This window comes from Psychromarinibacter sediminicola, assembly GCF_029168335.1.
Taxonomy (GTDB): Bacteria; Pseudomonadota; Alphaproteobacteria; order Rhodobacterales; family Rhodobacteraceae; genus Psychromarinibacter; species Psychromarinibacter sediminicola.
Map to the genome: position 1 here is coordinate 1 of NZ_JARGYC010000033.1, position 49,392 is coordinate 49,392.

Consider the following 49,392-nt stretch of genomic DNA (forward strand, 5'->3'; position numbering starts at 1 on the left):
AGAACGATCCCCCGGGATCGTTCTGACGACAGGGTCAGGTGGAAACGGCGACGCCGTCGATCCGGGACGACTGCTCGATCATACGCCGCTGAGCTTCGTCGAACTCGCGGCGGAACGCGACGAAGTCGAATGCTTCGAGGTCGATCTCGGTAATCGGGGGATAGACCCGCGGCAGGCCGTCCCAGCCGATCTGGTCGATGCCCCAATAGAATTCGAGGAGGTTTCCGTCCATATCCTTGGCATAGAAGCGGGGATGGTTGCCCGGGCCGCCGACACGGCAGTTGACGATCGTCACCCCGGCATCCCGAACCTGACGGTACTTCGACAGAAGATCCTCGGGCGAGGCGAATTCGAAGGCGATGTGATGGAGGCCGAGACGGTGTTTGGAGGCTTTGGTGAGATCGGGATCGGTCAGCTGGAAGATCGAGATCGCATGGTGCGTCGCGTCGCACCGAACGAACGCACCTGCGCGTACCGCGACGCCATGCCCGACGGTCTCTTCGTAGGTGAACCGTTCGGTGAGGCGAAGCCCGAGTTGTTCGGTGTAGAACGCCACGCCAGCATCGATGTCCTCAACGGCGATCCCAACGTGGCCCAGCTTGACGGGACGGGCTTGCATATACGTTCCTCCTGTTCTGTAAACGAACTATAGTGTTCGAATAGTGGACTAAACGGCAGGTCGCCGCGAGTCAACCCTCGGACGTCCGATCCGGAAAAGAGAGCGCTGGACATGGATCGGTGCGTCATGCAGGCCAACAAAAACTGGAGATACGGAAATGGCTGAGATTTCTTCGACAGGCGATCAGATGCTGCAACTTCTGGAGTTGGTTGCATTCGAAGGTCCCAGGACAACTGCCGAGCTTGCCGCGGTTGCCGGCATCAACCGAACGGTTGCGCATCGCCTTCTCAACACCTTGCACGAGAGGGGCTATGTCAGTCGGGACGGCAAGGCCTTCAACCTCGGCCCGATCCTCAGCCAGATGGCCGGCTCGGAGAAAACGAACTATGTCCCGCGGCTCGCCCGACCGGTACTTGATGAGCTTGCCAACGACATTGGCGAATGCGTGGTGATGCATCACATGGACGGGGAAGAGGCCGTCGTAATCGAACAGGCGACGAGCGACGCCGAGATCGTCCGTGTCCAACATAGGGTCGGGGCCAGGCATTCGCTTTGGGTCGGGGCCAGCGGGTTGGCAATTCTCGCCTGGCAAGACGATCAGACGCTGAAAAGACTGCTGGCCAAGCAGAAAAACCCAGGCGAAATGCGTAGCCGGCTTTCGAGTATTGTCGAGAAAGGCTACGCAATAACGAAAAACGAGCTGCAGTTGGGCGTTGCCGGGGCCGCAGTCCCTATCATAGAGCCGGGCAAATCCGTGCGCTACAGTCTCGCGATCCTGGTGCCGGAGCAGCGGTGGGAACGTCTGCCCGACAACATCAACAGGTTGATCGCGGCGAAGAAGACGATCGAGAAGCTGATCACGGAGGATTGTGTTCCGGCCAAGTAAAGCCGGCGAGACCCGAACCATCCCCGACCGGATGGCTTGGCCCGTTCACTCTCGTCACGTCGCGTTGATCCTTCGGATCTCGACGATTTCCAGTCCGAACGCATCCATGCCCAGATACGTATTCTCGGCATGGTCGGACAGAAGGATCATTTTCTCGACGCCGAGCGACGACAGTATCTGGCTGCCCAAACCGATGTCCCGCAAGACCCGACGCTCCCCCGCGTCGTCCGGCTTCAGGAACGAGGACGGGGTTTGATCGAAGAGGCAGACAATTCCCCTGTCTTCTTCCGCGATCACCCGCATGGACCCATGAAGGGCCGCATTCTCCCCGACGCCCAGGACGTCCGAAAGCAGGTTCACCGCATGCGTTCGCACCAGGATCGGCTCGGGCCCCGACGGATCGCCCTTTGTCAGAACGACATGCTCTGCGCCCTTTACGGAGTCCTTGAATATTCTCAACGTCCACTCGCCGCCAATCCGCGACTGGACGGTCTGCTGCGAGGCTTCCTCGACCAGGCTGTCGTGTCGATGCCTGTAGGCGATCAGGTCGGAAATAGTCCCGATCTTCAGCCCATGGGTGTCTGCGAACTCGATCAGCTCAGGCAGCCGCGCCATGGTGCCGTCCGGGTTCATGATCTCGCAGATCACCCCTGCCGGCTGCAGGCCGGCCAGCCGACTGACATCGACCGCAGCTTCGGTATGTCCGGCCCGGACCAGAACGCCCCCCCGCCGCGAGCGCAAGGGAAACACATGGCCGGGGCTGCACAGGTCGGAGGACGAGCTGGCAGGGTCGATCGCGACGGCGATGGTTCGTGCCCGATCGCTTGCCGAGATCCCGGTCGTGATACCGTCGCGCGCCTCGATGGAGACGCTGAAGGCCGTTTCCTTTCTTGCCGTGTTGGTCGAAACCATCTGCGGGATGGCCAGCTGATCCAGTCGTTCCCCCGTGAGGGCAAGACAGATGAGTCCCTTGCCGTAGGTGGCCATGAAGTTGATCGCCTCGGGCGACGCCATCTGGGCCGGAATGACAAGATCGCCTTCGTTCTCGCGGTCTTCGTGATCGACGAGAATGAACATCTTCCCTTCGCGAGCATCCGAAATGATATCCTCGATATCCGCAATTGAATCCGAGAGGGATTTCTCGACGGAACCGGCTTCGGCGTACTCGTGATAATCGGTCGGTTGGGGTGTCGGCATACTTGTCTTCTATTGGCGGTGTGATTTCGGGTTGGCACCGACGCGATGGGCGCCCCTGGCGGACCCTCGGTCAGGTCCACGGCTCATGCGTTGCCTGTTTTCTGGCCTTCCGCGACGGGGCTCACCAGCGCGCTTGCGCCCGATAGAGCATTCTGAGCAACTCATTCTGTGTCGAGATGTTCAGTCTCGAATAGGCCCGCTTCCGGAAGGTCAGCACCGTGTTGATGCTGATGTCGAGCGTCAGGGCAATCGCTTCGGAGCTCAGCCCGATCGCAATCAGGCCGCAGACGGTTCTTTCCCGCGCGGTCAGCTCGGGATAGTGGTGCCTCAGGATATCTTCGAATATCTCGTTCTCGCTCTTCTCCGGATGCGTGTCCTTTGTGATTTCGACGTGCTTTACGATTAGCGCCATTATTGTCTGAATATGATTAAAGAAGCTCAGAACGGCGTTCTCGTCAAACTTCCCGCGGCCGTCGTTCTTGTGAAAGCTGAGCTTGAATGGATCGCCGTTGAGGTTCGAAATGAAGGATAGCCGTTGGAGGACGTGCGGCTCCAGAAAGCAGTCTTCGACAAAGTCCGTATTCTCGATATCTTCCTTTGATACGATGACAGCAAAGCTGCCTTCATTCTTGTTCGACTCCGTCAGGAAGAAATTGGACGGGTCGTTTTGCCAATGCATTTCCTCATAGCGCGTCGCCGCTTGACGCACTTGTTCTTCTCTGTTGTCGGCAAACAGGCCCACGGTCGTTGGGGCCTGCGCTTGTTCGAAGGTGAAGGCTGTTATTTGAGAGCAGTGCAGGTGGGACCATACGATATTCTTCAGACTTTCATCGAATCGTTTTGTCCCGACATCGTTTACAAGGTCTGCAACCTCATGAGAAATCTTGTGCGATCCGTTATTCAGGGTATCCTGATTCACGACCAGCATTGTATCACCTCCTCCTGATGTCGACTCAATCGAGAAGCCGCTGTTCTCCTATAGACGGGGGCCTCCGCGTCGCTTGAGTCGTGAGGTTGCACGTAGTTATTTCTTCCCGTTCGTTTTCGCTCAGATGGATTATTTGGGCAGCTAGGCCTTTACTGTGCTTCTTCTCCATCGAAGCCATGCATGTCCGGAATTGGGTTCGAATATAGAACACTAATGTTCGATGTCAAGGTCGTTCCGGATCGGTCGGCTTTCGGGGCTTGCCGGGGGCTGGTCGGTGCCGTCGTGGTGTACCGTCGGCCAGGGGGAGCATGAGCGATTCCTTGTGCTTGAACGGTAGCGAGCGGTCGCGGGTGCCTTCACGCGCGAGGTGCAGCATCGTCCGCGGATTCGATATCCGCTCGTCGCCAAACATGAAAAACGATCGTCGCATGTCAGGATACAGACACGTCGACCGATCCGAAAGGAATCTGATTGCGGGCGTGACGGCCAGGGACGGGGCGCCACCGCCGTCGCGCACGCCCTCGGCGGTCGGGCGCTCGGCGCTCCGGTGACCGGGCGCCTGCAGGAAGAGCGGCATCTATGAGAGGGTCGAGGGACGGGCAGGGGGCAGACATCCCGCCCGTTGGGCAGCGGGGTCGCGCCTGGCGCCCTCGTGCAATTGGCGCTTCTACGCCTCGTGAATGCCGTCGCGGCAGAAGGCGCCGCCCTGGTACATCGCGTTCACGTCGTCCGCGGGCGGCGGGTCCATCTCGGCGTCGATCCTGGCGCGGAACGCCTCGGCATTGTCCTGGGGGCGCCAGCCGAGATAGGCGACCTCGCGGTTGTCCCACCACGCCGCGTCGTTGTCCGAGGCGCCGTAGACGATCGGGCAGCCGAGGCGCGGAACCGCGAAGACACGCTCGATCAGGCGCACGAAATCGTCATAGCTCATCCAGGTCGACAGCATCCGGTGATTTCTGGGTTCGGGAAAAGAAGAGCCGACGCGGACGCAGGCGGTCTCGATCCCGAACTTGTCGAAATACATCCGCGCCAGCGCCTCGCCGAAGACCTTCGAGACACCGTAGAACCCGTCCGGCCGGGTCGGCGAATGGGCGTCGAGCCGATCGGTCTGGGGGTGAAACCCGATGGCGTGGTTGGAACTGGCGTAGACGATCCGCGGCGTCACAGGGGATTTGCGCGCGGCTTCGTAGAGGTTGACCATGCCGTCGATATTGGCGTTGCGGATCGTCTCCCACGGCGCCTCGACCGATTGTCCGCCCAGGTGGACGATGCCGTCGCAGCCGTCCACCATCGCCGCGACGGCCGCCTTGTCGCCAAGGTCGCAATGGACGATCTCCTCGGTCGCTCCGGCTTCGCCCAACCCGTCGCGGTCGGCCAGGCGGACGGTCCTGGCCAGGTGGCCGAGCCGGTCGCGGCAGACCGTGCCGAGGCCGCCCCCCGCGCCGGTGATCAAGAGCTTGTTCAGCATGTCTCTCTCCGTGTTCTGTCGTTGGCCGCGTGGCGCCGCGGCAGGAGCCGCCGGTATCCGGCCCTCAGACGGCGCGCTCGTAGGCCAGGCTCGCCGCGATGAGGTCGCGGGCATAGGGCTGGGTCGCGGCGTTCGACGGGATCGCCGCGCGATCAAGGACCTCGACGATCCGGCCGGCTTGCATCACCGCGAAGCGGTCGCACATGTGGTCGACGACCGACAGGTCGTGGCTGACCATCAGGTAGGTGAAGCCTTTCTCGGACCTGAGCCGCGCCAGGAGGTTCAGGATCTCCGCCTGCACCGACACGTCGAGCGCCGAGGTGGGCTCGTCCAGCAGCAGAACCTCCGGCTCCAGGATCAGGGCGCGGGCGATGGCGACGCGCTGGCGCTGGCCGCCCGACAGCTGGTGCGGGAAGCGTTCGAGGAAGTCGACCGGCAGGCCCACGTCGATCAGCGCCTGCTCCATCCGCGCCCGCTGCCGGTCGAGGCCGTGAATGCGCAGGGGTTCCGACAGGACGGTGGCGACCGAATGACGGGGGTGCAGCGAGCCGTAGGGATCCTGGAACACCATCTGCACCGTCCGGACCCGCGCGTTCAGCGGCATCTCGCGCACCGACTGGCTGCCGATGATCACGTCGCCGGTCCATTGGGCCTGCAGCATCGACATGCAGCGCAGCACGGTGGACTTGCCGGAGCCGCTTTCCCCGACGAGTCCGAAGCTTTCGCCGGAGGCCACGTCGAAGGTCACGTCGTGCAGGACCTGAACCGCCCCGAACGAGATGCAGAGATCGCGTATCGCAACCGGTTTCATGTCGTCGCTCCCGTCTGTGCCCAGCTTGCGTCGCGTTCCAGCACCGGCAGGGCCGACCGGTCGCCGCCGATGCGCGGCTGCGCCGCGAGCAGGCCGCGGGTGTAGGGATGGGTCGCATGGTCCAGATCGGCCGCGTCCAGCGTCTCGACGACCTGGCCCGCGTACATGATCAGCACCCGGTCGCAGAAGTTGCGCACCAGGTTGAGGTCGTGGCTGATCATGATCAGCCCGATACCGTGATCGCGGACCAGCGCGTCGAGGATGTTCAGCACCTGCAGCCGGACGGTGACGTCCAGCGCCGAGGTCGGTTCGTCCGCGATGACGAGATCGGGGTCGGTCAGCAGCATCATCGCGATCATGATGCGCTGCCCCATGCCGCCCGACACCTCGTGCGGATACAGCATGTAGACCCGCTCCGGATCGCGGATCTGCACCGCCGCCAGCATCTCGACCGCCTTGGCCTTCGCCTCGGCCTTGGACGCCCTGACATGGGTGCGGTAGGCCTCGGCGATCTGGTGCCCGCAGCGCTGGATCGGGTTCAGCGAGAACTTCGGATCCTGCAGGATCATCGACATGCGGCGCCCGCGCAGCTTGAGCATCCGGCGCTCGGGGGCGTTCAGCAGGTCGACCTCTTCGAACTGCATGCGCTCGGCGGTGATTTCGGCCGTAGGCAGTAGCTTCAGAAGCGCCCGGCCCACGGTCGACTTGCCGGAGCCGCTTTCGCCCACGATCCCCAGTCGCTCGCGGCCCAGGGTGAACGAGACGCCGCGCACGGCGGGGTCGGGCGTGCCCCGGTAACGGACGGAGAGGTTTCGGATGTCGAGGATCGGATCGGTCATCGCCGCTACCTCTTGTTCATCTGCTTGGGGTCGAGCGCGTCGCGCAAGCCATCGCCCAGGAGGTTGAAGGCCAGGCTGACCGCCAGGATCGCCAGCCCCGGGAAGGTCACGAGCCACCAGTGGTCGATCATGTAGCGCCGGCCGGTGGCGATCATCGCGCCCCATTCGGGAAGCGGCGGCTGCGCGCCGAGGCCGAGAAAGCCCAGACCCGCGGCGGTCAGGATCACCGTGGCCATGTTCAGCGTCAGGCGGATCATCACCGAGGGCAGGCACATCGGCATGATGGACTTCCAGATGATCCGCGTGGCGCTCGCGCCCTGCAGGCGGGCGGCCGAGATATAGTCGGCGGCGCGGAAGGTCAGCGTCTCGGCACGGGCCAGCCGGGCGATGGGCGGCCAGGCGGTCAGCGAGATGGCGATGATCGCGTTGTTCAGGCTCGGACCCAGCGCGGCGACGAAGGCCAGCGACAGGATCAGCGACGGAAAGGACAGGAAGATGTCGGTGATCCGCATCAGAACCGTGTCCCACCAGCCGCCGAAATAGCCCGAGACGGTGCCGACCAGCAGGCCGATGGGCCCTACGACGATCGTCACCAGGAAGATGATCGTCAGGGTGATGCGCGAGCCATAGACCAGCCGGCTGTAAATGTCCCGGCCCAGCTCGTCCGTGCCGAAGAGATGGCCGTTCCCGGGCCGTTGCAGGGTGTTCTGCAGGTCCTGCACATAGGGATCGTGCGTGGCCAGGAGCGGCGCGAAGATCGCCGTCAGGATCAGGATCGCCAGCACCACGAGGCCGAAGGCCGAGGTGGGCGAGCGCATCAGGAAGGCCAGGATGTTGCGCAGCGCGATCAGCGATTGCGGCATGCGGCGGGGCTGCGTGGCGGCGGTCATGATGCGCGGGTCCTCGGGTCAAAGACGCGATAGAGCAGGTCGGAGATCAGGTTCAGCGTGATGAAGATCAGCCCGACGACCAGCACGCAGGTCATCACCGCGTTCATGTCGCCGATGATGAGGTTCGACGTCAGGTACTGGCCGAAGCCGGGCCAGGCGAACACCGTCTCGATCAGCACCGCGCCTTCGAGCAGCGAGCCGTAGGCCAGCGCGACGATGGTCACCAGCTGCACACGGATATTGCCGAAGGCGTGGCGCCAGATCGTCTTGCGGCTGCTCAGCCCCTTGACGCGGGCGGTTGTGATATACTCCTGGTTCAGCTGATCCAGCATGAAGCTGCGCGTCATCCGCGTGATGTAGGCCGCCGAGCTGTAGCCCAGGAGCGCGGCGGGCAGGATCACGTGGTTCAGCGCGCTCCAGAACACGTCCCATTCGCCGGCCATGGCGCTGTCGATGAACAGAAATCCGGTCCGTTCGGGCACCAGGCCGATATAGAATGTCGCCATCCGGCCCGACCCGCCGACCCAGCCGAGCCCGGCATAGAAGACGAGAAGCCCGATCATGCCGGTCCAGAAGATCGGCATCGAATGGCCCATGAGGCTGAAGACGCGGATCACGTGGTCCGGCCAGCGGTCCTTGTTCACCGCGGCCATGACGCCCAGCGGCGCGCCCAGCCCCGCGCCGATGATGATGGCGAAGGTCGCGAGTTCGATGGTCGCGGGCAGGACATGCAGGATATCGTTCAGGACGGGCTGTCCGGTCCGGATCGACACGCCGAAATCCAGCGTCGCCACGTCGCGCAGGTAGAACAGGAACTGCTGCCAGACCGGCCGGTCGAGGCCCAGCTTGCGATAGACGTTCTCATAGACGTCGCGGGTCGCGTCCTCGCCCACGATCGCCGCCACCGGGTCGACCGGCATCATGCGCCCGATGATGAATGTCATCACCAGCAGCCCGAGCAAGGTGACGGCGATCGTCGTCAGTTGCTGCAAGGCGGAACGGGCGGTCCGTCGCGACCTCCACATCTCGTCTGTCCTCCCCGTGTCGATCCGGGGCCGCCACGCGGACGGCCCCGGAAGTGTTCAGGCTGCGATGATCAGCGGTCCTTGACAACGTCCTCGACGCGGCTGGTCCAGACATCGACGATCACGCCGTCCACGTCGTCCTGGTAGGCCGCCGTCACCACGCGCTCCGAGAAGGGCTGGATCGACATCACCAGCTCGTCCATGTACCGCTGGATGTCGTGGTACATCTGGATCTGCTCGCCGGTGTCGCCCTCGATCAGCGCGTTCTCGATCATCGTGTTGAGCTCTTCGTCATAGAAGCTCGTCCGCCAGCCCTGGAAGTTGGTCAGCCCGGCGTCCTGGCTGTTGTCCGGGTTGTAGGCCAGCGCGCGCAGGTTGCTGTCGGGGTGGGGCAGGCGCCCGCCGCCGCCACGACCCACGAGCAGCTCGAAATCGCGCTCGCGCATCGCGCCGTAGATCTGGCCGCCGTCGCCGGTGATGATCTCGGCATCTATCCCCGCCTGCGCCAGCGTTCCCTGGATCGCGGTGGCGCTGTCGAGGAACTGCTGGGTCGAGATCACCCGGATCGTGGTGTCGAACCCGTCCGGATAGCCCGCCTCGGCCAGCAGGGCCTTGGCCTTTTCGACGTCCAGCTCGTAGTCGGGTTGCGGCAGCACGCCGAAGGCATGGCTGTTGATGTTGCGCTTATACTCGACCCCGAAGAACGGCATGATCGCGGTGTTGATGCCGTCGTAATCGATCAGGTAGCGCAAGGCCTCGCGGACCTTTCGGTTGGCGAACCGCTCGTCCTTCATCGAAACGGCGAGATAGTAGAAACCCGCGCTCGGCACCGTCTCGACGGTGACGTCAGGGTTGTCCTGCAGCGCGGTCAGATCGGGCTTGGACAGCGAATAGCCGATGTCGATGTCGCCCTGCTCCAGCGCCAGGCGCTGCGACTGCGATTCCGGCATGTGGCGCATCAGGACGCGTCGCATCTCGGGCGCGTCGCCCCAGAAGTTCTCGTTCCGGGTCAGGATCACGTGCTCGTTCGAGCGCCAGTCGGTAAGCACGTAGGCGCCGGAACCGGCGGAGTTGTTGGTCAGCCAGGCCTGGCCCATGTCGCCGTCCTGCTCGTTTTCGAGCACCAGCTCCTTGTCGAGGATCGAGCCCGCCCCGGCCTGGGTCAGCGTCATGATGAGCAGCTTCGGGTCGTCCTGCTGCGGCAGGTTCAGCACGAAGGTGTGGTCGTCCTGGGCGACGAAATACTCGTCGGCCTTGTCGCTCTCGAAGCCGCGGCTCTTGAAGCCGGAGGCGGAGGCGAGGTTCAGCTCCAGCGCCCGCTTCATCGACCAGGCGACATCCTCGGCCGTCAGGGGATTGCCGCTGGCGAAGGTCACGTCGTCGCGCAGGTTGAAGGTGACCGACATGCCGTCTTCGGCGATCTCCCAGCTTTCCGCGATCCGCGGTTCCAGCTCCTTGGTCTCGGGATTCAGCTCGGCCAGGGCATCGTAGACGTTGTTCAGGATCTGAACCGTCTCGCCCCCGGTGATCGCGGCCGGATCGAGGGTCAGCACGTTGTTCAGCGTCATCGCGATGACCAGCTGGTCGTCGGGCGTCTCGGCCCAGGCGTCGGTGGTGGCCATCGGCGTGGCCAGAACCAGCGCGCCGAGCGCGGCGGATGCAAGAAGATGTTTCATTTTGGTCCTCCCTTTGAGATTTGCGGTTGTGGTCGGGCCCCGCTGTCGCAGGCCCGGAACCGGGATCACGCGATCCGGTTATCTTCGATGAAGTCGAAGTCGATCTCGTCGCCCAGACCCGGACGGTCGGGCACATGGACGAGGCCCTGTGCGTCCATCGGGTCGGAAAGCGACGTCAGGTAGTCGAAGCCGTCATCGTAGTCGAGGAACGGATGCAGCAATCCGCGCTCGTACCAGCGGCAGTTCCTGGACGCCGCGACGACATGAAGGTTCGGCGACTGGTTGCCGTGGACCTCGCAGTCCATGCCGAACCCTTCGGCCAGGCGCATGGTCTTCAGCGCGGGCGTCAGCCCGCCGACATCGCTGACCCCGGTTCTGAGGATGTCGCAGGCGCCGGCCGCGGCCCAGTCCCCCCGCGCCATGTGCTTTCCGGCGGCGCTTTCGGGGCCGAGGACGGGGATATCGAGGTTGTCGGCCAGCCACCTGTAGGAGGCCATGGACTGCTCGTCCATCGGCTCCTCGATCCAGTCGAAGCCGAGCTTTTCGAGCCCCTTGCCCAGTTTCAGCGCGTCCGTGCGGGAATACCAATGGAAGGCGTCGATCATCAGCGCGATCCCGGGGCCCACGGCCTCGCGGACGGCGGCGCAGGCCTTGAGGTCCATCTCGACATCGGGTGCCCAGCTGACCGGCGGCATCCAGGTGTGCAGCTTGATGCCCTTGTATCCGCGTTCGACCAGGGCTTCGGCAAACCGGGCGTAATCCTCGGGCGTGGCCAGCCCGCCCTCCATCTCGTCGCCGCACATGATCGAGCCATAGGCGGGAACCGCGTCGCGCCAGCCGCCGATCAGCTTGTAGACCGGCTGTTTCAGGGCGCGGCCCGCCAGGTCCCACAGCGCGGTATCGACCGCCGCCAGCGTCCGGTCGGTCAGCTGCGCCGCCGAGCCCCGCTGCCAATGGGCCAGCTCGTGCCACAGCCGCTCGCGGTCGCGGTGGTCCTGTCCGATCAGCACCTTGCGGACGAACTTGTCGATCACATGGTCGCGCAGCACTTCCGGCGGGGCGAAGGCATAGCCCTCGTCGCCATCCTCGGTCCGGAGCGTCAGGATCGCCAGCGCGACCTTGTGCGGCGGGCCGGGATGCGCATGGCCGGCTTCATCCGCGTGGCGGCGCGTCGTGTGCCGGAATACCCGAACAGAGACATCTGTAATCAGCACCGCTTCCCCCCGGTCGGCTCGTTCTCGTTGGCTCCAAAGTTGTATGATAAATTGGTGCAAGTCAACATATAAGACGCGGCTTGTCATACAAGCTGCGGGCGCAGGCGGGTCAGGGCCAAGTAGGCTTGACAAAAAGGGAAATGCCTTGAACTGTTTGAAACAGCAGCGAAAGCGGGGCCGAAGATGTCGGACAGCGTGAACCAGAATTCAAAGCCGTTGCGCGAATCGCTTGTCGCACAGCTTAGCGAACTTATCCGACAGGATATCGTCAGCGGCGTGGTCAAGCCGGGGGACCGGCTGCCCAGCGAGGCGGAACTGGTGCGCAAGCATTCGGTGAGCCGGACCGTCGTCCGGGAGGCGATTTCCGCGTTGCGCTCGGACGGCCTGGTGGAGGCGCGCAGGGGATCCGGGGTCTATGCGCTGGACCACACGCTCGCGCGGCAGGCGGCCTCGCTGGCGGGGCTGAATTCCGGCCGGATCGCGGGGGTCATCGAGATACTCGAGGTGCGCAGCGCGTTCGAGATGCGGGCGGCCAGCCTGGCCGCCGAACGCCGATCCACCGCGCAGATCGAGAAGATCCTGGCCGAGCACAAGAAGGTGTCGACCCTGTTCCGCGAGGGCGCGCCGACGCGGGAAGCGGATTTCCAGTTCCACTATGCCATCGCGGAAGCGTCGCAGAACTCGCTGTTTCCCCAGATTCTGCAACTGATCCGGCCGGGAATGGTGCCGCGCACCGAGCTTGGGAAATCCACGGCCGGTCCCGCCTATGCCCAGAACCCCGCTCTGCCCGAGGAGCACAGGCGGATCGTCGAAGCGATCATGGATCAGGACCCCGAGGCCGCCGAAAAAGCGATGGCGGACCACCTCGAAGGCAACCTGCGCCGCTACCGCGCGGTCCTGCGCGAGAGCATGGAAGTCTGACCGGCACGCGCTAGATCGGCCGGACCGACACGGCGCGCAAGGGCGCGCGACGTGACGTGCCCGTGTTCCTCAGTCGACGGTCGATCCCTCCGAGTCCTTCGTCATCCGCATCCGCCGGCGCAGGATGCCCCCGACGAAGATCGGCAGGACGAACCCGACGACGGCGATGGTCCACAGGATTATCGTCAGCGGCGAGGAGAGAAGGACCGAATAGTCCCCATCGGCGATATTCACGGCGCGTCGGAAATTGACCTCCATCTCGTTGCCGAGAAGCGTGCCCAGGATGATCGGCACCAGCGGCACGTCGAGCTTGCGCAAAACCCAGCCCATCACCCCGAAGCCGACCATGACCATCAGGTCGAAGCTGGAGCCGGAGATGCCGTAGATCCCGACGAAGGAGATCATCGCCACGATCGGCATCAGGATCCGGGGCGGAACCAGCAACACGCGGGTGAACAGGCCGACCATCGGGATGTTCATCGCCAGAAGCATGAAGTTCCCGATGAAGAGCGCCGCGATCAGACCCCACACGACGTCCGGGTTCTGGGTGAAGAGCAGCGGGCCGGGCGTGATGTTCAGCGCCAGAAGCACGGCCAGCAGGACGGCGGTCGTGCCGGAGCCGGGCACGCCCAGCGCCAGCATCGGCACCAGCGCGCCGCCGGCGGCCGCGTTGTTGCCGGTCTCCGGCGCCGCGACGCCGCGCGGATCGCCGGTGCCGAAGGTCTTCTCCCGGTCGACCAGCCGCTTTTCCATCGAGTAGGAAATGAACGAGCCGAGCGAGGCGCCCGCGCCCGGCAGCACACCGGCGACGAAGCCCAGCACCGTGGTGCGGCCCATGGTGGGAATGCAGGAGCGGATCATGCTCCAGGAGGGCACGATGCGGCCGATCTCCATCCTGGGCCGGTTCGAGATATCGCGCTCGGTGCCGCGGTGTTCGAGGAAGATGAACACCTCGGACAGCGCGAAGAGACCGACGATCGCCACGAGAAAGTCGATCCCGTCGTAGAGATGCACCTCGCCGAAGGTGAAGCGCGGCACACCGGTCTGGGTGTCGACGCCGATCATCGCGAGCCCCAGGCCCAGGGCCGCGGCAAAGGCGGATTTCGCCTGGTTGGTGGACGAGATGCCGCCCAGCGTGGCGAAGGCCAGCGCGAAGAGCGCGAAATACTCCGCCGGGCCGAACAGCAGCGCCACCTTGACGAGCTGCGGCGCCAACAGGACCAGCCCCCAGGTGGCGAAGAAGGCGCCGACGAAAGAGGCGACGCCGGACAGCGCCAGCGCCTCGCCGGCGCGGCCCTTCTGCGCCATCGGATAGCCGTCGAGGCAGGTCATCATCGCCGGCTCGTCGCCGGGGATATTCAGCAGGATCGACGATATCCGCCCGCCGTACATCGCGCCGTAATAGACGCTGGTCAAAAGGATCAGCGAGGGCGTCGCGCCCAGGCCGAGCGTGAAGGCCAGCGGGATCAGGATCGCGACGCCGTTCGACGGGCCGAGGCCGGGCAGGGCGCCCATGATCGTGCCGAGAAAGCAGCCCATCAGCGCGAGCGCGAGGTTCTGCCAGGTGAGGGCGACGGCGAAACCGTCGCCGAGTTGGGACATCAGTTCCATTGGGGTCTCCTCAGAAACCGAAGGGGCCGCGGGCCAGGCTGAGGCCGAGCAGCAGCCGGAAGATCACGTAAATGCCGACCGAGGTGCTCACGCCGATGATCACGCTTTGCAGCGGAGGCGACCCGAGGCGCCAGGTCAGGTAGGCCGCCGCGACGGCGGTCGAGATGACAAAGCCCAGCTCGGGCAGGACCTGCGCGTAGGCGAACATCACCGCCGCGGCGAGGCCGATCTCGGCCAGGTGGCCCATGCGCGGCCAGCTGGGTTCCGGGTCGGGCTTGAGCAGAAAATACAGCGAGGCGAGCGTCATCACGGCGGCGATGACATAGGGAAACACCTTGGGCCCCACGGCATCGGACAGAAAGCTCTCCTGGATGACGGACGCCTGCCAGGCGAAGAAGATGGCAAGGATCAGGCCGATCCCGCCGAAGATACGGTCGCTCATGCGAACGCCTCCCGACTGCAGTTGGCATGCGGAGGCGCCCCCGGCCAGACCCGGAGGCGCCAGGGTGACGTCAGACCGTCACTGCAGGATGCCGATCTCGCGCGACAGCTCCTGGATGCTCTGGACCGAGTCGGCGACGAAGGTCTGGAACTCCTCGCCCTGCAGGTCGAGCGGCGCCAGGCCGTTGTTCTCCATCACCGTCTTCCACTCGTCGCTGTCGTAGAGCGTGGCGATGCGGTCGACCCAGTAGTCATAGGCGGCGTCGCTCATGTTGCCGGGGGCATAGAAGCCGCGCCAGTTCGCGCCGATCGCGTCGATGCCCTGCTCGCGCGCGGTGGGGAACTCGGCGAAATCGCCTTCCAGCCGCTCGGGCGCCAGCACCGCGAGCACCTTGATGTCGCCGGATTCGACGAAGCCCCGCGCCTCGGACAGATCGCCGGTGAAGGCCTGGAGCGAGCCGGCCAGCAGCTGGGTCACCGCCTCGCCGCCGCCGGCGAAGGCGATGTATTTCACCGAACGGACGTCCTCGATGCCGGCCTCCTGCGCGGCGATCAGCACCTTCAGGTGGTCCCAGCCGCCCACGGCCGACCCGCCGCCGATCGAGATGGAGGACGGATTGGCCTTGATCTGCTCCATCAGTTCGGGAAGCGTCTCGATCTCGCTGTCGGCGGCAACGGCGATGACGCCGTAATCCGCACCGATCGAGCCGAGCCAGCGGACCTGGTCCATGGTGTTGCCGGGATAGGCGTTCTGCGCCAGCCGGGTGGCGGTGGCCGACGAGGCCGCGATGATCAGGTCGTTCTCGTCGTTGCGCTTGTTGACGACCTCGGCAAAGGCCACGCCGCCGCCGCCGCCGGACAGGTTCACCACCTGCATGGTGGACGGGATCAGCCCGAGATCCTGCAGGGTCTTGCCCACCTGCCGGCAGGTGAAGTCCCAGCCGCCGCCCGGGTTGGCGGGGGCGATGCATTCGGGGGTCTCGGGGGTGAAGTCCTGTGCCGCGGCCGCGATGGGCGCGCAGACAAGCATGGCCGCGACGGTCAGGCCGCGCCGGATGTTGGTAAGCTGCATATGTCTCCTCCACGTGTTTCTGCAGGACCGCACTTGCGGCGGCCCGACATGCGGCGACCATAGCGGCGGAACCTGTCACCAACCTGTCATCCCCCGCAAAGCCTGTTCTTTTCCGCGCGGCGCGTGCGGGATAGAGTGCTCCGCCTAGGGGGAGACGCGGATGCGCATTCTGATCGTCGAAGACACCGCCGATGTCGGGGATGCCGTCGTGGCGAGCCTGGAGCGCGCGGGATTCGCCTGCGATCTCGCCGCGACGCTCGAAACGGCACGGGATTTCCTCGGCGTGCAGGACTATGACTGCATCGTCCTCGACATCAGCCTGCCCGACGGGGACGGGCGCAGCCTGCTGAAGCAGCTGCGCGGCCGCGGCGACGGAACGCCGGTGCTGATCCTGACCGCGGAATTTCAGGTGACGGCCCGGGTCGAGGCGCTGGATTCCGGCGCCGACGACTACCTCGTCAAGCCGTTCGACCTGCGCGAACTCGAAGCGCGGCTTCGCGTGCTCATCCGCCGCGAAAAGGGGCAGGCCGACAGCCAGATGCGGCTGGCCGACCTGGTATTCGACCCGGCGGCCCGTTCGGTCCATGTCGCCGAGGCGCCCGTGCACATGACCCGCCGCGAGATGGCGCTGCTGCATCTCATGATGTCCCACCGGGGTCAGCTCCTGTCGAAGGAGCGGCTGTTCGAAGGGCTGTTCTCCTTCGACCGGGAGGATGTGGGGGCGAACGCGGTCGAACTTTACATTGCCCGCCTGCGCAAGAAGCTCGCCGGGTCGCGCGCCCGGATCGAGACGCATCGTGGGCTCGGCTACCGTCTGGACGCCGACGATGCCTGACCCCGGCGGCGTGCGCGCGACCCTGTCGCTGAAGAGCCGTGTGGCGCTGGCCGTCGGCTCCGTCCTGGTGCTCGGCGGGGCCGTGGTGCTGGCGACCGCGCTGGCCTATGGCCGCCAGGCCGCCCGAGAGGCCTATGACCGCCTGCTGATCGGCGCCGCGGCCGATATCGCGACCGCGATCTCGATCCGGAACGGCGTCGCGCTCGTCGACATGCCGGTCTCGGCGTTCGAACTCATGTCGCTCGCGCCGGACGACCGCATCCAGTACCGGGTCGTCGGCCCCAACGGCACCACGCTTACCGGCGACCCGGCCACGCCGCTGCCCGACGCCTTTCCCGGCACCGAAAGCGTGTTCTACGACGGCGCCTTCGGCGGCGAGCCGGCGCGCTACGTCGCCCTGACCCGGCGCTTCGCCGAGCGCAGCTTCTCGGGGCCGGTCCGCGTTATCATCGGCCACACGCTGCTCGCCCGGCGTGACCTCGCGCGCAGCATCGCGCAGAACGCGCTGATCGTCCTGGGCGCCGCCGGGGCTGTGATGGCGCTGTTCGCGTGGCTGGCGGTCAGCCGCGCGCTGCGACCGCTGCCGCGGATAAGCGACGCCCTCGCGGCGCGCGAGCCGACCGACCTGACGCCGCTCAGACTGGCGGCCCCGAAGGAGGTGGCGGGGATGCTCACCGCCCTCAATGGTTTCATGGCGCGGCTCGACCGCCAGAGCGTCGCGACCGGCAAGCTGATTACCGACGCCGCCCACCAGCTGCGCACCCCGGTGGCGGCGATCCGCGTCCAGGCCCAGCTTGCGGCGAGCGAGAGCGACCCGGCCCGGCGCGACCGCATCGTCGCCCGCATCCAGGACCGCGCCGCCGGGCTGGGCCGGCTTCTCGACCAGTTGCTCAGCCGGGCGATGATCATCCATCGGGCCGATACCGCGCCGGCAACGCGGCTGGACTTGCGGGACGTGGCGGTCGAGATCGTCGAGAAGACCGACGACCTCTTCGTGCAGGCCGGGGTCGAGGTGATGCTGGACATCTCCGACCGGCCGGTCGAGGTGACCGGCGACGCGCTGTCGCTGGCAGAGGCCGGCAAGAACCTCCTGACCAATGCGCTGCACCACGGGCAACCGCCGATCCGCCTGGGCGTGACGAACGGCGCGGTGGCCTCGTTATGGGTCAGCGATTGCGGCCCCGGTCCGCCCTGGGACATGGCGCAGACCCCCGGAGAGCGGTTCGCGAAATCCGGCGTCGGCGGCGGCAGCGGAATCGGCCTGGCCATCGTCCGCGAAGTGGCGGAGGGGCACGGCGGCCGGATCGCCATGCGTCACTCCGAGGGACAGTTCGTCGTCGCGCTCGAACTGCCGGGGCGCCCGGAATGATCCGCATTGCCGTGCTCCTTGTCTGTCTCTGGCAATCCGCCGCCGCCCAGACGACCGAGCTGACGGCCGATTTCGGGCCGGCGGCGGCCGCCCGGACGATCGTGCTGCGCAGCACGACCGACCTGGCGGTGCTCCGGCCGGTGATCGAGACCTATGTCGCGGCGCGGCCCGACACGCGGATCGTCTACGAGCAATGGGGCTCGAACGATCTCTATTCTCTCACCGCGGTGGATTGCCGGAACGGCCGCGCCGGCGCCGATCTGGTGATCAGCTCGGCCGCGCATCACATGATCGACCTGGTCAACGAAGGCTGTGCGGCGAGCTATGCCTCGGACGCGACGGCAACCCTGCCGCCGCAGCTGACCTGGCGCGATCAGCTCTGGGGCGTCACCCGCGAACCGGTGGTGGTGGTGTATAATCGCGACCTGCTCACGCCCGAGGAGGTGCCGCGCTCGCGGTTCGATCTGCTCGATCTCTTGCGGCCGACCGACAGCCGTTTCGCCGGGCGCGTGGCGACCTACGACATCGAGGAATCGGGGCTGGGGTTCCTGCTCGCCTTCAGCGACTCGCTCGAGGCGACGACCTTCGGCGGCCTGATGGAGGCGTTCGGCCGAAGCGGTTCCATCGCCACCTGCTGCTCGGCCGAGATCATCGACAGGGTCGCGTCGGGCGAATACCTGATCGCCTACAACGTGCTCGGATCCTACGCGCTGCAGCGCGCCCGCCAGGATCCGCGTCTCGCCGTCCTGGCCCCCGAGGATTACACGCTCATCCTGTCGCGGGCCGCGATGATCCCCGCGGGCTCCGCCGGCTCCGGCGCGGCGCGGGATCTGCTCGACTACCTGCTGTCCCAGGACGGCCGGGCGATGCTGGAGGCGCAGGACCTGATCGTTCGGCTTGGCGAGGGCGACGGCAGCACGATCGAGGTGTTCGGTCCCGTCGAGACGCTGGAACGCCCGGTCGGTCTCAATCCCACGCTTCTCGTCGCCATGGATACCGACAAGCGCGAGATCTTCATCAGACGCTGGCGCGACGCCTTTCCGCAGCTGCACTGAGGGCCACTTCCGGAGGGCGGGCTTGCCCCGCGACCCCGGCGTGCGGCGGGGCAGGGGACCGGGCGGCTCCCCCCGAGGTCGTCCGCCCCACGGTGACGATGGGCGAAGCGGTGCCGACGGAAACCGAAAGCCGGTTCACCGGCGCCCGGCCAGCCAGGTGTCGAGGTCGCGCTGCGCCGCCTCCAACGTCTCGATATTGATGGTGCGGGTGGCGAGCGCGCGGTTCAGGGTGCGCACCCGCTTGTTGAGCGTCACGCTTTCGTCCATCTCCGAATAGACCCCGAGCTTCTCGTAGAGCGACAGCAGCCGGTTCTGCACGGTGCGCAGGGACATGCCGCGCCGTTCCGCGATCAGCTTGTCCTGAAGGCCCAGCGCCAGGTCGACCAGCACGGCGAACTCGCTGTCGTCGAGCCGGTTGCGCGGCGAGGCCCCGCCCTTCTGCAGCCGGTGGATCTCGCGGTCCACCATGATCTGGCCCTCCAGCAGCACCGCGCGCAGCGCCAGCTTGAGCCGGTCGCGCGAGGCGGTCTTGAGGACGTAGCCATAGGCGCTGTCGTCCGGCACGATCCGGGCGATGCCGCGGACATAGGCCTCGTCGGCGTAGTTCGACCAGAACAGGATGCGGGTCTGCGGCCGCTCCGACCAGATGGTGCGGGCCGCCTCGATCCCGTTGCGGCGCTCCATCTGCAGGTCCATGACGATGGCCTCCAGACCGCTCTGGCGGGCCTCCTCCTCTCCGACGGCGCCGTCGGCGGCGTGGATGATCTCGGTGACTTCCGGCAGCGCCTCTGACAATGCGTCCTGCAGGAAGGTGGCGTGAAACTGGTCGTCCTCGACCAACAGCACCTTCATGGCGCCCCCTCCAGCCTGACCCGGAGCGTGCAGCCGTCCTCGTTCAGGAAGTCGAGATCGGCCGAGATCAGCCTTGCGCGGGTGCGCATATGGGCGAGGCCCGAGTTCCGTACCAGCTCGGCGGGAAGACCACGGCCGTTGTCGCGGACCGTCATGACAAGGCCGGACCGCCCGTGCGGCGTGATCCGCACCGCGATGCGGCGGGCGCCGGAATGGCGCGCGGCGTTGTTGATCGCCTCCTGCGCGATGCGGAACAGGGCGGTGCGCACCGTGGGGTCCAGCCGGTCGGGCGCGCCGTCGGTCTCGTCGGCGACGTGGATGTCGATCGGCTGCTGGCCGACCGCGCGTTCGAGGTGGACACGCACCGCGTGGACGAAGCCGAACAGGTCCAGAAGGGTCGGCACCGCGGTGTCGATGATCCGGCGCAGGTCGCCGATGATCTCGGTGATGCGCCTTGTCAGGTGGTCCCGGTCGGGACCGGCCTCGGTCGCGATCTCGCGCAGAAGGCGCGTCAGGTCGGCCAGGGTCTGGTCGTGCAGGTCCATGCCGATGCGCTGGCGCTCCTGCTCCAGCGTCTGGGTCAGTTCCAGCGCGCCGCGGCGCAGCCCTTCCTCGCGGGCCTGGGCCTCCTGGCCGACCTGCGCGACCCGCTGCGCCCGTTCGGCGGTGTGCAGCGCGTGGAAATAGGGCGACAGGGCATCGGCCACGTGCTGGGCGCGCTGGACCGTGTCCATGTCGTAGAGCCCCGGCGTGGAATGCGAGATGTTGAGCGTGCCGATGGGCTGGCCCATCACCTTCATCAGCACATGCACGCGCGAGCGCAGCTTGTGGTTGAAGATCGGCTCGGACACGGCGCCGTCGTAGGTCTGGCGGGGGTCCTGCATCGCGTCGCGGCACAGCATGTAGTCGCACTTGCCGGTGATCAGGTCGCGGATCGGCGACACGTCCACCCGGGTGCGGGCGCGCGACCAGCGGGTGCGGATGCCGACCTCGTAGCTCGACAGCCAGCCGGGGCGGTCCTTCAGGCACAGATCGGCATGGGTGAAGGGGATGACCTCGGCGATCTCGTCGGCCACCGCCTCCAGCGCCGAGGCGATGTCGGTGCGCTCGGCCAGATGCGCCGAGATGCGCAGGAAGGCGGCCTCCTTCACTTGGGTCGCCACTGGGGTCGTGACTGGATCCGTCCCCGGGGCCGCCTCTGGATCCGTCCCTGTGGCCGCCCCTGGGGCCGCGTTGGCGTCGGACATGGTCTCCTCCCGTCGCGCGGTGCGCGTTCCCGCAATTCTGGCAAGCAATGCCGCGAAAGGAAACACCGTAGACCGCATTGCTGTTGCGGGTTCCCGCAACAGCTCTGCGGATGAATGCCTTTACAGCCCCGCTGTCGCTTCGCATCATCGCGCCATCCGTGTCCTTTCCGGCTCGGAAACGCTGCGCAGGATTGCTGCGCGACAGGGAGGAAAACATGACGATTTCGAAGATGCTGCTGGGCGCGGCGAGTCTTGCCATGGCCACGGGTATGGCGCACGCCGAATCCCACATGGCCGACACGTCCGACATGCGGATCGCGCTGTCGAACAACTACGCCGGCAATTCCTGGCGGCAGGCGATGCTGCAGACCTGGGAGGAAACGGCGGAAGAGGCCGTGGCCGAGGGCGTCGTCGCCGCCGCCGATGCCTATACCACCTCGGAGAACCAGGCGACGGAACAGGCCGCGCAGATCCAGAACCTGATCCTGCAGGGCTATGACGCCATCGTGCTGAACGCCGCCTCGCCGACCGCGCTGAACGGCGCCGTCAAGGAAGCCTGCGACGCGGGCGTGACCGTCGTCAGCTTCGACGGCATCGTGACCGAGCCCTGCGCCTGGCGGATCGCCGTGGACTTCGCCGCCATGGGCCGCGAAGAGGTCGACTATCTCGCCTCGCGCCTGCCCGAGGGCGGCAACCTGCTGGAGATTCGCGGCCTCGCCGGGGTCTTCGTCGACGACGAGATCTCCAAGGGCATCCATCAGGGCGTGGAAGAGCACGACCAGTTCGAGATCGTCGGCTCGGTCCACGGCGACTGGGCGCAGGACGTGGCGCAGAAGGCCGTGGCCGGCATCCTGCCCTCGCTGCCCGAGATCGTGGGCGTGGTGACGCAGGGCGGCGACGGCTATGGCGCCGCGCAGGCGTTCGAGGCCGCCGGCCGGCCGACGCCGCTGATCGTGCTGGGCAACCGCCAGGACGAGCTGCAGTGGTGGGCCGAACAACGCGACGCAAACGGCTACGAGACGCTGTCGCTGTCCATCGCGCCGGGTGTGGCCTCGCTGGCCTTCTGGGTGTCGCAGCAGATCCTTGCCGGGGAAGAGGTGCCGAAGGACCTGACGGTGCCCTTCCTGAAGATCACGCAGGACACCCTCGACGAGGCGCTGGAGACCACGCCTGAGGGCTCTGTCGCCAACGTGGTCTACACGCTGGAAGACGCCAAGGAAGTCATCGCCGAGGCGAAGTGATCGGTCCGAGGCGGGCCGCCCGTCGCGGCGGCCCGCCCCCTTTTCTCGCAGGAATGGAGCGCGCATGACCGATCGTGAGAGCGCGCCCCTCGTGACGCTGACGGACGCGGCCCGGCATTTCGGGCCGGTCCGCGCGCTCGACGGGGTGAGCCTGTCCGTCCACCCGGGCGACTGCATCGGGCTCGTGGGCCACAACGGCGCGGGCAAGTCGACGCTGGTGAACCTGATCAACGGCGGGCTGGCGCCGTCCTCGGGCGAGATCGCTTTCGACGCGGGCGCCTCGGCGCTGGAGGCCGGGGTGCGCTCGGTTTTCCAGGAGCTTTCGCTCTGCCCCAACCTGACGGTGGCCGAGAACCTGCGCATCTCGCACAGCGGTCTGAAAGGCCCCGGCTGGCGGCGCCCGGCGCGGGCCGAGATCGCCCGCAGCCTCGACACCATCTTTCCCGGCCACGGCATCGACCCGGATGCCGAGGTCGACACGCTGTCCATCGCCGAACGCCAGATGGTCGAGATCGCCATCGGCTTCGCCCCGCGCGGCACCGAGGCGCGGCTGGTGATCCTGGACGAGCCGACCTCGTCGCTGGACGCCGGCATCGCCGACCAGCTTCTGTCCCATGTCCGGCGGTACTGTTCCGAGGGCGGCGCGGTGATCTTCATCTCGCACATGCTGGGCGAGGTGTTCGAGGTCGCCACCCGCATCATCGTGCTGAAGGACGGCAAGGCCGTCGCCGAACGCGCCGCCGGCGGATTCACCCGGCAGGGCCTGGTCGATGCCATGGGCCACGTGACCGCCGACACGCCGGAAACGGCCGAGGCCGCGCGGGACTTCGGGGCCGAGGTCGTGCGCACCGATCAGGGCCTGACGGCGCGCGAGGGCGAGGTCGTGGGCCTGTCGGGCCTGGCGGGGCACGGCCAGGCGGTGGCGCTGGCGCGGCTTTACCTGTCGCGCACCTCGTCGTGGCACGCGGGCCGGAGGCCAGAGGTCGTCTTCGTCGCCGGCGACCGGCAGCGCGACGGGATTCTGCCGCTGTGGTCGATCCTGCGCAACATCACGGTCTCGATCCTGCCGCAGGGCGCGCGGCGCGGGCTGGTGGACCGGGCGGCCGAGACCCGCGTGGCGCAGGACTGGAAGGCCCGCATCGGCATCCGGACCGAAGACGTGACGAATCCGGTCCTGTCGCTGTCGGGCGGCAACCAGCAGAAGGTGCTCTTCGCCCGCGCGCTGGCCTCGCCCGCGCCGGTGGTCATCATGGACGACCCGATGCGCGGCGTGGACGTCGGCACGAAACAGGACGTCTATGCCATGATCCGGGCCGAGGCCGCCCGGGGCCGCACCTTCCTGTGGTACTCGACCGAGACCGAGGAAGTCTGCCAGTGCGACCGGGTCTTCGTGTTCCGCAACCACGAGATCAGCGCCGAACTGACCGGCGCCGAGATCACCGAGGAGCGGATCCTCGAAGCGTCCTTCGAGATGCAGGAGGCGTCATGAATTTCCTCGCCCGCCACCGGATCATCCTGCCGGTGGTGTCGCTGGCCGTGCTCTTGGCCGCGACCTTCTGGATGCAGCCGCGCGCAATGAGCTACTTCGGGCTGAACCTGCTGTTCAACCTCGCCGTGCCGATCGCGCTGGCCACCATCGCGCAGATGATGATCATCATGGTCAACGACATCGACCTGTCGCTGGGCGCCTTCGTCAGCCTGGCGGCCTGCGTGACGGCGACCTTCCTGAACGATGCGCCGGTGGTGGGGCTGCTGATCCTGCTGGCGCTGATCCTGTCCTACGCGGCGCTGGGGGCGGTGATCCACGCGCTGGAGCTGCCGGCCATCGTGGTGACGCTGGGGATGTCCTTCGTCTGGGGCGGGCTGGCGCTGTTCATCCTGCCCTCGCCCGGCGGCGCCTCGCCGGACTGGCTGCGCACCCTGATGACGGTCAAGCCGCCCTTCGCGCCGATGGCGGTGGTCGCCGCGGTGATCATCGCCGCGGTCACGCATCTGCTGATCATCCGATCCGGCATCGGCACGGTGCTGCGCGGGGTGGGGGGCAATGCCCGCTCGGTCGCGCGGGCGGGGTGGTCGGTGATCCGGTTGAAGGCGCTGGCCTACGCGCTGGCCGGGCTGTTCGGCGTGCTGGCGGGGATGGCGCTGGTGGGGCTGACCACCTCGGCCGACGCGAACATCGCGCTGCGCTACACGCTACTGTCCATCGCCGGGGTGATCCTGGGCGGCGGCGAGTTCACCGGCGGCAAGGTCAGCCCCACGGGCGCGGTGATCGGCGCGCTGACCCTGACGCTGGCGGCGTCGTTCCTGTCGTTCATGCGGCTGTCGCCGGACTGGCAGATCGGCGCGCAGGGCGCGATCCTGATCCTGGTGCTGACCGCGCGGCTGATCTTCCGCCAGAAGGGGGCTGCATGAGTCTACTGAGCAAACCCTGGCTGTGGTCCTGGGTCGCGGCCGCCGTGGCCTTTTCGCTGACGCTCGGCCTGACCTCGGGGCGCGGGGCCGGAGAGCTGGCCTATGCCGCGCTGTCCTTCGGGGCCTTCGCGGCGATCGTCGGGCTGGGGCAGATGCTGGTCATCACGCTGGGGCCGGGCAATGTCGACCTGTCGATCCCGGCGACGATGACCCTGTCGGCGACGCTGGCGCTGAAGGCGATGGGGTCGGACCCGAACACCGCGATGCTCGGCCTCGTCATCGCGCTGGCCGTGGGGCTGGGGGCGGGGCTGGCGAATTACGCGCTGATCTTCCTTTTGCGCCTGCCGCCGATCATCGCGACGCTGGCGGCGTCGCTGGTCTACCAGTCGCTGGCTATCTGGTCGAACCGCGGCCTGCGGATCAAGCCGCCCGAGGGGCTGGCCGATTTCTCCACCGGGCGGTTCCTGGGCCTGCCCAACGTGGCCTGGGTGGGGCTGGTGCTGGCCATCGTCGTCTGGGTCGTGCTGGAGCGGTCGGTCTGGGGCCGCTGGCTGCTGGCCACCGGGCAGGATCTGCGCGTGGCGCGGCTGGCCGGCGTGCCGGTGGAGCTGGTGCGCGCCACGACCTACACCTCCGTCGCGGTATTCGCGTCGCTGGCGGGTTACCTGCTGGCCTCGTTTTCCGGCGGCGCCGCGCTGAACATGGGGCAGGAGTACCTGCTGATGTCCATCGCGGTCGTCGTGATCGGCGGCACCTCGATCGCCGGAGGCTATTCCAACGTGCCCGGCGTCTGGGGCGCGGCGCTGTTCATGTTCCTCGTGGTGTCCATGCTCAACAGCTACGGCGCGGGCGCGGGCGTGCGCAACGTGCTGACCGGCACCATCATCATCGCCATCGTCATCGCCGCCAGCACCAGGAGGGCCCGGACATGATCGCGACGCCGCCGCATCTGGAAATCCACGACGACCGCTTCGCCGCGCTGGTCCACCCGATGTCGCAGCTGGAGGTCATCGCCGACGGCTTCACCTGGACCGAGGGACCGGTCTGGTTCGGCGACCGCGGCTGCCTTCTGTTCTCGGACATTCCCAGCCAGCGCGTCATGCGCTGGTCGGAGACCGAGGGCGTGTCGGTCTATCGCGAGGGCTCGGGCTTCAACAACGGCAACACCCGCGACCGGGAGGGGCGGCTCGTGGGCTGCCGTCACGGGATGCGCGACGTGGTGCGGACCGAGATCGACGGGTCGCTGACCGTGCTGGCCGACCGCTACGAGGGCAAGCGCCTGAACTCGCCCAACGACGTGGTCGTGAGCTCCGACGGCGCCGTCTGGTTCACCGATCCCACCTACGGCATCATCTCGAACTTCGAGGGCTATCGCCGCGACCCCGAGCAGGCCACGTGCAACGTCTACCGCCTGTCGCCCGAGGACGACCTGACGGCCGTCGTCACCAATTTCACCCAGCCCAACGGCCTGTGCTTCTCGCCCGACGAACGCACGCTCTACATCGCCGAAAGCGGGTCCAGCCACGATGCGTCCGTGCCCTCCGTCATTCGCCGGTTCGCCGTCGAGGACGGTGGCCTGCGCGATACCGGCACGTTCGCGGAAATCGCGCCCGGCCTGCCGGACGGGCTGCGCTGCGACGTGGCCGGAAACGTCTGGACCTCGGCCGCCGACGGGGTGCAGTGCTTTGCGCCCGAGGGCACGCTGCTGGGCAAGATCCTCGTGCCGCAGGTCGTGTCGAACCTCTGCTTCGGCGGGCGCGACGGCCAGCGGATGTTCATCACCGCCACCAGGTCGGTCTACCGCGTCTTCGTCGATATCCGCGGGGCCGAGCCCTGGGCGCGCGGCATGGGGTAGGCCGGCGCGGCCGCCCGGGCAGCCACGATCTCGTGCCGCGCAGGATCCGATCCTGTCACGCCCTCTCGGACGAACGGCCCGGCAGGACCGAGCCGGAACGTGCGCGGCGGTTCACCGCGAAGGCGGCCGCGAGGAAGGGCAGGATCAGCGCGAGCCCGGCGGACAGCAGCTCGATATCGCTCCAGCCCGGGATGCCCTCGCCCGGCAGGGCGATCAGGATGGCCCCCGCGAGGACGGGCAGCCGCAGCAGGGGGCCCGCGTAGCCCCCGCCGAACAGTCGGCCGATGCCCGGCATGTAGCCCTGGATCGCGCTTGCGAAGACGAAGACCCCAAAGATCGCGAGGCAGATGGAAAGCACCACGTTCGGCCACGCGCCGACCAGGATCAGCCCGGGATCGAGCACAAAGAAGAACGGGATGAAATAGATGACCGAGCCGATCTTCATCGACTCGAAGCCGGTCTGCATCGGCGGCGTCTGCGCCACCGAGGCGGCCGCGAAGGCCCCGAGCGCGAGCGGCGGCGTGATGTAGCTCAGCATGCCCCAGTAGAAGATGAACAGGTGGACGGCCATCGGCTCCAGCCCCGCCTGCACGAGCGCCGGCGCCAGCATGATCGCCAGGAAGATGTAGCAGGCCGTCGCCGGCATGCCGACGCCCAGGATGAGGCTCGTGACGGCGCCCATGACCAGCAGCACGTAAGGTTCGCCGCCGGCGATGAACAGCAGGTCGTTCACCAGAGTCCCGGCGAGGCCGGTGAAGGACAGCCCGCCGATGATCATCCCGACCCCGGCCAGGATCCCGGCGAGGTTGGCGAACAGGCGCGCGGCGCTGTCGACGAAGGCCCAGACCTCGCGGAGGCCCCAGCGGTACTTGCGCGACACGACCTGGTTGACGATCAGCAGGACGGCGGTGGCGTGGTACGGCGCCAGCGCCTCGCGCCGCAGCCAGAGCAGCATGAAGATCAGTAGCGCGATCGCGAAGATGTGGTGCCAGCCCTCCTTCAGCGTCTGCCGCAGCGACGGCAGTTCGGCGGCGGGCAGGCCGCTCAGCCCGTCGCGGGCGGCGCGGGCGTCGATCTGGATGAACAGGCCGAAGAAGTACAGAAAGGCGGGGATCGCCGCGGCCAGCGCGATCGAGGAATAGGAAGTCTGCAGGAAACTGGCCATCACGAAGGCGGCCGCACCCATCACCGGCGGCATCAGCACCCCGCCGGTCGAGGCGCAGGTCTCGATCCCCGCGGCGGTGACGCCCTTCATCCCCGACCGGCGCATGGCGGGGATGGTCATCACGCCGGTGGTCATCACGTTGGTGACGACGCTGCCGCTGAGCGAGCCCATCAGCCCGCTGGAGATGATCGACACCTTGGCCGGGCCGCCGCGGACATGCCCCAATAGCGCGAAGGCGAGGTTGATGAAGAAGCGGCCGGCCCCGGTATGTTCGAGCGCGACGCCGAACAGGATGAAGCCGAAGACGAGATTGGCGAAGGCGCGCAGCGGAATGCCCATCATGCTTTCCAGCGACATCGCGTGATAGCCCGCGACGAATTCGAACGGCGAGGCGAAGGCCGAGATCGGGCCGGGCACCATGTCGGCGTAAAGCGGGTAGGTCGAGAACAGCAGCACGATCCCCGCCAGGATCCAGCCGCCCGCGCGGCGCGACGCCTCGACACCGAGCGCCCACAGGACCGCCCCCACGATCACCGTGTCGCGCGGCGGCTGCATCTCCCACCCGTAGGAGATGATCGAGTAGGAGTGGTAGATGAAAAAGCCCAGGCAGCCCACCGACAGGGCGGCGAGCCCCCAGTCCAGCAGCGTGGGCCGGAAGTCGCCCCGGGTGGCGTGCAGCGGATAGGTCAGGAACAGCACCGGGATGGTGAACATCAGCACGGTGTAGAGGTATTGCTGCTCGATCAGGGTATGGCCCAGGCGCGCGCTGAAGTTGAACGCCTGGTTGATCGCCAGGACGATCAGCACCAGCGTCACCAGGCGGATCAGCCAGCGGGTCGCGGGGCCCAACTGCCTGACGGGGCCTTGGGCCCCGTCAGCTTCGCTGTTGATCGTTTCCGACATTCCGGCGGGCTTAGCGGAAGTAGACCGGCATGCCGGCCGCCTCGAGCGCCTCGGCCCGCATCTTCATCCACTCTTCCTTGAAGGTCTCGCTGTCGCGCATCCCCTCGGTCGCGGCCCAGGCCTCGGCGAGCACGTCGGCGCGGGCCAGCAGCGCCTCGGTATGGGCGTCCAGTTCGTCGGACCATGCGCCGGCCTCGCGGTACACCTCGATCGCGGCTTCGTGGTAGGGCACGGTCCATTCCATCATCTGCTTGTCCGGCGCGAAGCCTGCGGTGCTGGGATCGGCCGCCGCGTAGACGTCGACCTGCTCGTTCAGCGCCTTGGTGAAGTTGTAGACGAGATCGTGGTCCTTCGAATAGGTGATCACGTCCGGATAGGGCACGCCGATGCATTCCAGCGGCTCGTCCAGCCCGCCGGCGGCCATCGTCGCGACGCGCTTTGCGAAATGCGGGTTCACTTCGCGCATCCGGGCCCAGCCCTCCTCGTCGTCGTGCGGATAGGCGATGTAGTCGACGCCGCGCGGGCCGGCGACGGCCTTCTCGACCAGCCCGCCGGTGCTGACGGTGGTCATCGCGTCGACCTGGCCGTTGATCATCGCGTCGATGGCCGCGCCGTAGCTGGGCATCTCCACGAGGTTGACGTCGTCGAGGGTGAGACCGGCAAAGGCCAGCATCGCCTCGGCATTCGCCTGCAGCGGGCTGGAGCCGACCACCCAGGGGATGTTCTTGCCCTTGAAATCCGCCATCGTCTCGATCCCGGCATCGCCGGCGACGACATAGGTCAGGCAGTTCTCGCCCCCGACGAGGGCGACGGCGCGCAGATCCTGCGGCCCCCAGTCCGGCGAGGCATAGTCGCCCACGCCCTCGAAGGCGAAGAACACGTCGCTGCCCGCGATCGAGAAGGGAATGCGCCCGTCGCGGACCGGCGCGACCTTGGCCTGCGGGTTGGCCGTGCCGATGACGCGCAGCGACACGCCATAGGCGTCCTGCAGCGCCTTTCCGATGGCGATGGCCTGGTTGTAGGACGTGCCGCCGACATCGGCGGCGGTCACCGCGATGGTGCTGGGCAGCGTGACGTCCTGCGCCGTGGCGTGGCCGGCCAGCGCGATGGCCGCCGTGGCCGAGATGGCGATGTCTCTGAGCATGTGGTCTCTCCTCCCTTTTCGCCGCAGCTTGCGGGCTTGGTGGCCGGGCCGCGACCGGGGCGGCCCGCGTATCCGGGGCGACCGTCCGGCCGCCGGGCGTGGCGTTGCCGCCGGCGCTTCCGTCCGGCTTGCACCCTCGCGGGGACTCTCGCCGCGCAAACGTTAGACCCGGCCCGGCGCCGCGGCAGCCGCGGCCGTCCGACTTTTCACAAGGTGGAAAGGCTGCGAGGGGCGCCCGCGGTCGGGGCAGGCGGGCGCTTTTCTCCTGTTGAAACCGGCGTCGCCTTGCGTTCGCCGGGCCGTCCGATTGCGCCATGCTCCCGGCGCAATCCCCGCCGCGCCGGCGCCGGGGCAGGAACCGGAGGACGACATGAGGATCGACGCGGACCGGCTGGCGCTGACCGGGCAGCTGCACGCGCTGCTGGTCGACTACTGGCACGACGTGGACACGAACTGGGGCCGCAACGCGCCCGACTACTACACGCCGGACGGCGTTTTCGTGGGATCGAAGAACGCCTATGAGGGCCGCGAGACGATCCGCGCCTTCTACACGTGGCGCGAGGACCGGGGAGAGCGGACGGTGATCCACGCGATCCACAATTTCCGGGCGGTATTCGACGGCGGCCCGGACCGGGCGCTGTGCAACTGGTACCTGTTCCTCTACGCCGCCGACGGCCCGCCGGTCCACGAGACGGCGCTGCCGATCAGCGTCTCCCGCATGACCGACAGGCTGGTGCGCGCGGGCGCGGGCTGGCTGGTCAGCCATCGCCGGTTCGAGCAGTGGTTCAAGGGCGGCATCCCCACCACCAATCCCGATCTCTCCGGCGGGTGAGGCAGGCGCGGCGGGGGCGGGCGCCGGTGCCCCGCGCCGCGATCAGCCGCGCACCTCGACGCCGGCCCAGTCCTCGGTGATCTTCACGATCGAGGTGAAGTCGCTGGTCGGGCCGTATTTCGCGTTGGTCGCCGCGAGGATCTGGCGCACCACGGCGCCGGCGATCATCGGCACGCCCATCGCCTCGGCCTCGTCGATGCACAGGCGCACGTCCTTGTAGGACAGCCCCGTATGAAAGCCGAAGTCGAAGGTGCCGGGCAGGACCGAGCGGGGGAACTTGTCCTCGGTGGCGCTGTTGCGGCCGGTCGAGGCGTTGAAGATGTCCAGCAGGACATGCGGGTCGATCCCCGCCTTGACCCCCATCACCATCGCCTCCGACGACACCACCATCGCGGCGGCGGCCAGCATGTTGTTGGCCAGCTTGGCCACCTGCGCCAGCCCGGCGCCGTCGCCCACATAGAACCGCTTGCCGAAGCAGGCGAGAAGCTCGTCGATCCGCTCGTAGTCCGCCTTCGGACCCGAGACCATGCAGGCCAGCGTGCCCTCGCGCGCGCCCTTCAGCCCGCCGGAGACGGGGCAGTCGAACCAGTGGATGCCCTGCTCGCCGAGCGCCGCCGCGGCCCGTTTCGCCACGCTCGGCCCGGTGGTGGACACGTCGACCACGCTGCGCACCGTGCCTCCCGCGCCGGCGATGGCCGCGGCGACCTCGCCCACGATGGGCGGCGAGGGCAGGCTGAGGAACACCACGTCCGCCTGCCGCGCGACCGCCGCCGCGTCCGCCGCCGCGGTGCCGCCATTGGCCTCGAAGGCCGCCACCGCCTCGGGCGTCACGTCGCAGCCCACCACCCTGTGGCCCGCGTCCAGCAGCCGCTTCGACATCAGGGCGCCCATCCGGCCCAGCCCCACGAATCCAAGCGTATCGCTCATCTCTCCGTGCTCCTTCCCGCCTCGCGCGCCGGGATCGCGCCCGGCGCCTCGTCCAGCCGGACGATCCAACCTTCCGTCTCCCGGCGAAACGCCGGGTAGATCCGCGACACCAGCGGGTCGTGTCCCGGCACGATCCGGTCCAGCCCGCCGCCCAGCCGCTCCAGAGTGGCGTAGCCCTCCAGCACGTCGGGCACGCTGTCGACCGTGGGAAACACCTTGCGCTCCTGCAGATGCGCGAAGTGATGCGCGGTGTCCGAGGCCAGAACGACCGGCCCGCGCCTGGTCTTCACCGTCACGCATTGCAGCCCCCGCGAATGCCCGCCGACCAGATGCAGGGTGATCCCCGGAAACAGCTCGGCATCGCCGTCGTGAAACCGCACCCGCCCGCCATAGACGCGGCGGACCATGTGGATCACGTCCTCGATCTCGAAGGCGTGGTTCACCGGGCCGTGGCACATGCAGCGCCCGGTGGCATAGGCCATCTCGGCATCCTGCAGGTGATACCGCGCATTGGGCAGCAGCCCGTCGTTGCCGATGTGGTCGTAATGCATATGCGTCACGATCACGTCCGCGACGCCGCCCCGGTCCACGCCCAGCGCCTCCAGCCCCTCGGCCACCGGCCGGGTGATGGTGCGGCCGCGCAGCTCCGCGCCGCGCTGGTCGAAGCCGGTATCGACGACGACCGTCCGGTCGCCGTTCTTCAGCACCCAGACGTAGTAGGTAAGCGGCATCGGCGCGTCGTGCGGATCGCCGCCGATGAAGTTCTCGCCCGCCGGCCGGTCATGCCGCGCATAGGCGACGGCGAAGGCTTCCCATATGTCGCTCATGGGTTCAGCCGGCCTCGGCGTCGTATTCCGCGATGGCCTCCTTGCCGATGCGGAAGCTGTCGACGCCCGCCGGCACGCCGGCATAGATCGCCACCTGCAGGAACACCTCGCGGATCTCGCCCTTGCTCACGCCGTTCCTGAGCGCCCCCTTCACGTGCATCTTCAGCTCGTGCGGCCGGTTCAGCGCGGCGATCATCGCCAGGTTCAGCATCGAGCGCGTCTTCTTCGGCAGCGTGTCGCGCCCCCAGACATAGCCCCAGCAATACTCGGTGGTCAGGTCCTGCATCGCGCCGTTGAAGTCGTCGGCATTCGCGATGGAGGTCTCCACGAATTCCGCGCCCAGCACGGATTTGCGGATCTCCAGCCCCTTGTCGTATGTCTCTCGCCCCAACTCACGCACTCCTTCTGCTTGCTTGCGTCCCGTCGCGTCGGCACAGCCCGTTCAGGATGCCGATGTCCTCCTCGACCTCGATGTTCCGGATCGCCCGCGTCAGATCCCGCGCCGGCGCCTCGCCCAGCCTCAGGACGGCGTGGCGCGTCATACGGTCCCAGATCTCGTCGTCGCGGGCGACCTGCACGTCGTCGAGCTGAGCCGTCACCTCCTCGCCGCCGCCGACGATGGTCACCCGGGCGCCCTGCCGCGCGGGATAGGCGGCGGTCAGCGCCGGGTCGGCCTCCAGCGCGACCTTCGAAACCAGCGCGCCGATCGCGGGGTCGGCGGGATCGGCGAAGCAGGCCTCCGAGATCTCGCCGTGCAGGATCGCGGCGGCGACGGTGTACTGGATGCTCATCTTGGCCTGCAGCGCGTTGCGGAACGGCCCGGCGCCGTCGCATCCCGGATAGGCGAGGGCGGCCTCCGTCGCGGCAACCTTCACCGAGGCGATGGTGTCCGGCGCGGCCGCATAGTTCTTCGCGGCGGCCAGCGCCGCCTGGCCGGGCGTCTGCGCGTAATTGCAGGCGGGGACGGCCTTGTGAAAGACCGACATGATCTCGAAATCGCCCTCGGGGGCGAACCCGATCGCCTCCGGCGCCGGCCGGCGTCCGATGGCCCGGAACAGCCCCGCGTCGCCCTCCAGGACCGTCGGCGAGCCGAACGCGCCGGCCCCGGCGAGCCGCGCGGCCCGAAGCCCGCTCTGCGCCGCGAAGCCGGCGTGAAAGAACATGTCGGCGCCCCCGGCGCGGGGCCATTCGTTGAACCCCGCCGCCGTGTTGACCGCCAGCGCCATGGCGGAGGCCAGCGCCTCCTCCTCCAGCCCCAGCACAAGCCCCGTGCCGGTCGCCGTGGCGAGCGGGCCGAACAGGCCGGTGGGGCGGAAGAGCCGCGCCAGGTCCGGTGTCATCAGTTCGCGGCCGACGCGGCCGCCGACCTCGTAGGCGATGACGCCCGCCGCAAGGAGCGCGCGGCCGGAGACGGGCCGCGGCGCCAGGGCCGTCGCCGCCAGCAGGGCGGGCCAGACGACGACGCCGAAATGCGCCACCGATCCGGTATGCATGTCCTCGCGCACCAGCCCGTGCGCGGCCACGGCGTTCGCGAAGGCGGCGTCGCCCGCCGGGGCGGCCCGACCCGAGGCGATCACGGTGGCCCCCGTCGCCGCCTCCGCCGCCACCGCGGCGGCCTGCTGCGCGTGCTCCAGCGGCGCCGCCTCGAAGGCGCCGGAGAGCGCGTCGGCGAGGCAGAGCTGCGCCTTGCCGAGCACCGGCATCGGCAGGCCGCCCTGCCACAGCGCCCGCGCCTGCGCGGCGAGGCCGCGGATCAGCGTCGGCGGCGCGGTCATCTCGGGCCCACGATGGTGAAGCCGCCGTCGATCTTGAGCGAGATGCCGGTGACGCCGCGCGCGCCGTCCGAGGCGAGGTACATCGCCCCCTCCGCGATCTCGCGGTCGGTCACCATGCGCTGCATCGGCATCATCTCGCTGCGCGCCTTCCAGCCGGCTTCGTCCAAAAGCCCCATCGTCCCCGGCGTCACGATCGTGCCCGGCGCCAGCGCGTTCACGCGGATCCGGTGCGGCGCCAGCTCGATGGCCTGCTGGCGCGTGACGGCGTCCATCGCGCCCTTGATCGAGGTGTAGACGGCCGCGTTGCGGATCGCGAAGGACACCGCGACCGACGACATGTTCAGGATCAGCCCGCCGCCGCGCGCGACAAGGTGCGGCGTGGCGGCCTGGCTGCCCCAGAAGCTGCCCTTGATGCCGATATCGAGCATCCGGTCGACCACGTCCTCGGGCATGTCGACCAGCGGGGCATAGTGGAACAGCACGGCGTTGTTCACCATCACGTCGAGCCCGCCGCGCCCGGCGAAGTCGTCCACCGCGGCGAACACGGCGGCGCGGTCGGCGACGTCGGTCTCGTAGGGGGTCGTGCCCGGGATCTCGGCCGTGGCGTCCGCCAGCAGATCGGCCTTGATGTCGGCCATGCCGACGCTGGCGCCGGCCTCGGCGAACCCGGCCGCGATGGCCCGGCCTATCCCGCCGGCCGCGCCGGTGACGAAGACGCGCTTGCCCGTGAAATCGTTCATGCCTGCCAGGACCTCCTCTCTCTCGCGCCTGTCGCGGCGTTGGGCGAGTGATCTGATGCCGGGGCGCGTTTGTCGAAAGCTTCGCCGGCGCATTTCACAATCTGAAACCGCGCGAGACGGCGGATGCCGCCCCGGCCGGCCTGTGGCTATCTGGCCTGCGAGCAACCGGAGAGGACATCGGATGGAGGCGACAGCTGCGGCATCGGCGGGGTTCGGCGACCGGCTGGCGCGCGGGACGCCCCTGTTCGGAACCTTCGTGAAGACGCCCGGACCGGCGGTGCCGGAGATCCTCGGCACGGTGGGGTTCGACTTCATCGTGATCGACGAGGAACACGCCCCCCTCAACCGCGAGACCATCGACGTGATGATCCTCGCGGCGCGCTATCGCGGGGTCGCCCCCATCGTGCGGATCGGCCATCCCGCGCCGTTCAGCATCCTGGCGCAGCTCGACGCGGGCGCGGCGGGCGTGATGATCCCGCATGTGGACAGCCCCGCGAAGGCCGCCGAGATGGCCGCCGCCTGCCGCTATCGCGGCGGCCGCCGGGGCTTCGGCAAGTCCGCCCGCGCCGGCGACTACGCGGCGCTGTCCAATGCCGAGCATATCGCACGCCAGGACGCGAGCGTCCTGTGCATCCCGATGATCGAAGACCCCGAGGGCGTCGACTGCGCCGAGGCGATCCTCGCGACCGAGGGGGTCGATGCCGTCTTCATCGGGCGCGGCGACCTCTCCGTCGCCTACGGCGTCTCGGGCATGAACGACCCGAAGGTCGAGCGCGCGACCGACCGCATCGTCGCCGCTGCGGGCGCCGCCGGAAAGCCCGTCATCGCCCTCGCCACCGGCCCCGAGGATCAGACGCGCCTCACGGCGCTGGGCGTGCGCGCCTTCTGCACCGGTAGCGATCAGGGGTTCCTGCGGGCCTCGGCGGCGCGGGCGCTGGACATCTGCCGAGACACCGCCGCCCAAAGCTGAGGACCGCCCCGACCATGTATGCAAGCTCCGACCCCCGCTCCAGGCTCGCCGCCGACGCCGACAACACCGCTGCCGGTCGCCCGGTCGCGCCGGCGCAGTACTACGACTTCGCCGACGAGACGGCGGCGGTCGACGAGGGCGACGCAAGGGTCTGGTACGCGCGGGCGCAGAACTTCGTGGCGCTCTATGCCAAGGCGCGGCCCGGCGCCGTCCTGGTGCGCGCGGATCAGCCCGACGAATACGTCCTGCTGCTGCCCGACCCCGGCTGCGGCGCGGTGGTCGAGTGGAACGGCGCGCGCCACGAGATCGAGGGCCTCTCCATCGTCTTCGTGCCCGCGGGCGACAGCACGGTCGCGCTGCCGCAGGGCGGCACCGCGATCCGTCTCTTCACCACCCGGGCGGCCGATCTCGTCGCCCGCTGCGCCGAGCTGTGCCCGGAGTTCGAAGCGGACGGCAACGTGCCCGCGCTGGCGCCCTGGCCGGAGCCGCCGGAGGGGCCGGCGGTGCGCGCCTATCCGCTGGACGTGGCGCCGGAAGAGGGGCGGTTCGGCCGGATCTTCCGCTGCACCACCTTCATGGTGAACTACCTCTACCCGCGGAGCGGGCCCCGCGACCGCAGCCAGCTGTCGCCGCACAAGCACGACAGGTTCCAGCAGGCCTCGCTGTGCCTGGAGGGCCGCTACGTCCACCACATCCGCTGGCCGTGGGACACCGACGCCGCCACCTGGCGCGACGATCACCACACGGTCTGCGGAGCGCCCTCGCTGGCGGTGATCCCCGCCCGGGCGCTGCACACCTCCGAGGCGGTGGGCGCGGGGACCAACATGCTCGTCGACATCTTCTGCCCGCCCCGGGCGGATTTCTCCAACCAGCCGGGATGGGTCCTGAACGCCGACGACTATCCCGCGCCCGACACCGAATGACACGAGAAGGACGCGCCATGCCGACCTATCCCGACCCCCGCACGCCCGACCACGACCCGGCGGTGGAGGCGCTGCTGCAAGGGGCGGTGGACCTGCACTGCCATTCCGGCCCGGCAGTGATGCCGCGGACCCTGGACCATCACGACCAGATGCTCGAAGCCGATGCCGCCGGCTTCCGGGCGGTCGTCTTCAAGGACCACTACTACCTCGGCAGCCCGGCCTGCCTGATGCTGGAAAAACTGGTGCCCGAGGCGAAGGTGCGGCTGTTCTCGGGGATCGTGCTGAACAACGCCCATGGCGGCATCAACCCGCATGCGGTGCATCACGCGGTGACCTTCGGGGCAAAGATCATCTGGATGCCGACGCTGTCGGCGAAAAACCACATCGACAAGCTGTCCAGCGAGGCGAGCGGCTTTCCCAAGGTCGAGGGGGCGCCGGACCCGATCCCGGTCACGGTGCTGGACGCGGACGGCCGGCTGACCGACGCGACGAAGGAGGTGCTCGACCTGATCGCGATGGGCGACATCATCCTGGCGGGCGGGCATCTGGGGGTCCACGAGCTGTTTCCGCTGTTCGAGGAGGCGAAGGCGCGGGGGGTGACGAAGATGATCGTGAACCACCCGACCTACCTGATCGGCTGTTCCGACGAGGATATCCGCGGGCTGGTGGCGATGGGGGTGAAGATGGAGCATTCCATCACCCAGTTCATCCAGGGCCGCGGCCAGAAGCTGGAGGCCGAGGACGCGCTGCATCTGGTGAAGGTGGCGGGGCCGGAGAACACGCTGTTCTGCTCCGATCTGGGGCTGAAGGGGGCGAACCGGCCGGTGGACGGATACCGGATCCTGATCGGGGATCTGCTGAAGCTACAGGTGTCGCAGGCGGATATCCGGACGATGTTCGGGGACAATGCCGCGGCGCTCTTGAACCTGCAGTGAGGCGCGTCCGCGGGGGTGTCCGAGGTTGGACACGTATCCAAGGTTCTGAAATCATGACAGATAGCGCTAACCGTCCGCGGAGGCTCGCGCGCCGTCCGGGGGCCGCGGGGCCGGGCCGGACGTGGCCCGGCAGCGCGCCCGTGTCGGCGCTCGCATGCCGGTTTTCCTGACGTTGCCGGGTCTCGCGCCTTGGCGTAAAGGCGGTGGATGCCGCTGTTCACGCCATATCGTCCCCATGCGAGAGCGCTCCTCCGCCTCGGCCTGCCGCTGATCGGGTCGAACCTGGCGCAGGTGCTGATCGGCGTGACCGATGCCGTCATGCTGGGCTGGTACGACGTGGCGGCGCTGGCGGCGGTCACGCTGGCGCATTCGATCTGGTTCGTGATCTTCATCGTCGGCTCCGGCTTCGGCTTTGCCGTCCTGCCGATGGTGGCCAGCGCCCTGGCCGCCGGCGACGAGACCCAGGTGCGCCGCGTCACCCGCATGGGGATGTGGATCTCGGCGCTTTTCGCGCTGATCGTCATGCCGCCTTTGATCTGGTCGGAGCCGGTCCTGCGCGCCATGGGGCAGGGCGAGACCATGGCGGCGCTCGCGCGCGACTACCTGGCCATCGCCGCGCTGGGGATGCTGCCGGCGCTGCTGGTGATGGTGCTGAAAAACTACCTCGCCGCGCTGGAGCGGGCGCAGGCGGTGTTCTGGTTCACCGTGGTCACCGCGCTAGTGAACATCGCGGTCAACTGGCTGCTGATCTTCGGCAATCTCGGCTTTCCCGAGCTGGGCCTGCGCGGCGCGGCCATCGCCTCGGTCTCGGTGCATGTCAGCGGGCTGGTGGCGTTCTGCGTCTACGCCGCCCGGGTGACGCCGGAACACGCGCTCTTCGCCCGGCTGTGGCGCCCGGACCGCGAGGCGTTCGGCCGGGTGTTCCGGCTGGGCTGGCCCATCGGGCTGACGAACCTCGCCGAGACCGGGCTGTTCGCGGCGACGGCGGTGATGATGGGCTGGCTGGGCGCGGTGCCGCTGGCGGCGCATGGCGTGGCGCTGCAGCTGTCGTCGCTGACCTTCGTCGTGCATCTGGGGCTGAGCCAGGCGGCGACAGTGCGCGCGGGCGCGGCGGCCGGCCGGCGCGACCTGCCGGACCTGCGGACCGGGGCGCGCGCGGCGATCGGCCTGTCGGCGGGCTTCGCGGCCGTGACCGTCGTGGTCTATCTGGGGCTGCCGGAGCTGCTGGTGGGGTTGTTCGTGGACCCCGACGACCCGGCGCGGCCGCAGATCGTGGCGGTCGGCGCGGCGCTGATGCGGGTGGCGGCGCTGTTCCAGCTGGTGGACGGGTTGCAGGTGGTGACGCTGGGCCTGCTGCGCGGCCTGCAGGACACGCGGGCGCCGATGGTCTATGCGGGGCTGGCCTATTGGGCCGTCGGCTTCCCGGCGGGCTACGTTCTGGGGATCACGCTGGGCTTCGGCGGGGTCGGCGTGTGGATGGGGCTTGTCGTCGGGCTCGGCCTGGCGGCGGCGTCGCTGCTCTGGCGCTTCTGGGGCGAGGTCCGGCGGCGCGAGGCGGCCTTCGCGGAGCCATAGCGGGATCGCTGGGGGGGCGCCCGGCCGCCGGCTCAGCGCATCCAGAGCTTTTCCTTCTTGATCCGGTTGCGGATCGCCTGTTCGCGCCTCGGCAGGTGGTCGCGGTCGAACAGGGCGCGGACGCGGTGGCCCTTGCCCTGGAACACCATCCGCTTGATCGGCTCGTGCCCCTTCAGCACCTTCTTGATGCGGTTGGGGGCGGTGACCGTCTCCAGCACCTCGACGACGCGGTCGGATTCGCGCGCGTAGAGCATCGGGAACAGGCGGTAGTGGCAGGTGACGGAGCCGTCGAGCAGCCCGTCGGGAATCGTCTGCCGGCCGCCGCCGAGCGCATGGATCACCAGCGGCAGCACCACCTGGTCGAGCCAGGGGTCCAGCGGCTGCAGCACCAGTTCCGGCGGCGGGTCGTCGCGAACGGCGAGCGCATAGTCGAGGAAGCGCCGGCCGAAGACATGCGGGCATCTGTAGAAGAAGAAGCCCGCGTTGAAGTAGAGAAACCGCTTCCAGTATTCCGGCGGCTGGGACTCGTCGATGGTGGGCGCGATGTCGAGCCCGAACTTGTCGTAGAGCGCGCCCCAGGTCTCGGCATAGCCGGGCCCGTAAAGCTCGATGACGGGCCAGGTGCCTTCGCGGCGGAGCGAGGCGCAGGGGCGGTCGAAATCGAACGGCACCTGCGACAGCGGGCCGGTGACCAGCGTGTCGGTGTCGAAGAAGACGAAGGGCTCGCCTTCGGGCAGGGCGAACAGCGCCTCGATCTTGTTGCCATAGGGGTATGTCTGGCCGAAATGGCGCGACTCGAAGGGCAGGATCTCGGCGCCCATCTCCGCCAGCAGCCCGTAGATGCCCGCGTCGCCGATGCGCGGGTCGTTGGGCCAGAGGGGGCCGGGCTGCGGCTCGGCCACGAACAGGCGGCCGGGGAAGTCGGGGTCGGCGTGGCGCAGGCTGGCGGCGAACAGCACCGCCTCGTAGGCGAGCCGGCCGCGCTGGCCGACGATCATGACGTTGAAGGGTTGGCGCGCCGCGCCTTTTTTCGCCATAGTGCCTCTGCCCGTGCCTTTTGCGCGGGACTATAGGCGGGTTCGTCCGGTGTCGGAAGGGTATCGGAAGACGGGCCGGAGGATTTTGTGATGGGACGATTGGGACTGGGACTATGTGCGGCGGTGTTTCTGGCCGCCCCGGCGGCGGCGCAGTTCGACAGCGCCGAGCAGGTGAAGCCGATCCTGAAGACGATCAAGCCGCAGTGGATTTCGCTGCGGGAGTTCAACGGCCAGGATCTTTTGTATTTTACCATGCTGGAGGTCTACCGCTGCGGGATCGAGCAGATCCGCTTTGTCATCAACGACGGCAAGCCGCAGGTCTGGGAGACCGAGCCCTGCGAGGGCGACGAGACGTTTTCCGAGATCGGCGAGGACCGGCTGCCCTATGCGACCTTGCCGTTGCAGTCGGTCGACAAGGTGCGGATCGAGCTGACCTATGACGATGGCACGGTGGAATGGGGCGAATACGCCCGCGGCGACGTGCTGCAATAGGGGGGCGATTTCTTCCAGAAGAAATCGCCTGGGCAAAATCTTCTAGAAGATTTTGCCAGTGCAGGATTTTCTAGAAAATCCTGTTGCGTCAGTCGCGCCTGTACCGGACATAGGCGAAGCGTTTCCCGTCCGGCGCCCAGCAGGGCACGTTTATCGTGCCCTGGCCGCCATGGATCGCCGCCAGCGTGCGCGGTGCGCCGCCGCCGGCGGGCATCAGGCGCAACGCCACCTCCTCGCCGCGCGGGTGGCCCGTCACGTGGGCGCCGTAGGCGAGGTAAAGCACGTGGCGGCCGTCGGGGGCGGGGTGCGGGAACCAGTTCACGAAGCCGTCTTCGGTCATCCGCTCCAGCCCCGTGCCGTCCGGGCGCATCCGCCACAGCTCGGGCAGCCCGCCATGGTGGTCGGAGTTGAACCAGATCCATTGCCCGTCCGGCGTGTAGTCCGGCCCGTCGCGGTGGCCGGGGCCGTCGGTCAGCCGCCGCTCGTCGCCGCCGTCGGCCGGGATGGTGAAGATGTGGAACACGTCGTCGCGGCGGGCGGTGTAGGTCAGCGTGGCGCCGTCGGGGGACCAGCCGTGCCAGTAGGACGGGGTGGTCTCGGTCACGCGGACCGGCGTGCCGCCGCCGACGGGCAGGGTGTAGATGCAGCTTTCGCCGGTCTCGGTCGTGTCGCTGATCGCCAGCCGGGTGCCGTCCGGCGACAGGCCGTGGTCGTTGTTGCACTGGAGGCAGCGGCCGGTGTCGATGGCGCTCAGCCGGTCGTCGCCGAGCTCCAGCCGCCAGATCCGGCCGTCGCCGTTCAGGATCAGGAACCGGCCGCAGGGGGACCAGTTGGGCGCCTCGATCAGCGCGTCGGTGGCGTAGGCGACCCGTTCGGCGCCGATCTCGATGTCGTGCAGGACGACGGTGCTCCGCGCCGCATGCGTCACCGGAACACGTCCGCGAAGTCCGCGCGCAGGGCGGCCTTCTGGACCTTGCCCATGGTGTTGCGCGGCAGGTCGTCGACCACCGCGTAATGCTTCGGCTGCTTGAAGCGGGCGAGGCTGCCGCCCAGGGCGGCGGCGATGGCCTCGGTATCCGGGCGGGCGCCGGGCTCGGCCGCGAGCACGGCGACCACGCCTTCGCCGAAATCGGGATGCGGGGCGCCGATGACGGCGCTTTCCTTCACGCCGGGCTGGGCGTCGAGCACTAGTTCCACCTCCTTGGGATAGACGTTGAAGCCGCCGGAGATGATCAGGTCCTTGCCGCGCCCGACGATCTGCACGTAGCCATCGGCGTCGATCAGCCCGAGGTCGCCGGTGATGAAGAAGCCGTCCGCGCGCAGCTCCTCCTTCGTCTTCTCCGGCATCTGCCAGTAGCCCTGGAACACGTTGGGGCCGCGCACCTCGATCATCCCGGTCTCGCCGCGGGGCAGGTCCTCACCCGTCTCCGGGTTCGTCACCTTCAGCTCCACGCCGGGGAGCGGAAAGCCCACCGTGCCCGCCCGGCGCTCGCCGTCATAGGGGTTCGAGGTGTTCATGTTGGTCTCGGTCATCCCGTAGCGTTCCAGGATGCGGTGGCCGGTCACGGCCTCGAACTGCTGGTGGGTGTCCGCGAGAAGGGGCGCGGAGCCAGAGACGAACAGCCGGAAATGCCGCACCAGCGCGCCGGTGAAGCGGGGATCGTCCAGGAGACGGGTGTAGAAGGTGGGCACGCCCATCATCGTGGTGGCGCGGGGCAGCGCCTCGATCACCGCGTCGGTGTCGAATTTCGGAAGGAAGATCATCGAGCCGCCGGCCAGGAGCGTGATGTTGGTGGCCACGAACAGCCCGTGGGTGTGGAAGATCGGCAGCGCATGCAGCAGCACGTCATCGGCGGTGAAACGCCAGGTCTCCACCAGCGTCTCCGCGTTGGACAGCAGGTTGTCCTGCGTCAGCATCGCGCCCTTGGACCGGCCGGTGGTGCCCGAGGTGTAGAGGAAAGCGGCGAGATCGTCGGCGGCGCGGTCGACGGTGTCGAAGCTCTCGGGCTGGCCTTCGGCGGCGGCCGGGAAACTGCCGGTGCCGTCCGCGGCGAGCGTCATCAGCCGGGCGCCGTGCCCGGCGGCGACGGGGGCGAGCGCGGCCGCGTCGGCGGGGTCGCAGAGCAGGAGCTTCGCGCCGGAATTGCCGACGAAATAATCGACCTCGGCCGGCGGGTAGGCGGTGTTCAGCGGCAGGAAGATCACGCCCGCCTGCGCGCAGGCGGCATAGACGGCGAGGTTCTCGGGGCTCTTTGCGATCTGCACCGCCAGCCGGTCGCCCGGTTCCAGCCCCGCCGCCGTCAGCGCATGGGCATAGCGCGCGGCCATCCGGACGAAGGCGTCGTGGGTCAGCGTGGTTCCGCCGGGCCGGTGCAGAAACGGCGTGTCCCGGCCCGCGTGGCGGCCGAACAGCCGGTCGTAGAGCGGATTGGCCATCTGTCGTCTCCTCCCTCGCGCGGTGCAGGCGGTCCGGGCGTCGGTATCGGGCAAACCGCGGTGCGGGTAAAGCCCTTGGCTTTGCGGCGCGCGGGGCTAGGCTGAACGCCAGCGACCCCGAAAGGAGCCTCCATGACCCAATGCCAGCGCATCGTCCTCGCCAGCCGCCCGCAGGGCGACGCGGCGCCCGAGAATTTCCGGCTGGAGACGGCGGAGCTGCCGGCGCCGGAGGAGGGCGAGGTGCTGTTGCGCACGATCTGGCTGTCGCTGGATCCCTACATGCGCGGGCGGATGAACGCCGGGCCGTCCTACGCGCCGCCGGTGGAGATCGGCGAGGCGATGGCCGGGCAGGTCGTGGCCGAGGTCGTGGAAAGCCGCGACAGCCGGCTGCAGGCGGGCGACATCGTGCTGGCCGGGATCGGCTGGGCCAGCCACGGGGTCGCCGAGGCGCGGCTGTTGCGCAAGCTCGACCCCGAGCTCGCGCCGGTATCGACCGCGCTGGGCGTGCTGGGGATGCCGGGGCACACGGCCTGGGTCGGGCTGAACGACATCCTGCGGATGGACTCGGGCGAGACCATCGTGATCGGCGCCGCGACCGGGGCGGTGGGCTCGGTCGCCGGGCAGCTGGCCAAGCGGGCCGGGCTGAAGCCCGTGGGCATCGCCGGCGGGGCGGAGAAATGCGCCTATGCCGTCGAGCATCTGGGCTATGACGTCTGCCTCGACCACCGCGACCCGGGCATGGCCGAGGAGCTGGCGGCGGTGACCCCGCAGGGGGTGGATTGCTACTACGAGAACGTGGGCGGCGACGTGCTGCAGGCCGTGCTGCCGCGGATGAACGACCACGGGCGGATCGCCGTCTGCGGCATGGTGGCGTGGTATTCCGCGGGTGGCGGCGGCGAGGCGCTGACCGTGCCGGGGATCTGGCGGACGATCCTGGTGAAGCGGCTGCGGGTGCAGGGGTTTCTGGTCTTCGACCACGCCAACCGGCTGCAGCCCTTCCTCGACGAGGTCGGCCCGCTGGTCGGCGCCGGCGAGATCCACTACCGCGAGAGCGTGGCCGAGGGGCTGGAGGCGGCGCCGGAGGCCTTCCTGGAGATGCTGACCGGCGGCAATTTCGGCAAGCAGCTTGTGCGGGTCGGGTCCGATCCCTGAGGGCGCGCGACCAGAAGGAGCGCTTCCGCGCGAGTCTTTTTCTGCCCGTGTCGCGTGATCGCGCCGCGGCGGCCGGCCGGCCCGGTTGTGCGGCCGGGATGTGCGTATTTGGAACGAGAAGAAGCTTCGGGCGGGATTTCGCGGTTGATCGGGGCCGCGTCTGCGGGGAACATCCCTGTCGGAACAAGGGAGGGCGCCGGCGATGCTGGGCCAGATGATGCATCGTCCGCTGCGGATCGCGGACATCCTGACTTTCGCCGAGGAGCTGCACGGCGACGCGGGGATCGTGTCCTCGACGGTCGAGGGCGGGCGGCACTGGCAGAGCTATCGCGAGACCGGGGCGCGGGCGCGGCGGCTGGCGAAGGCGCTGGCGCGGCTGGGGATCGGCGCCGGCGACCGGGTGGCGACGCTGGCCTGGAACGGCTATCGGCACATGGAGCTCTATTACGGGGTGCCGGGGATCGGCGCCGTGTGCCACACGCTGAACCCGCGGCTGTCGGCCGAGCAGGCGGTCTATATCGTCGGCCATGCCGAGGACAGGGCGCTGTTTCTCGACCTGACCTTCGTGCCGCTGGTGGAGAAGCTGGCGGCGCATTTCCCGGCGGAGATGACCTATGTGATCATGACCGACCGGGCGCATATGCCCGAGACCTCGCTGCCCGGCGCGCTGTGCTACGAGGAGCTGCTGGCGGCGGAGGATGACGGGTTCGACTGGCCCGACCTGGCGGAGGAGACGGCGGCGGGGCTGTGCTATACCTCCGGCACCACGGGCAATCCGAAGGGGTCGCTGTTTACCCACCGCTCGATGGTGCTGCATGCCTTCACCGTCTGCATCGTGATGCAGGACGCGATGCGGGCGGGGCGGCGGCTGTTGCCCGTCGTGCCCTTGTTTCACGCCAACGCCTGGGGGATGGCCCATGCCGGCCCGCTGGCCGGCGCGACGCTGGTCATGCCGGGGCCGCATCTGGACGGCGCCTCGGTCTTCGAGCTGATGCAGGCGGAGCGGGTGTTCTCGGCCTGGGGCGTGCCGACCGTCTGGCTGGGGCTGATGGACGAGATCGCCCGCCGCGACCGGCTGCCGGAGGGGTTCGGCGAGGTGGTCATCGGCGGCTCGGCGGCGGCGCCGTCGCTGATCCGGGCGTTCGAGGAGCGCGGCGTCGACGTGGTCCATGCCTGGGGCATGACCGAGATGTCGCCGATCGGCACCACCACCAAGCTGGGCCCCGCGGCGGCGGAGGTGCCGCTGGAGGAGCGGCTGCGGCTGAAGTCCTTCCAGGGGCGGCGGGCCTTCGGCGTCGACCTGAAGATCGTGGGCGAGGACGGCACCCGGCAGCCGCATGACGGCCAGGCCGTGGGCGAGTTGTTCGTGCGCGGCAACACCGTGGTCTCGGGCTACTTCCGGAACGAAGACGCCTCGGCCGCCGCGATCGACGCCGAGGGCTGGTTCGGCACCGGCGACGTGGCGGCGATCACGCCCGAGGGCTTTCTGAACATCACCGACCGGACCAAGGACCTGATCAAGTCGGGCGGCGAATGGATCAGCTCGATCGACGTGGAGAACATGGCGATCGCGCATCCCGACATCGCCAATGCCGCGGTCATCGCGGTGCCGCATCCCCGGTGGGGCGAGCGCCCGGTGCTGATCGCCGTGCCGGCCGAGGGGCGGGTGCCCGATACCGCAGACCTCTTGCGCCACCTGGGCGAGCACCTGGCCAAGTGGCAGCTGCCCGACGACGTGATCTATGTCGACGACCTGCCGCTGACGGCGACGGGCAAGGTGTCGAAGCTGACGCTGCGGCAGATGTACGGCGACCACAAGCTGCCGGGAACCTGACGCGCGGCCCCGCCGGAGGGCTTGACCGCGCGGCGCCGGGCGGGGCGTGATATGCGCGCGGAAACGAGGATGGGAGAGCCTGGATGACCGGGACGGCACTGAAACTCGGGCTGTTCGCCCTGATCCAGATCGCGGTGGTCACCTGGCTGTGGTACATCCTGGTGCCGGACTATCGCTGGGTCATCGTGCAGCAGTTCTACGGCCATCTCGGCCCCGGCGCGTTCCTGGTGGCGATGGGGGCGGCGGCGCTGTTCTTCGCCGCGGAGTTCCGGCGGCTGAACCGGATCGAGGCGTGGCTCGCCATCGTGGCCGGCGCCGCCTATGTCCTGGCCGACACCTTCATCATGCACCCACCGCTGGGCGTGTTCGACGGCGCGGGCCCCGGCGAGCAGGAGCACGTGTCGATCATGGGGCTGATCCTGGTGCTGGGGATCAGCGGGCTGGTGGTGCTGCGCCGCCACCCGGAGGGCTTTCCGACCGGGGCGCATTTCCTGATCCCCATCGCGATCGTCGCGATGGTGTTCCTGAACCACCACCAGCACACGCAGGCCGGGACCATCGGCCACCAGGCGACGCTGATCGTGCTGGGCGCGGCGGCGCTGTTCCGGGTGCTGGGCAAGGTGGTGGAATACGGAATCGCGATGATCGTGACGGGCTACGTGTTCTTCTCGTCGCAGATGGGCCTGGCGATGTATGTGGACATGAACCACACCTCCGGCGGCGCCTGGGTCGCGGCCTGGGCGACGCTGGGCTTCGTGGCGGCGACGGTGTTCATCGCGCTGTCCCCGGGGACGACGAAGCCGGCGGAGTGAGCCCGGCGCCGCCACAGGCGCCCCGCCCGGCCTCGCTTTCCCAGCCTTTCCGTCCCGCCGCTTGCCGCGCCGTCGCCGCTTGTCAATGGCGCGGGGCCCGACCATGCTGCGCCGCGTCTAGAGGAGGACAGCCATGGCACCGACCGACAGCCACCTGCCGGCCGCCCTGCGCGGCCTGCGCATCCCGGCCGTGGGCGCGCCGATGTTCATCGTCTCCGGCCCCGAGCTGGTCATCGCGCAATGCACCGCCGGGATCGTCGGCAGCTTCCCCGCGCTGAACGCGCGCGAGGCCGAGGGCGAGCCGCCGATGCTGGAAGCCTGGCTTAAGCGCATCACCGAGGCGCTGGACAAGCACAACCAGGACAATCCCGACCGCCCCGCCGCGCCCTTTGCGGTGAACCAGATCGTGCATCGGTCGAATGCCAGGCTGCAGCGGGACATCGAGATCTGTCACAAATGGAACGTGCCGATCTGGATCACCTCGCTCGGCGCGCGGCCCGAGGTGAACCAGGCGGCGCATGACTGCGGCGGCATCGCGCTGCACGACATCATCAACGACCGCTTCGCGCGCAAGGCCATCGGGAAGGGCGCCGACGGGCTGATCGCGGTGGCCGCCGGGGCGGGCGGGCATGCCGGCCCGCAGTCGCCCTTCGCGCTGGTGCGCGAGATCCGGGCGTGGTTCGACGGGCCGCTGCTGCTGTCCGGCGCCATCTCCACCGGCGAGGCGCTGCTCGCGGCGCGGGCCGTGGGGGCGGATCTGGGCTATATCGGTTCGCCCTTCATCGCGACGGAAGAGGCGAACGCGGTCGCCGATTACAAGCAGGCCATCGTCGAGGGCGGGGCGCAGGACATCGTGACCTCGTCGCTGTTCACCGGCATCTCCGGCAACTACCTGCGCGGCTCGATCGCGCGGGCCGGCCTCGACCCCGACAACCTCGCCGAGGCGACGCCCGACACGATGGACTTCGCCGCCGCGACGGCCGGGGCCAAGGCGTGGAAGGACATCTGGGGCTCGGGCCAGGGAATCGGCGCCGTGCAGGACATCGTGCCCGCCGCCGCGCGGGTCGACCGGATCGCGGCCGAGTACCGCGCCGCGGGCCGGCGTCTGGCCGCGGAGTTTTGCTGACGGAATTGACGGGAATCGGCAACCGACCCCGGGATAACTCCGTGGACAGAATCCATTGCGACATGAAGATCGTGCCGTAACGCCCTGAAACCGCGTGACTCGCGCAACCGGTTTCCGAGTCCCGGCATGTGGGCAACCGCCGCGCCCTTGCCCGAAAAGAACAGGCGCGCGGGCTTCTTCTCGTCCCAAATACGCCCGCCGGAGGCCCGCGCCGCAGGCGCGGTCGCCCGGGTCAGAACGCCTTGAAGGTCAGGGTGGTGAGCGAGCGCTCGATCCCCTCGATATGCAGCAGTTCCTCGTTGATGAACTTGCCCACGTCCTGGGCCTCGGGGATGTAGAGCTTCAGCAGCAGGTCGTATTCGCCCGAGGTCGAGTAGAGCTCGGAATGGACTTCCTGAAGGGCGATCCGCTCGGCCACCTCGTAGGTCGTGCCGGGGCGGCAGCGGAGCTGGACGAAGACGCAGGTGGTCATGGGCGGGCTCTCCTCGGTCAGTCGAGCGGCAGAATGGCCGCGGTGGGCGGCAATATCAATGGGGCCCGCTTGGAATGGCCCCGGCGCCCGCCTATAAGGCGCGCGAAGAGACGGAGGCACCCATGCGCACGGCCAGCATCGCCCGCAAGACGGCGGAGACGGACATCTCGGTGGAGATCGACCTCGACGGCACCGGGGTCCACGACATGGCCACGGGCGTCGGGTTCTTCGACCATATGCTCGACCAGCTGGCGCGGCATTCGCTGATCGACATGACCGTCAAGGCGACGGGCGACCTGCATATCGACGGCCACCACACGGTCGAGGATACCGGCATCGCGCTGGGCCAGGCGCTGGCGCAGGCCGTCGGCGACAAGCGCGGCATCCGGCGCTACGGCGCCTGCCTCCTGCCGATGGACGACGCGCTGGTGCGGGCCGCGCTGGACCTCAGCGGGCGGCCGTATCTGGTCTGGGACGTGGCGCTGCCGGCGGCGAAGATCGGCACGTTCGATACCGAGCTGGTGCGCGAGTTCTTCCAGGCGCTGGCGACCCATGGCGGCATCACGCTGCATGTCGAGGCGCTGCACGGGCTCAACGCCCACCACATCGCCGAGGCGGCGTTCAAGGCGGTGGCGCGGGCGCTGCGCGAGGCGGTGGAGACCGACCCGCGGACGGCCGACGCGGTGCCGTCGACGAAAGGCGCGCTCTAGACGTCACGCGGCGCCGCGGGCGGCGGCCGGGTTCCGTCCTGCCCGGCGCCGGCCGCGTGGCGCCGCCGCACACTGCACGACACTGGATTTGCCGTGGGACATTTCCACCTGTATCGCGCGGCGGAACGCCGTGCAGCGCCG

The 49,392-nt window shown here is 68.4% G+C and carries 48 protein-coding genes; 21 read left to right on the plus strand and 27 right to left on the minus strand.

What is annotated here, in order from left to right; genetic code table 11:
- Positions 1 to 34: 34 nt before the first annotated feature.
- Positions 35 to 619 carry a VOC family protein gene (locus tag P1J78_RS13200; protein WP_275567839.1) on the minus strand — a complete coding sequence of 195 codons (585 nt, stop codon included), beginning with the start codon at positions 617 to 619 and terminating at the stop codon, positions 35 to 37.
- 157 nt (positions 620 to 776) lie between these two features.
- Here P1J78_RS13200 and P1J78_RS13205 point away from each other — a divergent pair, with 157 nt between their 5' ends.
- Positions 777 to 1,505, plus strand: coding sequence for an IclR family transcriptional regulator (locus P1J78_RS13205; RefSeq protein ID WP_275567840.1), 729 nt, complete (start codon positions 777 to 779; stop codon positions 1,503 to 1,505).
- Between the two features lie 54 nt (positions 1,506 to 1,559).
- Here P1J78_RS13205 and ribB read toward each other — a convergent pair whose 3' ends face one another.
- The 10 genes from ribB to P1J78_RS13255 all read right to left on the minus strand — a co-directional run bounded on the left by ribB (position 1,560) and on the right by P1J78_RS13255 (position 11,553).
- Positions 1,560 to 2,702, minus strand: a complete 1,143-nt coding sequence (ribB, locus tag P1J78_RS13210) for a 3,4-dihydroxy-2-butanone-4-phosphate synthase (protein ID WP_275567841.1) — start codon at positions 2,700 to 2,702, stop codon at positions 1,560 to 1,562.
- 121 nt (positions 2,703 to 2,823) lie between these two features.
- The gene (locus P1J78_RS13215; protein WP_275567842.1) at positions 2,824 to 3,630 is read right to left on the minus strand and encodes a helix-turn-helix transcriptional regulator; all 807 of its coding nucleotides are present in this window, start codon (positions 3,628 to 3,630) and stop codon (positions 2,824 to 2,826) included.
- A 223-nt stretch (positions 3,631 to 3,853) separates the two neighbouring features.
- Positions 3,854 to 4,207, minus strand: a complete 354-nt coding sequence (locus P1J78_RS13220; protein WP_275567843.1) for a hypothetical protein — start codon at positions 4,205 to 4,207, stop codon at positions 3,854 to 3,856.
- A 90-nt stretch (positions 4,208 to 4,297) separates the two neighbouring features.
- The gene (locus P1J78_RS13225; RefSeq protein ID WP_275567844.1) at positions 4,298 to 5,098 is read right to left on the minus strand and encodes an NAD-dependent epimerase/dehydratase family protein; all 801 of its coding nucleotides are present in this window, start codon (positions 5,096 to 5,098) and stop codon (positions 4,298 to 4,300) included.
- Between the two features lie 64 nt (positions 5,099 to 5,162).
- Positions 5,163 to 5,909, minus strand: a complete 747-nt coding sequence (locus P1J78_RS13230) for an ABC transporter ATP-binding protein (RefSeq protein ID WP_275567845.1) — start codon at positions 5,907 to 5,909, stop codon at positions 5,163 to 5,165.
- Positions 5,906 to 6,748: an ABC transporter ATP-binding protein gene (locus P1J78_RS13235; protein ID WP_275567846.1), complete on the minus strand. Its 843-nt coding sequence runs from the start codon at positions 6,746 to 6,748 to the stop codon at positions 5,906 to 5,908. Before P1J78_RS13235 ends, P1J78_RS13230 begins: the two co-directional genes overlap by 4 nt.
- A 5-nt stretch (positions 6,749 to 6,753) precedes the next feature.
- Positions 6,754 to 7,638, minus strand: coding sequence for an ABC transporter permease (locus P1J78_RS13240; RefSeq protein WP_275567847.1), 885 nt, complete (start codon positions 7,636 to 7,638; stop codon positions 6,754 to 6,756).
- Entirely contained in the window at positions 7,635 to 8,663 is a 1,029-nt protein-coding gene (locus P1J78_RS13245) for an ABC transporter permease (RefSeq protein ID WP_374213274.1), read from the minus strand. The genes P1J78_RS13240 and P1J78_RS13245 overlap by 4 nt, the downstream gene beginning before the upstream one ends.
- 71 nt (positions 8,664 to 8,734) lie before the next feature.
- Positions 8,735 to 10,339: an ABC transporter substrate-binding protein gene (locus P1J78_RS13250; protein WP_275567849.1), complete on the minus strand. Its 1,605-nt coding sequence runs from the start codon at positions 10,337 to 10,339 to the stop codon at positions 8,735 to 8,737.
- Between the two features lie 65 nt (positions 10,340 to 10,404).
- Positions 10,405 to 11,553, minus strand: a complete 1,149-nt coding sequence (locus P1J78_RS13255; RefSeq protein ID WP_275567850.1) for a mandelate racemase family protein — start codon at positions 11,551 to 11,553, stop codon at positions 10,405 to 10,407.
- 183 nt (positions 11,554 to 11,736) lie between these two features.
- On the opposite strand from P1J78_RS13255, the gene P1J78_RS13260 reads away from it, so the two are divergent.
- Complete coding sequence (locus P1J78_RS13260) at positions 11,737 to 12,474, plus strand: FadR/GntR family transcriptional regulator (RefSeq protein ID WP_275567851.1); 738 nt, start codon at positions 11,737 to 11,739, stop codon at positions 12,472 to 12,474.
- Positions 12,475 to 12,543: 69 nt separating this feature from the next.
- Here the strand turns inward: P1J78_RS13260 and P1J78_RS13265 are convergent, their stop codons facing one another.
- The 3 genes from P1J78_RS13265 to P1J78_RS13275 form a co-directional block, all read right to left on the minus strand.
- Complete coding sequence (locus P1J78_RS13265) at positions 12,544 to 14,085, minus strand: tripartite tricarboxylate transporter permease (RefSeq protein WP_275567852.1); 1,542 nt, start codon at positions 14,083 to 14,085, stop codon at positions 12,544 to 12,546.
- Between the two features lie 10 nt (positions 14,086 to 14,095).
- Entirely contained in the window at positions 14,096 to 14,527 is a 432-nt protein-coding gene (locus tag P1J78_RS13270; protein ID WP_275567853.1) for a tripartite tricarboxylate transporter TctB family protein, read from the minus strand.
- Positions 14,528 to 14,605: 78 nt separating this feature from the next.
- Positions 14,606 to 15,598: a Bug family tripartite tricarboxylate transporter substrate binding protein gene (locus P1J78_RS13275; RefSeq protein WP_275567854.1), complete on the minus strand. Its 993-nt coding sequence runs from the start codon at positions 15,596 to 15,598 to the stop codon at positions 14,606 to 14,608.
- A 160-nt stretch (positions 15,599 to 15,758) separates the two neighbouring features.
- Between P1J78_RS13275 and P1J78_RS13280 the strand changes: the two genes are divergently transcribed.
- From P1J78_RS13280 to P1J78_RS13290, 3 genes are read left to right on the plus strand one after another with little or no spacing between them, the layout of a single operon-like run.
- The gene (locus tag P1J78_RS13280; RefSeq protein ID WP_275567855.1) at positions 15,759 to 16,433 is read left to right on the plus strand and encodes a response regulator; all 675 of its coding nucleotides are present in this window, start codon (positions 15,759 to 15,761) and stop codon (positions 16,431 to 16,433) included.
- On the plus strand, positions 16,426 to 17,802 hold the full coding sequence (locus P1J78_RS13285; RefSeq protein WP_275567856.1) for a sensor histidine kinase: 1,377 nt from the start codon (positions 16,426 to 16,428) through the stop codon (positions 17,800 to 17,802). The genes P1J78_RS13280 and P1J78_RS13285 overlap by 8 nt, the downstream gene beginning before the upstream one ends.
- Positions 17,799 to 18,857: an extracellular solute-binding protein gene (locus P1J78_RS13290; protein WP_275567857.1), complete on the plus strand. Its 1,059-nt coding sequence runs from the start codon at positions 17,799 to 17,801 to the stop codon at positions 18,855 to 18,857. Before P1J78_RS13285 ends, P1J78_RS13290 begins: the two co-directional genes overlap by 4 nt.
- 135 nt (positions 18,858 to 18,992) lie before the next feature.
- Here P1J78_RS13290 and P1J78_RS13295 read toward each other — a convergent pair whose 3' ends face one another.
- Both P1J78_RS13295 and P1J78_RS13300 read right to left on the minus strand, forming a co-directional pair.
- Positions 18,993 to 19,709: a response regulator transcription factor gene (locus tag P1J78_RS13295; RefSeq protein WP_275567858.1), complete on the minus strand. Its 717-nt coding sequence runs from the start codon at positions 19,707 to 19,709 to the stop codon at positions 18,993 to 18,995.
- Positions 19,706 to 20,872: a GAF domain-containing sensor histidine kinase gene (locus tag P1J78_RS13300; RefSeq protein ID WP_275567859.1), complete on the minus strand. Its 1,167-nt coding sequence runs from the start codon at positions 20,870 to 20,872 to the stop codon at positions 19,706 to 19,708. The genes P1J78_RS13295 and P1J78_RS13300 overlap by 4 nt, the downstream gene beginning before the upstream one ends.
- A 299-nt stretch (positions 20,873 to 21,171) precedes the next feature.
- Between P1J78_RS13300 and P1J78_RS13305 the strand changes: the two genes are divergently transcribed.
- The 5 genes from P1J78_RS13305 (at position 21,172) to P1J78_RS13325 (ending at position 26,464) form a co-directional block, all read left to right on the plus strand.
- Positions 21,172 to 22,197 (plus strand): ABC transporter substrate-binding protein, encoded by a 1,026-nt coding sequence (locus tag P1J78_RS13305; protein WP_275567860.1) that lies wholly within the window; start codon positions 21,172 to 21,174, stop codon positions 22,195 to 22,197.
- A gap of 64 nt (positions 22,198 to 22,261) precedes the next feature.
- Positions 22,262 to 23,686 (plus strand): sugar ABC transporter ATP-binding protein, encoded by a 1,425-nt coding sequence (locus P1J78_RS13310; protein ID WP_275567861.1) that lies wholly within the window; start codon positions 22,262 to 22,264, stop codon positions 23,684 to 23,686.
- On the plus strand, positions 23,683 to 24,609 hold the full coding sequence (locus P1J78_RS13315) for an ABC transporter permease (RefSeq protein ID WP_275567862.1): 927 nt from the start codon (positions 23,683 to 23,685) through the stop codon (positions 24,607 to 24,609). Before P1J78_RS13310 ends, P1J78_RS13315 begins: the two co-directional genes overlap by 4 nt.
- The gene (locus tag P1J78_RS13320; RefSeq protein ID WP_275567863.1) at positions 24,606 to 25,541 is read left to right on the plus strand and encodes an ABC transporter permease; all 936 of its coding nucleotides are present in this window, start codon (positions 24,606 to 24,608) and stop codon (positions 25,539 to 25,541) included. Before P1J78_RS13315 ends, P1J78_RS13320 begins: the two co-directional genes overlap by 4 nt.
- Positions 25,538 to 26,464 (plus strand): SMP-30/gluconolactonase/LRE family protein, encoded by a 927-nt coding sequence (locus P1J78_RS13325; RefSeq protein WP_275567864.1) that lies wholly within the window; start codon positions 25,538 to 25,540, stop codon positions 26,462 to 26,464. Before P1J78_RS13320 ends, P1J78_RS13325 begins: the two co-directional genes overlap by 4 nt.
- A 55-nt stretch (positions 26,465 to 26,519) precedes the next feature.
- Here the strand turns inward: P1J78_RS13325 and P1J78_RS13330 are convergent, their stop codons facing one another.
- Complete coding sequence (locus P1J78_RS13330; protein WP_275567865.1) at positions 26,520 to 28,478, minus strand: TRAP transporter permease; 1,959 nt, start codon at positions 28,476 to 28,478, stop codon at positions 26,520 to 26,522.
- A 64-nt stretch (positions 28,479 to 28,542) separates the two neighbouring features.
- A complete protein-coding gene (locus P1J78_RS13335) occupies positions 28,543 to 29,676 on the minus strand; it encodes a TAXI family TRAP transporter solute-binding subunit (protein ID WP_275567866.1) in 1,134 nt (377 codons plus the stop codon).
- Between the two features lie 370 nt (positions 29,677 to 30,046).
- Between P1J78_RS13335 and P1J78_RS13340 the strand changes: the two genes are divergently transcribed.
- On the plus strand, positions 30,047 to 30,508 hold the full coding sequence (locus P1J78_RS13340) for a nuclear transport factor 2 family protein (RefSeq protein WP_275567867.1): 462 nt from the start codon (positions 30,047 to 30,049) through the stop codon (positions 30,506 to 30,508).
- A gap of 42 nt (positions 30,509 to 30,550) precedes the next feature.
- Here the strand turns inward: P1J78_RS13340 and P1J78_RS13345 are convergent, their stop codons facing one another.
- The 5 genes from P1J78_RS13345 to P1J78_RS13365 are packed head-to-tail and all read right to left on the minus strand — an operon-like array spanning position 30,551 to position 34,777.
- The gene (locus P1J78_RS13345; RefSeq protein WP_275567868.1) at positions 30,551 to 31,435 is read right to left on the minus strand and encodes an NAD(P)-dependent oxidoreductase; all 885 of its coding nucleotides are present in this window, start codon (positions 31,433 to 31,435) and stop codon (positions 30,551 to 30,553) included.
- Positions 31,432 to 32,262 carry an N-acyl homoserine lactonase family protein gene (locus P1J78_RS13350; RefSeq protein ID WP_275567869.1) on the minus strand — a complete coding sequence of 277 codons (831 nt, stop codon included), beginning with the start codon at positions 32,260 to 32,262 and terminating at the stop codon, positions 31,432 to 31,434. Before P1J78_RS13350 ends, P1J78_RS13345 begins: the two co-directional genes overlap by 4 nt.
- A 4-nt stretch (positions 32,263 to 32,266) precedes the next feature.
- A complete protein-coding gene (locus P1J78_RS13355) occupies positions 32,267 to 32,653 on the minus strand; it encodes a carboxymuconolactone decarboxylase family protein (protein WP_275567870.1) in 387 nt (128 codons plus the stop codon).
- 1 nt (position 32,654) lies between these two features.
- On the minus strand, positions 32,655 to 34,037 hold the full coding sequence (locus tag P1J78_RS13360; protein ID WP_275567871.1) for an MmgE/PrpD family protein: 1,383 nt from the start codon (positions 34,035 to 34,037) through the stop codon (positions 32,655 to 32,657).
- Positions 34,034 to 34,777 carry an SDR family NAD(P)-dependent oxidoreductase gene (locus tag P1J78_RS13365; protein ID WP_275567872.1) on the minus strand — a complete coding sequence of 248 codons (744 nt, stop codon included), beginning with the start codon at positions 34,775 to 34,777 and terminating at the stop codon, positions 34,034 to 34,036. The genes P1J78_RS13360 and P1J78_RS13365 overlap by 4 nt, the downstream gene beginning before the upstream one ends.
- A gap of 181 nt (positions 34,778 to 34,958) precedes the next feature.
- Here P1J78_RS13365 and P1J78_RS13370 point away from each other — a divergent pair, with 181 nt between their 5' ends.
- The 4 genes from P1J78_RS13370 to P1J78_RS13385 all read left to right on the plus strand — a co-directional run bounded on the left by P1J78_RS13370 (position 34,959) and on the right by P1J78_RS13385 (position 39,180).
- Positions 34,959 to 35,747 (plus strand): HpcH/HpaI aldolase family protein, encoded by a 789-nt coding sequence (locus tag P1J78_RS13370; RefSeq protein ID WP_275567873.1) that lies wholly within the window; start codon positions 34,959 to 34,961, stop codon positions 35,745 to 35,747.
- Positions 35,748 to 35,761: 14 nt separating this feature from the next.
- The gene (locus tag P1J78_RS13375) at positions 35,762 to 36,670 is read left to right on the plus strand and encodes a cupin domain-containing protein (RefSeq protein WP_275567874.1); all 909 of its coding nucleotides are present in this window, start codon (positions 35,762 to 35,764) and stop codon (positions 36,668 to 36,670) included.
- Positions 36,667 to 37,605, plus strand: a complete 939-nt coding sequence (locus tag P1J78_RS13380; RefSeq protein ID WP_275567875.1) for a DUF6282 family protein — start codon at positions 36,667 to 36,669, stop codon at positions 37,603 to 37,605. The genes P1J78_RS13375 and P1J78_RS13380 overlap by 4 nt, the downstream gene beginning before the upstream one ends.
- A 207-nt stretch (positions 37,606 to 37,812) precedes the next feature.
- Positions 37,813 to 39,180 carry an MATE family efflux transporter gene (locus P1J78_RS13385; protein ID WP_275567876.1) on the plus strand — a complete coding sequence of 456 codons (1,368 nt, stop codon included), beginning with the start codon at positions 37,813 to 37,815 and terminating at the stop codon, positions 39,178 to 39,180.
- 32 nt (positions 39,181 to 39,212) lie between these two features.
- Here P1J78_RS13385 and P1J78_RS13390 read toward each other — a convergent pair whose 3' ends face one another.
- A complete protein-coding gene (locus P1J78_RS13390) occupies positions 39,213 to 40,217 on the minus strand; it encodes a GT-B fold glycosyltransferase domain-containing protein (protein ID WP_275567877.1) in 1,005 nt (334 codons plus the stop codon).
- Between the two features lie 90 nt (positions 40,218 to 40,307).
- Here P1J78_RS13390 and P1J78_RS13395 point away from each other — a divergent pair, with 90 nt between their 5' ends.
- Positions 40,308 to 40,709 (plus strand): hypothetical protein, encoded by a 402-nt coding sequence (locus tag P1J78_RS13395; RefSeq protein WP_275567878.1) that lies wholly within the window; start codon positions 40,308 to 40,310, stop codon positions 40,707 to 40,709.
- An 88-nt stretch (positions 40,710 to 40,797) separates the two neighbouring features.
- On the opposite strand, the gene P1J78_RS13400 is transcribed toward P1J78_RS13395, so the two are convergent.
- Entirely contained in the window at positions 40,798 to 41,637 is an 840-nt protein-coding gene (locus P1J78_RS13400; protein WP_275567879.1) for a TolB family protein, read from the minus strand.
- Positions 41,634 to 43,145, minus strand: coding sequence for a malonate--CoA ligase (locus P1J78_RS13405; protein WP_275567880.1), 1,512 nt, complete (start codon positions 43,143 to 43,145; stop codon positions 41,634 to 41,636). Before P1J78_RS13405 ends, P1J78_RS13400 begins: the two co-directional genes overlap by 4 nt.
- A gap of 132 nt (positions 43,146 to 43,277) precedes the next feature.
- On the opposite strand from P1J78_RS13405, the gene P1J78_RS13410 reads away from it, so the two are divergent.
- From P1J78_RS13410 to P1J78_RS13425, 4 genes are all read left to right on the plus strand, one after another.
- Positions 43,278 to 44,297, plus strand: a complete 1,020-nt coding sequence (locus P1J78_RS13410) for an NADP-dependent oxidoreductase (protein WP_275567881.1) — start codon at positions 43,278 to 43,280, stop codon at positions 44,295 to 44,297.
- A 202-nt stretch (positions 44,298 to 44,499) separates the two neighbouring features.
- Positions 44,500 to 46,131 carry a long-chain-fatty-acid--CoA ligase gene (locus P1J78_RS13415; RefSeq protein WP_275567882.1) on the plus strand — a complete coding sequence of 544 codons (1,632 nt, stop codon included), beginning with the start codon at positions 44,500 to 44,502 and terminating at the stop codon, positions 46,129 to 46,131.
- An 83-nt stretch (positions 46,132 to 46,214) separates the two neighbouring features.
- Positions 46,215 to 46,943, plus strand: coding sequence for a hypothetical protein (locus P1J78_RS13420; RefSeq protein WP_275567883.1), 729 nt, complete (start codon positions 46,215 to 46,217; stop codon positions 46,941 to 46,943).
- 133 nt (positions 46,944 to 47,076) lie between these two features.
- Positions 47,077 to 48,069: an NAD(P)H-dependent flavin oxidoreductase gene (locus P1J78_RS13425; protein ID WP_275567884.1), complete on the plus strand. Its 993-nt coding sequence runs from the start codon at positions 47,077 to 47,079 to the stop codon at positions 48,067 to 48,069.
- A gap of 232 nt (positions 48,070 to 48,301) precedes the next feature.
- Here the strand turns inward: P1J78_RS13425 and P1J78_RS13430 are convergent, their stop codons facing one another.
- The gene (locus P1J78_RS13430; protein WP_275567885.1) at positions 48,302 to 48,541 is read right to left on the minus strand and encodes an Lrp/AsnC family transcriptional regulator; all 240 of its coding nucleotides are present in this window, start codon (positions 48,539 to 48,541) and stop codon (positions 48,302 to 48,304) included.
- A gap of 122 nt (positions 48,542 to 48,663) precedes the next feature.
- Here P1J78_RS13430 and hisB point away from each other — a divergent pair, with 122 nt between their 5' ends.
- Positions 48,664 to 49,251: an imidazoleglycerol-phosphate dehydratase HisB gene (gene hisB / locus P1J78_RS13435; RefSeq protein WP_275567886.1), complete on the plus strand. Its 588-nt coding sequence runs from the start codon at positions 48,664 to 48,666 to the stop codon at positions 49,249 to 49,251.
- Positions 49,252 to 49,392: the final 141 nt, after the last annotated feature.

What these genes read in the sequence shown, in the direction of transcription:
- P1J78_RS13275 (WP_275567854.1), bottom strand. Translation starts at nt 15,598, where the DNA reads ATGCAGCTTACCAACATCCGGCGCGGCCTGACCGTCGCGGCCATGCTT.
- P1J78_RS13305 (WP_275567860.1), top strand. Translation starts at nt 21,172, where the DNA reads ATGACGATTTCGAAGATGCTGCTGGGCGCGGCGAGTCTTGCCATGGCC.
- P1J78_RS13430 (WP_275567885.1), bottom strand. Translation starts at nt 48,541, where the DNA reads ATGACCACCTGCGTCTTCGTCCAGCTCCGCTGCCGCCCCGGCACGACC.
- P1J78_RS13340 (WP_275567867.1), top strand. Translation starts at nt 30,047, where the DNA reads ATGAGGATCGACGCGGACCGGCTGGCGCTGACCGGGCAGCTGCACGCG.
- P1J78_RS13350 (WP_275567869.1), bottom strand. Translation starts at nt 32,262, where the DNA reads ATGAGCGACATATGGGAAGCCTTCGCCGTCGCCTATGCGCGGCATGAC.
- P1J78_RS13360 (WP_275567871.1), bottom strand. Translation starts at nt 34,037, where the DNA reads ATGACCGCGCCGCCGACGCTGATCCGCGGCCTCGCCGCGCAGGCGCGG.
- P1J78_RS13260 (WP_275567851.1), top strand. Translation starts at nt 11,737, where the DNA reads ATGTCGGACAGCGTGAACCAGAATTCAAAGCCGTTGCGCGAATCGCTT.
- P1J78_RS13265 (WP_275567852.1), bottom strand. Translation starts at nt 14,085, where the DNA reads ATGGAACTGATGTCCCAACTCGGCGACGGTTTCGCCGTCGCCCTCACC.
- P1J78_RS13245 (WP_374213274.1), bottom strand. Translation starts at nt 8,663, where the DNA reads ATGTGGAGGTCGCGACGGACCGCCCGTTCCGCCTTGCAGCAACTGACG.
- P1J78_RS13270 (WP_275567853.1), bottom strand. Translation starts at nt 14,527, where the DNA reads ATGAGCGACCGTATCTTCGGCGGGATCGGCCTGATCCTTGCCATCTTC.
- P1J78_RS13235 (WP_275567846.1), bottom strand. Translation starts at nt 6,748, where the DNA reads ATGACCGATCCGATCCTCGACATCCGAAACCTCTCCGTCCGTTACCGG.
- P1J78_RS13320 (WP_275567863.1), top strand. Translation starts at nt 24,606, where the DNA reads ATGAGTCTACTGAGCAAACCCTGGCTGTGGTCCTGGGTCGCGGCCGCC.
- P1J78_RS13290 (WP_275567857.1), top strand. Translation starts at nt 17,799, where the DNA reads ATGATCCGCATTGCCGTGCTCCTTGTCTGTCTCTGGCAATCCGCCGCC.
- P1J78_RS13420 (WP_275567883.1), top strand. Translation starts at nt 46,215, where the DNA reads ATGACCGGGACGGCACTGAAACTCGGGCTGTTCGCCCTGATCCAGATC.
- P1J78_RS13415 (WP_275567882.1), top strand. Translation starts at nt 44,500, where the DNA reads ATGCTGGGCCAGATGATGCATCGTCCGCTGCGGATCGCGGACATCCTG.
- P1J78_RS13385 (WP_275567876.1), top strand. Translation starts at nt 37,813, where the DNA reads ATGCCGCTGTTCACGCCATATCGTCCCCATGCGAGAGCGCTCCTCCGC.
- P1J78_RS13325 (WP_275567864.1), top strand. Translation starts at nt 25,538, where the DNA reads ATGATCGCGACGCCGCCGCATCTGGAAATCCACGACGACCGCTTCGCC.
- P1J78_RS13365 (WP_275567872.1), bottom strand. Translation starts at nt 34,777, where the DNA reads ATGAACGATTTCACGGGCAAGCGCGTCTTCGTCACCGGCGCGGCCGGC.
- P1J78_RS13225 (WP_275567844.1), bottom strand. Translation starts at nt 5,098, where the DNA reads ATGCTGAACAAGCTCTTGATCACCGGCGCGGGGGGCGGCCTCGGCACG.
- P1J78_RS13375 (WP_275567874.1), top strand. Translation starts at nt 35,762, where the DNA reads ATGTATGCAAGCTCCGACCCCCGCTCCAGGCTCGCCGCCGACGCCGAC.
- P1J78_RS13405 (WP_275567880.1), bottom strand. Translation starts at nt 43,145, where the DNA reads ATGGCCAATCCGCTCTACGACCGGCTGTTCGGCCGCCACGCGGGCCGG.
- P1J78_RS13280 (WP_275567855.1), top strand. Translation starts at nt 15,759, where the DNA reads ATGCGCATTCTGATCGTCGAAGACACCGCCGATGTCGGGGATGCCGTC.
- P1J78_RS13215 (WP_275567842.1), bottom strand. Translation starts at nt 3,630, where the DNA reads ATGCTGGTCGTGAATCAGGATACCCTGAATAACGGATCGCACAAGATT.
- P1J78_RS13205 (WP_275567840.1), top strand. Translation starts at nt 777, where the DNA reads ATGGCTGAGATTTCTTCGACAGGCGATCAGATGCTGCAACTTCTGGAG.
- P1J78_RS13285 (WP_275567856.1), top strand. Translation starts at nt 16,426, where the DNA reads ATGCCTGACCCCGGCGGCGTGCGCGCGACCCTGTCGCTGAAGAGCCGT.
- hisB (WP_275567886.1), top strand. Translation starts at nt 48,664, where the DNA reads ATGCGCACGGCCAGCATCGCCCGCAAGACGGCGGAGACGGACATCTCG.
- P1J78_RS13200 (WP_275567839.1), bottom strand. Translation starts at nt 619, where the DNA reads ATGCAAGCCCGTCCCGTCAAGCTGGGCCACGTTGGGATCGCCGTTGAG.
- P1J78_RS13425 (WP_275567884.1), top strand. Translation starts at nt 47,077, where the DNA reads ATGGCACCGACCGACAGCCACCTGCCGGCCGCCCTGCGCGGCCTGCGC.
- P1J78_RS13310 (WP_275567861.1), top strand. Translation starts at nt 22,262, where the DNA reads ATGACCGATCGTGAGAGCGCGCCCCTCGTGACGCTGACGGACGCGGCC.
- P1J78_RS13230 (WP_275567845.1), bottom strand. Translation starts at nt 5,909, where the DNA reads ATGAAACCGGTTGCGATACGCGATCTCTGCATCTCGTTCGGGGCGGTT.
- P1J78_RS13410 (WP_275567881.1), top strand. Translation starts at nt 43,278, where the DNA reads ATGACCCAATGCCAGCGCATCGTCCTCGCCAGCCGCCCGCAGGGCGAC.
- ribB (WP_275567841.1), bottom strand. Translation starts at nt 2,702, where the DNA reads ATGCCGACACCCCAACCGACCGATTATCACGAGTACGCCGAAGCCGGT.
- P1J78_RS13240 (WP_275567847.1), bottom strand. Translation starts at nt 7,638, where the DNA reads ATGACCGCCGCCACGCAGCCCCGCCGCATGCCGCAATCGCTGATCGCG.
- P1J78_RS13390 (WP_275567877.1), bottom strand. Translation starts at nt 40,217, where the DNA reads ATGGCGAAAAAAGGCGCGGCGCGCCAACCCTTCAACGTCATGATCGTC.
- P1J78_RS13370 (WP_275567873.1), top strand. Translation starts at nt 34,959, where the DNA reads ATGGAGGCGACAGCTGCGGCATCGGCGGGGTTCGGCGACCGGCTGGCG.
- P1J78_RS13250 (WP_275567849.1), bottom strand. Translation starts at nt 10,339, where the DNA reads ATGAAACATCTTCTTGCATCCGCCGCGCTCGGCGCGCTGGTTCTGGCC.
- P1J78_RS13380 (WP_275567875.1), top strand. Translation starts at nt 36,667, where the DNA reads ATGACACGAGAAGGACGCGCCATGCCGACCTATCCCGACCCCCGCACG.
- P1J78_RS13335 (WP_275567866.1), bottom strand. Translation starts at nt 29,676, where the DNA reads ATGCTCAGAGACATCGCCATCTCGGCCACGGCGGCCATCGCGCTGGCC.
- P1J78_RS13315 (WP_275567862.1), top strand. Translation starts at nt 23,683, where the DNA reads ATGAATTTCCTCGCCCGCCACCGGATCATCCTGCCGGTGGTGTCGCTG.
- P1J78_RS13295 (WP_275567858.1), bottom strand. Translation starts at nt 19,709, where the DNA reads ATGAAGGTGCTGTTGGTCGAGGACGACCAGTTTCACGCCACCTTCCTG.
- P1J78_RS13220 (WP_275567843.1), bottom strand. Translation starts at nt 4,207, where the DNA reads ATGCCGCTCTTCCTGCAGGCGCCCGGTCACCGGAGCGCCGAGCGCCCG.
- P1J78_RS13395 (WP_275567878.1), top strand. Translation starts at nt 40,308, where the DNA reads ATGGGACGATTGGGACTGGGACTATGTGCGGCGGTGTTTCTGGCCGCC.
- P1J78_RS13345 (WP_275567868.1), bottom strand. Translation starts at nt 31,435, where the DNA reads ATGAGCGATACGCTTGGATTCGTGGGGCTGGGCCGGATGGGCGCCCTG.